Below are 48,601 nucleotides of genomic sequence, written 5' to 3'. Positions count from 1 at the left end.
GGGCCCGAGCGCGGCCCGAGCGCGGCCCGAGCGCGGCCCGAGCGCGGCCCGAGCGCGGCCCGAGCGCCCGGCACCGACCGCCGTCCGGAACCGGCTCGCGCGCGGCCTCGCGACGGCGCACACTGCGGGCATGCCGTCGCAGCACCAGTGGGTCGCGTTCCTCGTCGCGTCCCTGCTCTTCATCCAGGTCCCCGGCCCCAGCCTGCTCTTCACGATCGGGCGCGCCCTGACCGTGGGCCGCCGCGACGCCCTGCTCTCCGCGCTCGGCAACGGCGTGGGCGTGCTCGCGCAGGTGCTGCTCGTCGCCGTCGGTCTCGGGGCGGTCGTGGCCGCGAGCGCCACCGCCTACACGGTGGTCAAGGTGGCCGGGGCGGGGTACGTCGTGTGGCTGGGCGTGCAGGCCGTGCGGCACCGCGCGGACGCACGCCGGGCCCTCGAGCCGGGCGCCGGCGGTGGGGCGACCGCGGTGCCGGCCCGGACCCCGGCGCTCCGGTCGCTGCGCATCGGGGTCGTCGTCGGCGCGACCAACCCCAAGACCCTCGTCTTCTTCGTCGCGTTCCTGCCGCAGTTCACCGGCACGGGGCCGGCCGGACCGCAGGTGGCGCTGCTCGGGCTCGTCTTCTGCGTGCTCGCCGCGGCGTCGGACTCCCTGTGGGTGCTCGTCGCCTCGCAGGCGCGGGCGTGGTTCGCCCGCCGGCCCGAGCGGCTCGACGGGCTGGGCGCCGCCGGCGGAGCGCTGATGGTGGGGCTGGGCACGTCGATGCTCGTCGCCGAGCGCTGAGCCCGGGCCGCGCGCCCGCGCGCCCGCTCGCTCGCCGGGTCACCGGCCCGCCGGGTCACCAGCTCTCCGGCACCCGCCCCGCCTCGATCTCGCGCAGCAGCCGCGCGGCGCGCAGGGCCGCGTCGGCCGCCACGTCGAGCGCGTCGGGGTCCTCCCCGGCCGGCGCGTCGCCGCCGGGCCCGTCGCCCGCGCCACCCGTGCGCGCGTGCAGCCGGGCCAGCAGGGTCTCGCGGTCGAGACCGCGCAGGGCCAGCAGCACGAGGGGGTCGTCGGCCACGAGCCACCCGACCTGGACGAGCACGGCGAGGGCGTGGGCGCAGGGGTCGAGGGCGTGCGGGCACGTGCAGGTCGCGGCGAGCTCCCCGCCGTACGGGAGCAGCTCGACGCCCAGCTCCTCCGCGTCCTCCACGAGCCGGTGCGGCAGGTCCCCGGCGAGCAGCGCCGCGACGCGGCCCGACTCGGCGGCGACGACGTCGACCAGCGCGTCGCGGTCCGCGTCGGCGAGCACGGGCACCTCGACGGTGACCGTCCAGGCGTCGTCGTCCTCCCGGACGGCGGCGAGCACCGAGCCGGCGCCGACGGTGATGCCCCCGACCTGCCCGGCGCGCGCGAGGCGCTGCCCGGCCCGCAGGTCGCGCTCGGCGAACGCCGCCTCCTCCACCGCCCGCGTCCACGCCTTCGCCCACCACGGCTGGCGACCGCCGGCGCGGCGCGGCGCCAGCCGGGGGTGGGTCGTGCGGGTGGTGGTCACCCCGGGTCCCCCGCCGCGCCCGTGGAGGGGGTACGCCGCAGCGTGACGAGGTCGCGCAGGTCGGCGTCGTCGAGCTCGGTGAACGCGGCCTCGCCGCGGGCGAGCACGGCGTCGGCGAGCGCGCGCTTGCGGGTGAGCAGCTCGGCGACCCGCTCCTCGACCGTGCCGCGGGTGACGAGGCGGTGCACCTGCACCGGCCGGGTCTGCCCGATGCGGTAGGCCCGGTCGGTCGCCTGGTCCTCCACCGCCGGGTTCCACCACCGGTCGAGGTGCACGACGTGGTCGGCGCGGGTGAGGTTCAGCCCCGTGCCGCCGGCCTTCAGCGAGAGCAGGAACACCGGCGGGCCGCCCGCCTCCGGACCGGCCTGGAAGTCGGCGACCATCCGCTCGCGCTCCTTCACCGGGGTGCCGCCGTGGAGCAGCTGGTGGGGCACGCCGGTCGCGGCGAGGTGCTGCTCGACGAGGCGGGCCATCGCGACGTACTGCGTGAAGACCAGCACGGAGGAGCCCTCGGCCACGATCGTGGCGACGAGCTCGTCGAGCAGCTCGAGCTTCTCCGAGCGGCCCGCGATGCGGCCGTTCGACTGCTTGAGGAAGTGCGCCGGGTGGTTGCAGATCTGCTTGAGCCCGGTGAGCATCGCGAGCACGAGGCCGCGGCGGGCCTCGACGTCGGAGCGCTCGATGCGCTCCATGCAGTCGCGCACGTAGGCCTCGTAGAGCACGACCTGCTCCCGGGTGAGGTCGAGCAGGTGGTCGGTCTCGGTCTTGGGCGGCAGCTCGGGCGCGATGCCCGGGTCGGACTTGCGCCGGCGCAGGAGGAACGGGCCGATGAGGTCGGCGAACTGGCGGGCCTTGCTCGGCTCGGCGCCGGACTCGATGGGCGCCGCCCACACCTTGCGGAAGGCGTTGCGGCTGCCGAGCAGGCCGGGCGTCGCCCAGTCGAGGATCGCCCACAGCTCGGTGAGGTGGTTCTCGACCGGGGTGCCGGTGAGGGCGACCCGGGCGTCGCTGGTGAGCTGGCGCAGCGCGCGGGCCGTGCCCGACGCGGGGTTCTTCACGTGCTGCGCCTCGTCGGCGACGACGAGCCCCCAGCGCTGTGCCGCCAGCGCCCGCGTCGGGCCGGTGACGTCGCTGCGCAGCGTGCCGTACGTCGTGAGCACGAACCCCGGGTCGTCGCCGAGCCCGGCCTCGAGCGAGCGCGCGGAGCCGTGGAAGCGGCGGACCGGCACGTCGGGGGCGAAGCGGCGGATCTCCGCCTCCCAGTTGCCGAGCAGGGAGGTGGGGCAGACGACGAGCGTGGGACCGGTGGCCAGGCCCTCCTCGACGCGGTGCAGGTGCAGCGCGATGAGGGTGAGGGTCTTGCCCAGCCCCATGTCGTCGGCGAGGCAGGCGCCCAGGCCGAGACCCGTCAGCTCGGCCAGCCAGGTGAGGCCGTGACGCTGGTAGTCGCGCAGCGTGGCCCGCAGCCCGGCGGGCGGGTCGACGGGCTCGCGGGTCGCGGCCTCGAGCAGCCGCTCCCGCACCTTCAGCAGGGTGGCGCCGACGACCACCTCGGCGGGCGCGTCGTCGACCTCGACCACACCGGTGAGCGCCGCCGCGAGCGCCTGGGCGGGCTTGACGGTGCGCACCAGGCGCTTGCGCGCGCGGCGCGCCACCGTCGGGTCGACCACCGTCCACGCCCCCCGCAGCCGGATGATCGGCGACGCGGCGCGCGCCAGCTCGTCCATCTCCTCGTGGGTCAGCGCCTCGCCGTGGAGCGCGACCTGCCAGGAGAAGGCGAAGAGCGCGTCGGGCCCGAAGAGGCCGTCGTGGAGCAGGTCCTCCCGCGGGCCGGTCGAGCGGGGGCGGTGGTCGAGCACCGCCCGCGTCGTCAGGTCGGTGCCGAGGCTGCGGGGCCACAGCACGTCGACGCCGCGCTCCCGCAGCGCGCCCACGCCGTCCTCCAGGAGGCCGGCGATCTCGTCGGCGTCGAGGGTGATCTCGTCGGGGACCGCCAGCTGCGCGAACCGCTCCAGCACCGGCCAGGCGGTCGCCGCGTCGCGCAGCGCGATCGTCGCGTGGGTGCGGGCCCGGGAGCCGAACCCGTGCTCGCCGCCCTCCCCCGCCCAGAGCAGCGCGGCGTCGCAGAACCGCAGGGGGTCGCGCTCGTCGTGCACCTGCAGCACGAGGCGGACCGCCCCGGCGACCAGCTCCTCCTCGTCGGCCTCGACGCGCAGCGACAGGGTGACGAGCTGGGCGAGCGACGTGTCCTCCGCCCGCGCCGAGCGGGCCTCCGCGATGCGGGCCCGCAGGCGCTCGGAGAACTCGCTGCGTCGCGGCGGCGGGCCGGGTGTCGTCGTCGGCGTGCCCACTCCCGGGGAGCGTGGGCCCGGCGAGCGCAGGCCCGGCGAGCGCAGGCCCGGGGACCCCGGGCCGCCCACCCGGCCCGACGCGCCGCTCGGCGGGGTGCGCGGCAGCGTGTCGGTGACGGCGTCGAGCACGGAGCGCGCCAGCGCGAGCGCGTCCTCGGGCGCCAGGTCGTCGTGGGCCCGGGAGCGGGCGAGCATGACGAGCCGGTCGTGGTCGTCGGCGTCGGGGTCCGCGCGCCACGCGTCGGTGCGCTCGTCGGGGGTGAACCGGCCGGCCGCGACCATCCGCACCGCCAGCAGCGCCGCCCCCGCCAGCAGGCCCACGCTCGGGTGGGCCGCGGGGGCGGACTGCCCGCGCGTCAGCACCGGCAGCGCGGCGCGCAGCGGCAGCTCCACCTCGCGCCCGCGCCCGGTGAACACCACCGCGCTCGCGCGCGGGGGCTCGGCGGCGCGGAACGTCGCCGGGCCGGACAGGGGGACGAAGCTCAACGCAGGACCTCGGACGATCGCGGGTGCAGGGCCCGTCGAACCTAGCGGGGGCCGCCGACAGGCGCGGCGTACGCTGCGCGGCATGAGCCTCCTCGACACCCCGATCGCCCGCCTGGACGGCACCCCCGCGACCCTCGGCGAGCTCACCGGCGGTCGCCCCGCCCTGCTCGTCAACGTGGCCAGCAAGTGCGGCCTCACGCCGCAGTACTCGGCGCTCGAGCAGCTCGCGGAGACGTACGCCGACCGCCTCGCCGTCGTGGGCCTGCCCTGCAACCAGTTCGGCGGGCAGGAGCCGGGCACGAACGAGGAGATCGCCGAGTTCTGCTCCGCGACCTACGGCGTCTCGTTCCCCCTCACGGAGAAGGTCGAGGTCAACGGCGCGGGCCGCCACGCCGTGTACGACGCGCTGGTGGGCACGCCGTACGCCGACGCCGGCGGGTTCAAGGAGAGCCCCGAGCCGGGCGACGTGCAGTGGAACTTCGAGAAGTTCCTCGTCGACGCGGACGGCTCCGTCGTCGCCCGGTTCGCGCCGACCACGACCCCCGACGACCCGGCGGTGCTGGCTGCCGTCGACGGTCTCGTCGGCTGACGCAGGCGGGGCGTGAGCGACCTCACGCCCCGCCCGGGAACTGCTGGACGAAAGTCGGGTGCCGGACGTCGGCGGGCGTCCCTACATTGCCACCCATGACCTGTCTCGACCCCGCCACCGGGGAGCTGCGCCCCGACGGCGCGTCCGACGACAAGCTCGACCGGGGCGTGCTCGTCGTGGCCGGCGTCGTGGTGCTCGGCGCCATCATGTCCATCCTCGACATCACCGTCGTCTCGGTGGCGCTCGACACCTTCCAGTCGGAGTTCGACGCCACGTCCGCGCAGGTGGCGTGGACGATGACGGGCTACACGCTCGCCCTCGCCAGCGTCATCCCGCTCACCGGTTGGGCGGCGGACCGCTTCGGCACGAAGCGGCTCTACCTGCTCGCCGTGGTGCTCTTCACGCTCGGCTCCGTGCTGTGCGCGATGGCGACGTCCTTGGAGATGCTCGTCGCCTTCCGCGTCCTGCAGGGCCTGGGCGGCGGCATGCTCATGCCGCTCGGCATGACGATCCTGACGCGGGCGGCCGGTCCCGAGCGGGTGGGGCGCGTCATGGCCGTGCTGGGCATCCCCATGCTGCTCGGCCCGATCTTCGGGCCCATCCTCGGCGGCTGGCTCATCGAGATCGCGTCGTGGCACTGGATCTTCCTCATCAACCTGCCCATCGGCATCGCCGCGCTGGTGTACGCGGCCAGGGTGCTGCCGGCCGACGACGTCGAGCCGTCGGAGACCTTCGACCTCGTCGGGATGCTGCTGCTCTCCCCGGGCCTGGCCGCGTTCCTCTACGGCATCAGCTCGATCCCCGAGACCGGCACGGTCGCGGACGCCCAGGTGCTCGCGCCCGCCATCATCGGCCTGCTGCTCATCGTGGCGTTCGTGCCGTGGGCGCTGCGCCCCGCCAACGCCCACCCGCTGGTCGACCTGCGGCTGTTCGGCAACCGCGACCTCACCGTGGCGGTGCTGTCGCTGACGCTGTTCGGCGTCGCCTTCTTCGGCGCCAGCCTGCTGTTCCCGCTCTACTTCATCCAGGTGCGCGACGAGTCCACGCTCAGCGCGGGGGTGCTCCTGGCTCCGCAGGGCATCGGCGCCATGGTGACGATGCCGCTGGCCGGCGTGCTGGTCGACAAGATCGGTCCGGGCCGCATCGTGCTCGTCGGCCTCACGGTCATCACGGGCGCCTTCGCGCTGCTGACGCAGATCGACCACGAGACGTCGTACCTGTACGTGCTCGGCGCGCTCTTCGTGATGGGCCTCGGCATGGGCGGCACGATGATGCCGCTGATGACCGCCGCGCTGCGCACCCTCAGCGACCACACCGTCGCGCGGGGCTCGACGCTGCTCAACATCGTGCAGCAGGTCGGCGCCTCCATCGGCACTGCCGTCTTCTCGGTGCTGCTGACGAACGGGCTGCGGGACATGCCGTCGGTCCGCCTCGGCACGGCCCTGTCCGAGGCCGGCGTCGACCCGTCCGACCCGGGCCAGGCCGCGGCGGTCGCCGAGGTCGCCGGTCGCCTGGGCGTCGACCCCAGCACGCTGGGCGACGTCCTCCCGGACATGGCGGCCGTCTTCGCGGACACGTTCGTGGTGGCCGCGGTGCTGGTCGGGGTCTGCCTCGTGCCGGCGTTCTTCCTGCCGCGCAAGCCGTCGGAGCGCAAGGTCGACCCGGCCGCGATGGTCGGTCACTGACCCGCTCGCGCTCCCGCAGCCGCCTCGAGGGCCGCACCGACCGGTGGTGCGGCCCTCGTCGCGTGCGGGGACCCCGCACCGGTCCGGAGGCCCGCGACCCGGGCGGAGCACGTGTCCCTCGTCACCATCGGACCGCAGGGCTCGGCCCGGCCCGGGGCCGGCCGTTACCGTCGTCCTCAAGAATTGGTCTAGACGAGACGAAGAAATTCCTCTGCGGACCCGACCTCCGCGCAACTGCTCCGTTGAACCCCCTGGTGGCCGTGTGCCGCGCCCGCGACGCTGCGGGTCCCTAGGGAGCAGGGCCGGGATGGACCGCGCGTGATCCGCCGGTGCGCCCGGGTGGTCCGCAGATCGCCACGACTGGGAGGTCACGACGATGTCGAACGACGTCGACACCTCGGCCATCGCCGAGGACCGGCTGCGCCAGCACCTGCAGGTGCTGAGCGGCAGGCTGGTCCCGGTCGACGCCGACACCGTCCACGGCGAGCAGCCGGAGCCGCGGCCCGCCGCCGCGCCGCGCTGGCTCGACCGCGTGCCGGGCATCCCCTGGCGCCGCGCCGGCGAGTCCCTGGTGGCCGTCATCGACCCCGTGTGGGTCGCCCCCGGCACCACGTCCGCGTCGCTCCACGCCACCCAGGACGTGATGGAGGACGTGGCCGCGCAGCTGGTGGTGCACCTCCTCGACGGCGAGCGCGTCGAGGCGACCCCCGACGGCCTGCTCGTGCTGCGCCTGCACCACACGGGGCACGGCGCCCGCCCGGTGCGACTGCAGGAGATGGCCTACCACACCCTCGAGGCGCTGAACCGGCTCGGCCACAGCACGCGGCGCATCGAGCTCGGCGTCGGCTGGGCCCCCATCACGGCCCGCTCCCCCGAGGACCGGGCGGTGCGGATGGCCACCGAGGGCGCCCGCCACTCGGTGCGCCAGCGCGACTTCCAGCCGGTGCGCCGGCACGCCGACGAGCGCGAGCCCGTCATCTCGCGGCGCACGTTCGCGACCCAGATCCTCATCGCGACCGTCGGCGCCTTCCTGCTGCCGCTCGCGCTGCTCTTCCTCACCTACGGCCTCGGCCTCGACATCTCCGGTGCCGTCTACTGGGTCGTCGTCGGCGCGCTGACCATCACCGCGACGGCCATCTGGGCGGAGTGCTTCACCGCCCTCGACCCACCGATGCTCCCCGAGCTGCCCGAGGAGCTGCGCGACCTGACGCCCCCGCCCGCGACGGCGATCATCGCGGCGTACCTGCCGAACGAGGCCGACACGATCCTCGACACCCTCGACACGTTCCTCGACCAGTCCTACGCCGGCGGCCTGCAGGTGATCCTGGCCTACAACACCCCCGAGGACCTGGCGGTCGAGGACGTGCTGGCCACGCTCGACGATCAGCACCCGGACCTGACGGTGCTGCGGGTGCACGACAGCACCTCGAAGGCGCAGAACGTCAACGCCGCGCTGCGCTTCGCGACCGGCGAGTTCGTCGGGATCTTCGACGCCGACCACCACCCGATGCCCGGCGCGTTCGCCCGCGCGTGGCACTGGATCGCGAACGGCGCCGACGTCGTGCAGGGCCACTGCGTCATCCGCGAGGCCGACACGCTGCTCGCGCAGACCGTGGCGGTCGAGTTCGAGCAGCTGTACGCCGTCGCCCACCCGGGCCGCACGATCCTGCACGGGTTCGGCATCTTCGGCGGGTCGAACGGCTACTGGCGCCGCGACACCCTCGAGCAGGTCCGGCTCCGCGGGTCCTACCTCACCGAGGACATCGAGTCGTCGATGCGGCTGCTGCTGGCCGGCGGCAAGATCGTCAACGACCCGGGCCTCGTGAGCCGCGAGCTCGCCCCGGCGACCGTCACCGGCTGGTGGCGCCAGCGGCTGCGCTGGGCGCAGGGCTGGTTCCAGGTGTCGCTGCGCCACCTGTGGCCGCTGCTGACGAGCCGCGAGCTCGGGGTGCGTCGCCGCCTCGGCGTGCTGTTCCTGCTGGCGTGGCGCGAGGCGTACCCGTGGCTCGTGCAGCTGGTGTGGCCGCTGATGGTGTTCCTCGCCTGGCGCGACCAGGGCATCGACCTCACCTCGCCCATCTTCTTCTTCCTCTCGCTCTACATCGTCAGCTCCGGCGCGGTGCAGACGATGGTGGCGTGGCGCGTCTCCGTGCCCGAGGTACGCCGGCACGGCTGGTGGTTCGTGCGGGCCGCGCTGCTCAACGTCGTGATCTACACGGGCGCGAAGAACCTGGTGAACCGCGTCGCCCACCTCAAGCAGATCCGCGGCGAGCGCGTCTGGGTCGTCACGGCCCGCAGCGCCGCGACCGACGCGACCCGCACGCTCACCCACGACCGGAGCGCCGCATGAGCACGCAGACCCCGGCCGGGCCGGGCACCTCGTCCCTGCCGGGCACCCAGGGGCTGGCCAGCCCGACGCAGACCGGCTTCGAGAAGGCCGACGCCTCCGCCGGCATCGGCAGGACCCGCGGCACGAGCGGCGGTGGGCGCGCCATGTACCCCCTCGGCTGGCTGCGCGGCGTCGCCGCCCTCGCCGTGGTGCTGGTGCACGCCTACATGTGGAACCGGACCGGACCCACGCAGGCGTGGCCGCTCGACGGGCTCGGGCACCAGCTGATGTACGGCGTCGACATGTTCGTCGACATGTTCTTCGTGCTGTCGGGCTTCGTCATGTGGCTGCCGCTGGCGGCGGCGGCACTGTCGGGGCGCCCCGGCCGCTCCGGGGCCCTGACGCTGGCGAAGCGCCTGGCCCGCGTCGTGCCGCTCTACTGGGTGCTGACGATCATCGTGTGGTCGTGGAGCAACCCGAACCTGCCGGGCCACTGGAAGGACCTCGTCCTCCACCTGACCTTCACCCACGTCTACAGCGACGAGTACATCTTCTGGACCAACGGCCCGGCCTGGACGCTGGCGGTGGAGTTCCACTTCTACGTGCTGGTCGCGCTGCTGACGCCGCTGATCCACCGCGCGGTGACGCGGACGCGGACGAAGGACGACCGGCTGGCGCTCGCGCTCGGCGTACCGCTGCTGATGATCGTGGTCGGTCTGCTCTACATCGCGTGGCTGACCCAGGTCCGCCGGCCCGAGGTCACCGACTGGTCGCTCGTGTTCTCCCCCGTCGGCAAGGCCACCGACTTCGGCATCGGCATGCTGCTCGCGGTGTTCACGGTGGCCGGCATCCGCCTGAGCCGCCCGGTGCGCGCCGCCTGCGCCATCCTCGGCTCCGCGTTCGTGCTGGCGCTCGTCGTCGCCCGCCCGATCGACACGCTCCAGCAGGAGTGGTGGCACCCGGCGTACGCGCTCGGCGTGGCCGTCTTCATGGCGTCGATCGTGCTCCACGAGGGGCCGTGGCCGCGGGTGCTGTCGTGGGGTCCGCTGGCGTGGGTCGGCGGCCTGGGCTACGCGATCTACCTGACCCACGAGCCCGTCATGCGGTGGGTGGGGAGCATGGGCCTGCTGCCGGACCGGGCCCCGGGCTACACGTTCCTGCTGACCGCGGTGGTCGTCGCGATCCCGACGATCCTCGTGTCGTGGCTGAGCGCCCACACCGTCGAGCTCATCGGCGTGCAGCTGCTGGCGACCGTCGACAAGAACGGCCGGCCGCGCAACTACTACCCGCACCTCCCGGCCGAGCCGCCCGCGCCGCGACGCGCCAAGGTGCCCGCCGTGGTGAAGCCGCGGCCGCGCACCTCCCCGGCCGCCGCGCTCGCGCGGCAGTCGCTGGCGCACCAGCGCTGAGCCGGGCCCGTCGAGGCCCGCGGGCTCAGGACCGGGTCGCTCACGACTGGGTCGCTCAGGACTGGGTCGCCAGCACGAGCGGTACGACAGCGCTCGCGCCCGCCTCGAGCAGCGCGGCGGCGGCGAGCGTGAGGGTCCAGCCGGTGACGACGCGGTCGTCGACGAGCAGCACCCGGCCGAGGCGCCCGTCGTCGGCGAGGTCGAGGTCGAGCCGGGAGCGGCGGCGCACGGCGGCGACCCGCTGCGCGGAGTTCGCGGCGCCCGCCCCGGTCGGGATCGACGGGTCGGCGATGGACCAGCTGCCGACGACCGGCACGCCGAGGTAGCGCGACAGCCCGGACGCGAGGTCACGCACCAGCGCGCCGTGGGTCATCGAGTCGACGACGACGATCTGGTCGACCTGGGGGCGCCACTCGCCGAGCACCTCGACGACCGCCTGCACGAGCGGCACGGGGACGGGCCCGTCGTACGCCCCCTCGGGGCCCTCGCGGAACAGGTCCCGCAGCGCCTGGCCGTGGCCGAGGTCGGTGAGGCGGGCGACGGCGCGCCCCTCCTCGGCGGGGTTCTTGATGCGGCCCTTGAGCTCGACCCCGAGCCGGTCGAGACCGCTCGGCCACATCTTGCGGGGCTCGATGACGACGCCGGGGCGGTCGAGGCGGGCGCGGGCCTGCTCGACGGCCGCCTCGTCCAGGCCGGCGTCGAGGGTGAGGCCGCCGCAGTTGTCGCAGCGGCCGCAGTCGCCCTCGGGGCCGTCGGGCACCGGGTCGTCGAGCTGGGAGCGCAGGAACCGCATGCGGCACACGTCGGTCTCGAGGTAGGCGAGCATCGCCGACTGCTCCCGCTCGCGGCTCTCGGCGACCCGGGCGTACCGCTCCGCGTCGTACGTCCACGGCTGACCGGTGGACTCCCACCCGCCCTTCGTGCGGCGTACCGCCCCGTCGACGTCGAGCACCTTGAGCATCGTCTCCAGCCGGTTGCGGCCCAGCTCGACCTCGGTTTCGAGCACGGCGGTCGACAGGGGCCGGCCGGCGGCGTCGAGGGCGTCGATGGTCTGGCGCACGAGCCGCTCGGGCGGGAACGCCAGGGAGCCGAAGTAGGCCCAGATGTCGCGGTCCTCGCGGCCGGGCAGCAGCACGACCTCGGCCTGCTCGGTGCCGCGGCCGGCGCGGCCGACCTGCTGGTAGTAGCTGACCGGGGAGCTCGGCGCCCCCAGGTTGACGACGAACCCGAGGGTGGCGTCGAAGCCCATGCCGAGCGCGCTGGTGGCGACGAGCGCCTTCACCTCGCCCGCGGCGAGGGCGGCCTCCAGCGAGGCGCGCTCGGTGGGGTCGGTCTGCCCGGAGTACGCCGCCACGTGGTGCCCCTGCTCCCGCAGGTGCTGCGCGACCTCCTGGGTGGCGGCGACGGTGAGGCAGTAGATGATCCCCGAGCCCGGCAGGGTGCGGAGGTGGTCGGTGAGCCAGGCGAGCCGCTGCTCGCTCGTGGGGAACCGCACGACGCCGAGGTGGAGCGACTCGCGGTCGAGCGAGCCGCGGAGCACGAGGACGGGCGCGCCGCCGGCCTCGAGCTGCTCGGCGACGTCGCGCGTCACGCGGGCGTTCGCGGTGGCCGTCGTCGCCAGCACCGGCACGCCGTCGGGCAGCTCGGCGAGCAGCGTGCGGATGCGGCGGTAGTCGGGCCGGAAGTCGTGGCCCCAGTCGGAGATGCAGTGGGCCTCGTCGACCACCAGGAGCCCGGCGCTGGCCGAGAGACGCGGCAGCACCTCGTCGCGGAACGTCGGGTTGTTGAGCCGCTCGGGCGACACGAGGAGCACGTCGACCTCGCCTGCGGCGACGCCGGTGTGGATCTGCTCCCAGTCCTCCGGGTTGGTCGAGTTGATCGTCACCGCCCGTACGCCGGCCCGCTGCGCCGCCGCGATCTGGTTGCGCATCAGCGCGAGCAGCGGGGAGACGATCACCGTCGGCCCCGCGCCCTGGGCCCGCAGCAGCAGCGTGGCGACGAAGTAGACCGCCGACTTGCCCCAGCCCGTGCGCTGCACGACGAGCGCGCGGCGCCGGTCGACGGCGAGTGCCTCGATGGCGGTCCACTGGTCGTCGCGCAGCCGCGCGTCGTCGCGGCCGACGAGCGCCTGCAGGTGGCGCTCCGCCTCCTCGCGGGCGGCGGCGCGGTCGACGGTCGGTGCACCGGAGGGGGACGTCATGGGTTCTTCCTAGCAGGGGGCGCCGACGGTCGCGGGGTCGCCGGGGGCCGGGTGTGGATGCCGGGTCGCGGCCGCCCGGATGTCACCACTCCTCCCGGCCGGGGCCCGTCGCAGCGGGGTGTCGCCCGGGGGAGTGGTGACATCCGGTACGACCACCCGTGCCGCCGTCCCGGTCGTGGATCACCCGTGCGTCAGCACCACCGCGCCGGGCACGTCGAGGTCGAGCCGGTGGCCCCGGGCTGCCAGGAGGTCGAACAGCCAGTTCTCGCCGCCGTCGTCGCGCCGTACCCCGGCCTCCTCGGGCAGGGCCCCGCCCTGGTCCTCGACCACCTCGCCCTCCTGCAGCACGACTAGGCGGGAGACGTCGGGGCCGTCGACCTGGTAGGCGTGCACCTCCGCCGTGCTGCCGAAGGTCGCGGAGACCACCGTGGTGCCGAGCGACGTCGCGAGGTCGCCGGTCCGCCCGGCCAGCCGCAGGGTGGGGTCGAGGAGCACGACGTGGCCGGCGGACTCGTAGGCGGCGATCCCGTCGTACCAGGAGTGCGACGCCTCCTCCGCGCTGACGGTCGCGCCGGTGGGCAACCAGCCCGCGACCGCGAGCCGGTCGACGGAGGAGTGCTCGAGCACGACGAGGTGCAGGTTGAATCCCATGGCGGCCGTCCTGCCCCGACCGGTCGGCGCCAAACAGCGATGCGGGGTCGACGCCCCCGACCGCCTAGAATCAGCGCGTCATGCCCGTGACCGCCACGCCCCTCCGCACCCCCCGCGCGCTGAGCGCGGGCGTGCTGTGCGGCGCCGGTGCGGTCACCGCGCACGTGCTTGCCGGCGGCGCGGCTCCCCCGGTCTGGCTGGCCGCCCTCGCCGTGCTCGTCGGCGTCGCGACGGCGCTCCCGCTGACGCGCCGGCGCCTCGACGTCGCCGGTCTCGCCGGTACGGCGCTGCTCACCCAGGCGGGCCTCCACCTCGCCCTGGGTCTCACCGGCCCGGCGCCCGCCCACGACCCGCTCACCATGGCGCTCGCCCACGGCGCGGCCGGCGCGCTCACCGTCGCCGCCGCGCTCGGCGCCGAGCGCGCCTGGTGGCGCCTCGTCCGCGCGGCCCTGCTGCGCCTGCTCCCCCCGCTCCCGCAGCGGTACGGCGTGCCCGCGCACCCCGCGCCCCTCCCCGTCGCCGTGGGCACGACCCCGGCGACCGCTCCCCGCCGCGACCCGCACCTCACGCGCGGGCCGCCGCGGGCCGCCGTACCCGTTCCCACGGCCTGAGCCCCTGCAGGGGCGGCAGGCCGCCCCTCCGCGCGTCCTCGACGCGCCCCCTCACCAGGAGCAACGCACGTGAAGCGATCCACCACCACCCGCACCCACCTGACCCGCGCCGGCGTGGCCGCCGCCGCGGTCCTGCTGCTCGCCGGCTGCGGCAACGACGGCAGCTCGGCCTCCGCCGCCGAGGACACCTCGGCCGACGCCGCGAGCAGCAGCTCCGCGGCCGGCGACGACGGCTCGGCGACCGGCCTGACCATCACCGACCCCTGGGTCAAGGCCACCGACGAGGGCATGACCGCCGCCTTCGGCACGTTCGTCAACGACACCGGCGCCGACATCACCGTCGTGGGCGCCTCGTCCGACGTGGCGGGCCTCGTCGAGCTGCACGAGGTCGTCGCCGGCGACGGCGGCGCCATGGTCATGCAGCCCAAGGAGGGCGGCTTCACGGTCCCCGCCGGCGGCACGCACGAGCTCACCGCGGGCGGCGACCACATCATGCTGATGGAGCTGACCGGCCCCCTCGAGGCCGGTCAGGACGTGACCATCGACCTCGAGCTGGCCGACGGCGCGACGGAGACCATCACCGCGGTCGTGAAGCCCTACACGGGCGCCGACGAGGAGTACGCCGGCGGCGACCACGCCGAGCACGGCGACGACGCCGGCCACGACGACCACTCCGACCACGACCACGGCGACGCGGGAGACCAGTGACCCGCTTCGACCGACGCCGCCTGCTGGCGACCGGTGCCGCCGCTCTCGGCGGCACCGCGGTCGGCTGGGGCTCGCGCGGTGTCCGTGAGGACACCGGCGGGCCCCGGTCGGGCACGTCCGCCGACGTCATGGAGGCGTCGGGGCCGACCGGGCGCCCGAGCGGCGGGGAGACCGTCGACTTCCACGGCGTGCACCAGGCGGGCATCACCACGCCCGCCCAGGCCCACCTGAGCCTCGTCGGCCTCGACCTGCTCGAGGGGCTCGGCACCGCGCACCTGGGGCGCATGATGCGCCTGCTCAGCGACGACGCCGCCCGGCTGTCGTCGGGCTCGGGCGCGCTGGCCGACACCGAGCCCGAGCTGGCGACCGAGCCGTCCCGGCTCACCGTCACGTTCGGGTTCGGGCCCCGCGTGCTGCGGATGCTGCAGCCGGCGTACGACCCCGGCCTGGTCGACCTGCCCGCCTTCTCCCGCGACGAGCTCGACCCGGCGTGGGGCCAGACCGACGTCGTGGTGCAGGTCTGCTCCGACGACCCGGTGACGCTCGTGCACGCCCGCCGCATGCTGCTCAAGGACGCGGCGCCGTTCGCGACCACGCGCTGGGTGCAGGAGGGCTTCCGTCGCGCCCGCGGCACCGAGGCCGAGGGCACGACGATGCGCAACCTCATGGGCCAGGTCGACGGCACGGTGAACCTGCCGGCCGGCGACCACGGTCGCCTGCTGTGGAGCACGGGCGCCGCGTCGGGGTTCGACGGCGGCACGTTCCTCGTGGTGCGCCGCATCGCGATGGACATGACCGGCTGGGACCGCACCGACCGCGTCGCCCGCGAGTTCACCGTCGGCCGCCGGCTCTCCGACGGGGCCCCGCTCACGGGCGCGGCGGAGCACGACGAGCCCGACTTCGCGGCCACCGACGCGACCGGGTTCCCGGTCATCGACCCGGCCAGCCACGTCGCCCGCATGCGCAGCGCCGACACCGACCAGCGGTTCCTGCGCCGGGCCTACAACTACACGACGCCCGACGGCGGGGCCGGCCTCGTCTTCCTCGCCTTCGCGGCCGACGTGGAGAAGCAGTTCGTGCCCGTGCAGCAGCGGATGGACGAGCTCGACCTGCTCAACGAGTGGGTGACCACGATCGGCTCCGCCGTGTACGCCGTGCCCCCCGCCTGCGCGGAGGGCGACTTCGTCGGCCGGGAGATGCTCGGACTGGCGTCCCCCACCGCCACCACCGCCGCCCGGCCCCCCGCGGGCACCTCCTCGGGGAGCGGGGCGGACACTGGACAGGGAGAGGAAGGTGACGCATGACCGGCTCCCGCACCGTCGTCCTGCGACTGCTCGCCGCCGCGCTGGCCATCGCGCTGCTGCTGCTCGCGCCGCTGGGGCTCGCCGCCCCGGCGCAGGCCCACGCCTCGCTCGTGGCGTCGACGCCCGAGGACGGCGCGACGCTCGAGGGCGCGCCCACCGAGGTGGCGCTGCAGTTCAGCGGCGAGGTCCGCGCCCCGGCGTACGTCGTGGTGACCGGTCCCGCCGGTGACGTCGTCGACGGCGACCCCGTCATCGACGGCGACACCGTCACCCAGCCGCTCGGCGACGGGATCGAGGGCGGCTACACGATCGCCTACCGCGTCGTCTCCGAGGACGGCCACCCCATCTCGGGGCAGCTGACCTACCAGGTCGGCACGGGTGGCCCGGCCGCCCAGGACCCGGCGGGCGCCGGCGACGCCGCGGAGCCGGGGGCCGACGCCACCCAGACGGTCACCGCCGACCTGTCCGCCGGCGACGACGAGGGCTGGTGGCAGCGCCACGGCGAGCACGTGTGGGTCTTCGGCGGCCTGCTCGTGGTCGCCGCCGCCCTGCTGGCGGTGGCCCTGCGGAGGGAGCAGACGTGAGCACCGACCAGGCCGGGCCCCGCACCGAGCGCCCCACGGGCGCCGGGGCTTCCGGCACCCCCGGCCCCGGCACCCCTGGTACGCCGCCGCGCGAGCGCCGCGGACTGCTCCCGGCCGCGCTCGGCGCGCTCGTCGTGGGCGCCGCGGCGATGTGGCTGCTGCTCGAGCTGGCCGGTGGCGCCCCGCAGGCGCCGCCCGCGGGCATCCCCGACCCCGGCGCCCTCACGGGCTGGGCCATCCCGGCGCTCGAGCTGGTCGGTCACGTGGCCGCGGTCGCGGTCGTCTCCTGCTTCCTGGTGCCGCTGCTGGTGGCGAAGCGGCTGGGCGACGAGCTCGGCCGCGTCGGCCACCGCGCCACGCGGGCGGCCACGTGGGCCGGCCTGGTCTGGCTCGTCGCGGGTCTCGTGCAGGGCGTCTTCACCGTCTCCGACCTCTTCGCCGATCCCGTCGGTGACCTGTCGTTCGACGCGGTCCGCAGCTGGTACACCCAGGTCAGCCAGGGCCAGGCCGCCGCCACGCAGGCGGTCATGCTGCTGGTGCTCGTCGTGCTGTCCCGCTGGGTCGCGACGGCGCGGGAGGTGGGCGGCCTCCTGGGGCTGTCCCTGCTCGCGCTCGTGCCGCCCGTGCTCACCGGGCACTCGGCGTCGTCGGGCTCTCACGACCTCGCCATCGTCTCGATGGTCGCGCACGTGCTGGCGGCCGTGGTCTGGGTGGGCGGCGTGGTGGCCCTGTGGTGGCACCTCGCCGACGCCCCCAAGGTGCGCGGCCGCGCGGCGCGACGCTTCTCCGCGATCGCGGCTTGGTGCTTCGGCGCCACCGCGGCCTCCGGCGTCGTCAACGCCTGGGTGCGCGTCGACGGGGCGTTCCTCGACAGCGGCTACGGCCGTGGCGCCCTGGCCAAGATCGCCGTCCTCGTCGTGCTCGGTGTCGTGGCGTGGGTCGCCCGGCGCCGCGTGGTGGCGGGCATCGACGACGACGCCGCGGGCCGCCGTACCTTCTCCCTGCTCACCGGCGTCGAGCTGCTCTGGATGAGTGTCGCGTTCGGCCTCGGCGTCGCGCTCTCGCGCACGCCGCCGCCCGTGGGCGAGCCCTACGCCTCCGGCGCCGAGGCGCTCCTCGGCGGACCGCTGCCGCCCGCTCCCGACGCTGCGAACCTGCTGTGGGGGTTCAACGCCTCCGGCGTGGGGCTGCTCGTGGTCGTCGGCGGTCTCGTGGCGTACGGCGTGGGGCTGCGCACCCTGCACCGGCGCGGCGACGCCTGGCCGGTGCTGCGCACCGTCGCGTTCGTGGCCGGCATGCTCGTCGTCGCCTACGCGACCCTCGGCGGGCTCGGCACCTACAGCCACGTGCTCTTCAGCGCGCACATGGTCAGCCACATGCTGCTGTCGATGGTGGCGCCGATCCTGCTCGTCGCCGGCGCGCCGGTGAACCTCGCCCTGCAGGCGCTGCCCGGCAGCGACGTGCGCGGCGGGCAGGGCCCGCGGCAGATCCTCGCGGCCGTCCTGCAGAGCCGGCCCGCGCGCGTGCTCTCGCACCCCGTCGTGACGGCGCTGCTGTTCGTCGGCAGCCTGTACGGCGTCTACTTCACCGGCCTGTTCGGCTGGATGATGGACAACCACCTCGGGCACGCGTGGATGGAGCTGCACTTCCTCATCACGGGCTACCTCTTCTACGAGTCGCTCGTCGGGATCGCGCCCGTCCCGCACCGCCTGCCCTACCTCGGGCGGCTCGGGATGCTGCTGCTGGTCGCCCCGTTCCACGCCTTCTTCTCGATCGCGCTCATGTCGAGCAGCACCCCCGTCGGCGGCGACTTCTACGCCCGGCTCGAACGGCCCTACGCGACCGACCTCGTCGCCGACCAGGAGCTGGGCGGCTCGCTCTCGTGGGCCATCGGGGAGATCCCCATCCTCATGGTGGTGCTGATCGTGCTGGGCCAGTGGTTCCGCCACGACCGGGTCGAGTCGAAGCGGCACGACCGCCGCGAGGCGAGCAGCGACGACGCCGAGCTGAAGGCCTACAACGAGCGCCTCGCGCAGATCCGGGAGCACGACGGGTCGCGCTGAGGCTCGGTGCCGCGCGCCTCGTCGTACGGGATGGTCAGGATCGCGCTCTGCTCGCCGTCCGTGTACTCGTCGGCTGATCGGACCACCAGGACGCCCTCGTACGCCGGGAGCGCCTTCTCGGCTGCCGCGACGTCGCCCCTGACCCACACGATGGCGCCGGACGGGGTCGCGGTGACCCACCCGACGGAGAAGCCGCGCTGGCCGAGGTCACCTGCTGCTGCCTCGAGCTCCCTGGCGAGGCGGGACATGTCCTGCTCCGACTGGCGGGCGACGTGCAGCACCAGGTCGACGGAGTAGCGCTCGGCGATCTCGCGCGCCCGTCGGTCGATGTCCTCGTCCACCCCCGAGCGCCAGATCACGACACGCTCGTCCGGGTCGGTCGTGAGGCGGTACGTCGCGGCCAGCGCGAATCCCGTCGACGACGCGCCACGGTAGAGGGCCTCGAGCTCGGCGCGGGCGCCCTCCATCTCGACGGTCAGCGTCTCGCCGATGTCGTCACCGCCGGCCCAGCTCAGGTCGCGGAACCGCGCGGTGTAGCCGACCGACGCCGCGGCGTCCTCGGCGATGGTGATGGCCTCGCCCTCCTCGGACCAGTTCCGGGTGACGGAGAAGATGAGCTCGTCGGTCTCCGCGTCGGCCTCGACCACGACCCATAGCCACGCGGGGTCGCGGAGCCCGGCGTCGAGGGCGGCGTACGCCGTCTGCACCGCCTCCGCGGGGGCCACCTGCCCGCTCGTCGCGCTGCCGGCGATCCGGTCTCCCTGGAGCTGCGAGACGACGGTCAGCGGCACGGCGAGTGCCAGACCCGTCGCAGCAGCGACCGCGGCGCTCAGCAGGGCGGGACGGCGACGGCCGCGCCGACCGTCGCCGCGTGGGCGGGCCACCGCGGTGGTGGCGGTCCGGTCGTCGAGCTGGTCGTGGTTCGGGTGCACGGGGGTCCCTTCGTCGGCCACGTACTGCAAGACGCGCTAGCCCCCCTCGACGGTTGCCGGCCAGCACGAGGTACGTCGTCGACAGGTGCGACCGACGCGGTGGGAGTGGACGGCATCTTCCGCGGGTTCGGCGGCTCGTGAGTCAGCTCCCGTCGTACGGGGAGAGGGGCGACGTGACCTGACGCGCCCGCTCAGGGCGTCGGCGGCGGCAGCATCCGCTGGCCGGACAGGTCCAGCAGCAGCTCGAGGGTGGGAGCCGAGGGCACCCAGTGCTCCACGTCGTCCACCGAGAACTCGCGGCAGTCGCTCCCGACCGTGACGGGGTCGCCCCAGGCGTTGCGGCCGGTGATCCTGACCTGGGACCACGACGGGCACGTGTAGTCGCGGGTGCGCAGCGGGAGGTCCCGCAGGTTGGCCGTGAGGTCGGCGAGCACGCCCTCCGTCTGCTCGGGCGTGAGCGGGACCGAGGCGAACGGCGCCCCTGGCGTGGTGCTCCAGCACAGGGCCACGGCGGCCAGGTGCGACCGGTCCGTCCACGGCATGACGGCGGCGCCCGCGTCGATCGCGTCGCACGCGACGGGGTCCGCCGGTACGTCGGCCGGCGGCGTCTCACCCTGGCGCTGGGCTGTCAGGCGATCGACGAACAGCTCGACGACGGTCCTGCCCACGCCCTGCACCTGGGCGTCACCGAGGGTCACGTCCTGGCATCCGTACGCCTCCCCGGCGAGGGACCGGACGCTCCCGTCGGGGTACTGCAGCGCCATCGTCCACCGCGGCCCCGCGTCGGCGTTGCACGAGCGTTCGCCGTTCCCCACCCGGCGTGCTCCGTTGACCAGCTCGACCAGGTCGGCGGCGCGTGAGGTCAGCGCGTCGAGGGGAACGACATCGGCGGTGACCGTCTCCGTGCCGTGGGCGCACAGCCGCGCCGCGATCGCCCCCTCCGGCAGGAGCCCGTCCGGGAAGTCGGCGGGCGCGCTGCTCGCCTCGGCACAGGTGAAGTCACCGGCGACGGCGTCACCACTGGCAATGACCTGGGGGTCGGGTCCGTCCAGCAGCTGCCACACGCCGTACCCGGCGGCGCCCACGGCCAGCACACCCGCAGCCGCCACCGCGTTGCTGCGGAACGCCCGCCGCGTCGACCCTCGCATCGCTCCCCCTCGTCGCCCCCGGACCCTGCGGAGCCGGCCCCTCGAGCGGTACGACGACCCTGCTGCCGGTCCGGTTCCCTCGGTCGTCGCCTGCGTCCCCTCAGCTGCAGCGATGCTGCCCGTGAGGGATCCGAGGCCTCTGCCGCGCACCACGCCTAGTCCGCCACGGACGGCTCGAGCAGGGCCGCGATGAGCCCGATGATCCGGGCGAGCAGCGGGTCGGCGCTCGGCGTCCACAGACCGGGCTTCTTCCGGGGCTCGACCTCGACGGCGTCACCGTCGCGGGTGACGCGCCCCGTCGTCAGGTGCACGCGGGACCGGCCGTCGACCACCAGGTGCCGTGAGGCCGTCTGGACCCGGGCGGCCTGCTCCGGGGCCAGCTCGGCGAGGACGTGGCCGAGCAGCGTGCGTCGTAGGGCGAGCACTCCCGCCGGCGCTCCGGCCGACCGACCGCCCGACCCGCCGGGCCCCGCGTCGGACGGGGCCAGCGCGACCGCCGACGTGCTGACCACGAGGTCGACGGAGCGCAGGAGCTCCGAGACGGGTACGACGGGCAGCGGCGTCGACTCGTTCGACGCCCTCGCCGGGACCAGCCGGACCGGGCCCGTCTCGGACGTCCCAGAGGCCCCGGGGTAGAAGCCGCCGACGGCCACCTCGGCGCGCACTCCGGCGAGCTCCCTCTCCATGCCGTCGTCGGCGTCTCGCCACCCCTCGGCCCGGGCCACGCCGCCGAGCTGGCGCAGGTCCACCACGTGCCCCGAGAAGCCCTCGGCGTCCTCCTGCGCGTAGTGCTCGCGGAACGCCTGGGCGAAGGGCTGGTCGAGCCGGTGGCGCACGACGTGCCGGCGCCACGCCTCGCGCTCGTCCCGTCCCGCGGCCGCGGGGTGCCAGAGCCGGACCTCGGCATCGTCGGGCACCTCGACAGCGCGGTCGTCGGCATCGACGTACGCCCCGGGAGTGCCCCGGAAGGAACCGACACCCGGCGCCGTCCACACGAGAGCGGCCGCGACCCGTGACACGGGCTCCCAGCGGTGGGCCAGCGCGCGCCAGGCCGCGCCCGTCCAGCGCGGCTCGAGCGCCCACCCGTCCTGCAGGGTGCGCGTCCAGGCGGTGACGTCGCGCCGCGACGGCTCCTGCACCAGCCGCAGCGCCACGGCGGATCGTGCGGCGAGGTCGCGACGGGCGTCGCGCACGTACCGGGCGAACTTCTTGCGGATGCCGGCGTGCCGGGTCTCCCGCGTCGCCGCGTCGAGGGCGGCGACCCCCTCGGGGGTCGGCGCGTCCCGCAGCGCGCGAGCCACTGCGAAGCACATCGCCTGCGAGGGCACCGAGCGGGCTGCGGGGTCCGGAGCCACGACGACGTCGGCGAGCAGGTCGAACCCGGCGTCGACCCACGCCTCGTCCCGCCACAGGCCGGCGGCCAGCGCGCGCTCGACGACGAGGGCCTCGGCCGCCGTGAACGCCTTCTCCGCGACGTACGGCACCTCGCCCGTGTGCACCGCCCGGGCCCGGGCGGCCGCGGCTCGCACCACCCGAGGCGCGTACGCCGCGAACGCGGGGTCGTCCCCCAGCGCCCGGTGGTGGGCCGCGAGGTCAGTGCCCAGCCCCACCGTGTCGTCGACGATCTCCGCGAGGGCCACACCAGCCACGGGGCCGAGATCAGGGATCACGGCGCGTTCGAGCGCCACGAGGTCGGCATGCATGGATCCGTCCCTACCCAGGACGCGTCTTTCGCACGCCCAGGCACCGCCCTGGCGGAACGAGAACACCGGTCGAGCGATCACCGCGTAGCTCAGCCGCACACGGCGATGAGGTCGCAGCCCTCGTCGCCGGCGAGCACGTAGCGCGTGGCCTCCTTCGACACGCCGACGAAGTCGCCGACGCCGATCGGCGTGGTCTCGTCGTCGACCACGACCCAGCCCGACCCGCGCACGACCGCGTACACGTCCTCGACCCCGTCCTCGAGGTGGTCGTGCGGCTCCGTCCGCTCGCCGGGAGGCACCTCGACCTGGTAGACCGCGAACCCGGTGACGCCGAGGTGGTCGGTGATGCGCTTGTCGTACGCGCTCGCCGCGGGGTGGGGGCCGCGACCCGGGGCGAGCGACGACGCGTTGACGACGGAGAAGGCCATGTCCGTGAACCTAGCCGCGCCACCGCCTAGAGGTGCCGCAGCTCCACGCCGGCGCCCTCGAGCGATCGGCGGACGTGGTCCTCGAACGGCTCGACGTAGACCACCAGCTCCAGCAGCGGGAACCGCTCGGGCGTGACGTCGGCCCACGTCGTGGGGTCGAACAGGTCGTCCTCACCGTCCCAGCTGGGCGCCATCAGCCCGAAGATCGCGTTGCTGCCGTCGAAGACCAACCGCCGCACCGAGGCGACGTCGGCCTCGTCGAGCACCAGGTCGCGCGCCCACTGCTCGATCTCCGGGATCCTCTGGTAGGCGTACTCGCCGTAGATCAGCCCCTCCGCCGCGTCCCACTCGATGCCGCGGGAGGCCTGCAGCCAGGCGTGGGCGCTCGGGTGGGGCGCGACGACGCGGCCGTCGTGCAAGAGCTGGTCGACGACGAGGAGCTTGACGTCGGGGTCGCGGAACTCGGCACGGTGGATCCGTGTGCCCGGCCCGTGGGCGCCTCCAAACCTCGCCCCGCGCCGTCACTCGATCCGGCGAGGCCCCGCATGAGGGTGTCGCGCCGCGCACGACGACGCCGGCCGCAGCGTGTGCGGCCGGCGTCGTGGATCGAGCGTGCGGGGTACGGCGGGCCTCAGGCCCGCTTCTCGACCTCGCGGGTGATGTTCGCGACGACGTCCTTGGCCAGCCGGGTGAAGCCCAGCTTGGCGATGGGGTCCGCGAGCTTGCGGAACCCCTTGAACGACAGGGTCGCGTGGTAGGTGATGCGGGTGCGGCCCGGGCCGGTCTCGACGAAGGTGATGTGGTCCTCCGCGACGACCGACCCGTTCTCGCCCCGGAAGACGAGACCGGTGTCGGTCAGCTCGGTCAGCTCGTAGACCAGCTCGGTCGTGCTCCGGCCCATCTTGGTGGTGTTGTCCCACGTGGACCCGACCCGCGGCTCGCCGGCGTCGCGCCGTACGCACTTCACCGTCGGCGGGTCCCACTCGACCGTGTTGGAGAAGTCGGCGAGATAGGTCCGCACCACCTCGCGGGGTGCGGACACGTCGAACGTCCGGCTGACCTCCACCGGGGCGTCAGCCGTCCGTGCGCGCGGCGTCGGTGGCGTCGTGCTCCGACGTGGCGCCCGCGGTGGAGAGGCGGCCGCCGATGTCCTCCAGGTGCGCCCGCACGAACCACTGGAACTTCTCGAGCTCGGCCGTCTGGCCGATGAGGAGGTCCTCGGTGATGGGGTCGAGGTCGCCCGCGAGCGCGATGGCCTTGCGGTTGTCCTCCACGACGCCGTTGTAGACGAGGTCGAGGGCACCGAGGTGCGCGAGCGCGGTGTCGCGGCCGACGGAGTAGTCGTCCCACGTGCGGTCCGCGATGACCGAGCCCGGCGTGCCCTTCGGCGAGCCACCGAGGGTCGCGATGCGCTCGGCGACCTCGTCGGCGTACCCGCGGACGAGCTCGACCTGCGGGTCGATCATCTCGTGCACGGCGATGAAGTGCGGGCCCACGACGTTCCAGTGGACGTGCTTCAGCGTCAGGTGCAGGTCGTTGTAGGCCGACAGGCGGGCCTGGAGCGAGGCGACGAGGTCGTTGACCTGGTCGGTGGACAGGCCGGGGACGGTGTACTTCACGTTCATGCGCGTTCCTCTCGCTGAGGCCGCGCCGTCGTCCGACGGCGCGGGGGGTTCCGTTGCTCTCCTCCACCGTGCCACGAGGGCCCAAGATCTCCACAGGAATCTCAACAAGCTGGGGAGGAGGGGTTCGCGGCCCGGTACCCGCGACGCGGCGGACCACCCCCGACCCATCCGGCGCCGGGCCCGTGCCGAACGACCACCCGTGCGCCCCTCCGACTGGCTCCACGTGCGTCTCGGTCGCGCGCTGGCCCCGCTGACCGTCCGGTACGGCGAGCCGCTGCGGTTCGCAGGAACCGACCTGCCCCGGCCGCGACGGCTGCGGGTGCCGACGCGGCACGGTGCCGTGCCGGTGCTCGTCCACCGTCCCCCCGCGGCGCCGGCGACGGGCGCCGGGGCCTACGTCCACCTCCACGGCGGGGCGTTCCTCATGAGGCACGTGCGGATGGACGACTGGTGGTGCCGCTACGTCGCCGCGACGGCCGAGGTCGTGACCGTGGCGGTCGACTTCGCGGTGGCGCCGCGGGCGACGTACCCCGTCGCGCAGGAGCAGTGCCACGACGTCGCGGCCTGGGTCGCCGGTGAGGGCGCTGCCGTGCTCGGCACCGACCCCACGCGGGTCGCGGTCGGCGGGTTCAGCTCGGGCGGCGGGCTGGCCGCGTCGGTGTGCCTGCAGGCGCGCGACCTCGGATCGTTCGCGCCAGCGCTGCAGGTGCTCGGCGTGCCCGCGCTCGACATCGCGGCCGAGCCGGCCCACCGCCCCGGCATGATCAGCCCGGAGCTGCGGGCCCTCGTGCGGCGGGTCTACTTCCCCGACGCCGCCCGACGGGTGGAGCCCTACGCCTCACCGCTGCGCGCGACCACGCTGGCGGGCCTGCCGCCCGCCGTCGTGCTGACGGCCGAGCGCGACACGCTGCGCGAGGAGGGCGACCGGTACGCCGCTCGCCTGGCCGCCGAGGGTCTGCTCGCCTGGCACGACACGACGCCCGGCGTCGACCACTACTTCCTCACCGAGGACCCGGCGCGCGCCCGGGTCACGATGGCGCGCACCGCGGCCGAGATCGCCCGGCACTGCGCGGCCTGAGGCAGCGACGGGGTACGGAGCGGCTCGGCGCCCGCCGTACGTCGGGTGCGGCTGACGTCTATCGCGGTGCTGGTGTCAGGTGCGGTGCTGGAGCGTCTGCGCACGCCGTCCACCACGTGTGCAGTCGCCCGGACACCGCGTTACACGCCGCGGCGCGACCGCCCTCGCCGCCGTACCCCGCTCACCAGATCCGCACGCGCTCCGACGGCTCGAGCCACAGACCGTCGCCCGGCTGCGTGCCGAACGAGGCGTGGAACTCGTCGAGGTTCCGCACGATGTTGGCCCGGAACTCCGGCGGGCTGTGCGGGTCGATCGTGAGGAACTGCCGCTCCTGGGCCTCGCGGCGCTTGGTGCGCCACACGTGGGCCCAGCTGAGGAACAGGCGCTGGGAGCCGGTGAGCCCGTCCTCGTCGCGCTCGGTCGCCGGGCCGCCCTCCGGGTCGAGGCCCAGCGAGATCAGGTACGCCTTGTGCGCGATCGTCAGACCGCCGAGGTCGCCGATGTTCTCGCCGACGGTCAGCGAGCCGTTGACGTGCTCCTCGGGCAGGTTGCGGGGGCTGAACCCGTCGTACTGCGCGATCAGCGCCCGGCTCTTCACCTCGAACGCCGCGCGGTCGTCCGCGGTCCACCAGTCCTCGAGGTTGCCGTCGCCGTCGTACTGCGAGCCCTGGTCGTCGAAGCCGTGGCCGATCTCGTGGCCGATGACCGCGCCGATCCCGCCGTAGTTCTCCGCCGGGTGCGCGTCGGGCGAGAAGAACGGCGGCTGCAGGATCGCGGCCGGGAAGCAGATCTCGTTGGTGCCGGGGTTGTAGTAGGCGTTCACGGTCTGCGGGAGCATGAACCACTCGTCGCGGTCGACGGGGGCGCCGATCTTCGCCAGCTCCCGGTCGGTCTCGAACGCGGCGGCGGCGGCGACGTTGTCGACGAGGTCGTCCGCCACCACGACCAGGTTGGCGTAGTCGCGCCAGCGCACCGGGTAGCCGATCTTCGGGACGAACTTGTCCAGCTTCTCCAGCGCCCGCTGCTTCGTGCCGTCCGTCATCCAGTCGAGGGTGCGGATCGAGCGGCGGTAGGCCTCGACGAGGTTCGCGACCAGCTCGTCCATCGCCTCCTTCGCCACCGGCGGGAAGTGGCGCGCGACGTACTCACGGCCGACGGCCTCGCCCAGCGCGCTCTCGGTGAAGGAGACGCCGCGCTTCCAGCGGGCCCGCAGCTCCGGCGTACCGGACAGGGTGCGGCCGTAGAAGTCGAAGTTGGTGCGCACCATCTCGTCGTGCAGGTAGGCGCCGAACGCCCGCAGCACCCGCGTCGTCAGCCAGGTGCGCCAGCTCTCGATCGGCACGGCCTCGAGCACCTCGGACAGGTGCGCGAGGTACGACGGCTGCTTGACGACCGTCTCGGCGAGCAGCTCGTCGGCGCCGCTCGCCGCGCCGGAGAGGTTGCGCGCGTAGACCTCCCAGTCGAAGGCCGGGCACAGCTCGGTCAGCTCGGCGAACGTCAGCCGGTTGTAGGTCTTCTGGATGTCGCGGGTCTCGGCGCGCTCCCAGTGGCCCTGCGCCAGGCGCCGGTCGAGCGCCAGGACGGTCTCGGCCGCCTCCTCGGGGGCCTCGTGGCCGACGAGGGTGAGCACGCGGGTGAGGTAGGCGAGGTAGGCCTCGACCTGCGGCGCGAACTTCTCGTCGCGGTAGTAGGACTCGTCCGGCAGCCCCAGCCCGCCCTGGTAGACGTGGAAGAGGTAGCGGTCCGAGTCCTTCGCGTCGGTGCTGACGTAGGCGCCGAAGAAGCCCGTGCCGCCCACCCGCTCCAACTCGCCGACGAGCGCCGCCAGCTCGCGCAGGTCGCGCAGCCCGGCGACGGCGTGCAGGTAGGGCTGGACCGGGTCGAAGCCCTTCGCCTCGACGGTGTCCGTGTCCATGAACGAGCGGTACGCCGCGCCGATCTTGGCCGCGTCCGGGTCGAGCGTCGCGGGGTCGGCGTCGGCGTACTCCTCCACGATCGCCCACACCTGCTCTTCCGCCGTGTCGGCGAGCGCGACGAACGGCCCCCAGCTCGAGCGGTCCTCCGGGATCTCGCTCTCCGCGAGCCACCGGCCGTTGACGTGACCGAAGAGGTCGTCGGTCGGTCGGACGGCGGGGTCCATGCCTGCACGGGCGGCGTCGAGCATCGTCACGGGGGCCACCCTAGCCACGCGGGCTCAGCGCACGGGGTCAGCGCACGCGGACCACGACCTTGCCGGTGGCGCGCCGCTCGTCGAGGTCGCGCAGGGCCTGCGCCGCCTCGTCGAGCGGGTACGACGCGCCCACCGGCGGCTTCAGCGCGCCGCTGCGCAGGTGCGGCAGGAGGTCGGCCCACTGCTCGGCGACGTACGCCGGGTGGAACATCACGAACGCGCCCCAGCCCACGCCGCGCACGTCGGTGTTGCCCAGCAGCAGCCGGTTGACCTTGATCTCGGGGATGCCCTGGCCGGCCGCGAACCCGATGACGAGCAGGCGGCCCTCGGGCGCCAGCGAGCGGACGGAGTCGAGGAAGGCGTCGCCGCCGACGACGTCGACGACGAGGTCGACCCCGCGACCGCCGGTCAGCTCCTTCACCGCGTCCTTGAAGCCGTCGAGCAGCACGACGTCCTCCGCGCCCGCGGCGCGGGCCACCTCGCCCTTCGCCTCCGTCGAGACGACGGCGATCGGCCGGGCCCCGAAGGCGCGCGCGACCTGGATGCTCGCCGTACCGACCCCGCCGGCGGCGCCGTGCACCAGCACCGTGTCGCCCGCCTGCAGACCGCCGCGGCGCAGCAGCGCGAAGTGGGCCGTCAGGTAGTTCATCGGCAGCGCCGCGCCCTCCTCGAACGACAGCTCGTCGGGCAGCGCCATCACGAACGGGGCCGGGGCGACGAAGAGCTCCGCGGCCGCACCGTGCCCGGCGACGGCGACGACCCGCTGGCCCTCGGCGAGACCGGAGCCCTCGGGGGCGCTGACGACCGTGCCGGCCACGTCCGTGCCCAGCGCGAACGGCGGCTCGGGGCGCACCTGGTACTCCCCCCGGCTCATCAGCAGGTCGGGGAACGCGATGCCGGCGGCGTGCACGGCGATCAGCACGTCGTCGGGGCCGGGGGTCGGGTCGGGCAGCTCGCCCGTGGTGACGTCGTCGGGTCCGGTGGGCGAGGTCACGATGGCAGCGCGCATGTGTCGGAGGTTACCCACGGGTCAGGGTGGGCAGGGAGGGGTCCATGTCGACGGACCTCCACCTCCCGGTCGCGGACACCAGCACCGGGACCACCGCCGCGCAGGTGCTCGCCGGGCTCGCGGGTGCCGCCGCCCTCCCCCTCGTCGTGCTCGTCGGCGCGCCGGGCGGCTGGAGCGGCGTCGTCCTGACCGGCGTCACCGTCGCCCTGGTCACGCTGGCGGCGGGCTTCCTGCTCGGCCGCCTCGAGGTGCCGGGCGGGGCGACGTCGGCCGGGTTCGCCCTCGCCGTCGCCGTGCCGCTCCTGGCGCTCGCCGTCGGCCTCACGGTCGCCCTCACCTCCGTCGGCCCCGGTACGGCGGCCCTCGCCGCCGCCGGGCCGGTCGCCGTGCTGGCCGCGCTCGTCGCGGCGCTCGGCGTGCGCACCCTCGTGGTGGTGCCCGACGGATCGGGCTTCGTCGGCTGCGTCGCGTGGGTGGGCGTCGCCGCGGTCCTCGTCGCGGCCTGGAGCCCCCTGCTGCTCGGCCAGCAGCGCGCGGCCGACCACCGCGGGGTGCTCGCCGGGCAGGTGGAGGCGGCGGGGATCACGCCGTACCTGCCGGAGATCGAGGGGTACGACGTCGTCGACCTCGACGTCCGCACGCCGACGGCCGGAGGGGACGGGACGACGCAGGTCGCGTTGACCTACCGCAGTGAGGAGGAGGGCAGCGGGCCCTTGCCGTCGCCGACCTACGTCTCGATCGACCTGCGGCCCTCGGAGCAAGATGCCTGCTCCGCGTTGACCTCGCTCCCGGAGGACTGCACCGACGGTCCCGACGACAGCGTCGTGGTCGACGAGCGTGGGACGGTCGACGTGGCCCTGTCACGCGACGGCGCCCTGCTCGTCGCGAGCAGCGAGGACGTCGAGCGCGACACGCTGATCGCCGCGCTGGTCGACGCGCCCGTCCTCACGCCCGCGCGGTTCGTCCGCGCCGCCTGCCCCGGCGTCGACGGCGAGCCGGGCGCCACGATCTGCGTGGAGTGACCTGGCGCCAGCGGGGCTCAGCGGCTGATCAGCGCGCCTCGACGAGCTGCGCGAGCTCGAAGTGCATGGGGTCGGTGTAGCCCCAGTCGCCGCCCCAGGCGAAGCCCCACTTCTTGAAGATCTGCACGACGGAGCGGTCGATGTCGCCGACGGTGCCGCGCTGGTTGCCCGACACGTTGAGGTCGACGGCGATGCCGAAGGAGTGCAACGACGGCTGGGTGGAACCCGCGATGAAGCGCGGGTAGTAGCAGCCGGCGTACTCGCCCGGGTCGATCTCGTCGGCGAGTCCCCGCTCGACGACCTCGCGGAGCGCGGCCTCGAGCTGCGGCAGCATGACGCGGTGGCAGGTGACGCTGCCGAGGATCGGCACCTGGGCGGTGCGGATGTTCTCCGCCACCCACGCCGGGTCCGGGGCGAGGCGGCCACCGTCGAGCACGCGGTAGTTGAACGTTCCGACGGCCGCCGCGACCGAGCCGCCGGTCAGCACCGCGGTCTGCTGCACCGACACGTCGAGGTCGGGGCCGAGCACCTGCACCGACGCGCCGTCGCCGGCCGCCTCCTGCAGCGCGGGGCGCACCTCCTGCGGCGACGTCAGGCCCGTCGCGACGAGCACGGCGTTGTCGTCGGGGATGCCCAGCGTCTCGCCCCACCGCTTGTTGACCACGGCTTGCACGCGGGTGACCTGCGGCGCCAGCGCGCCGACGTGCAGGTCGGGCGCGTCGTCCTCGTTGCCCAGGCGGACGAAGCCCTCCTCGTCGCTCAGCTGCTCGCCGACGTCGGCCTGCAGCGCGACCTCGCCCGCCGCCACGCGCGTCCAGATGGTCTCGAGCTGGGCGCTCTCGGCGGGGGTGAACCGTCGGTACGACGCGGGGTCGACCGCCGCGACGGTCAGCACCTGGTCCTCGACCGGCACCTGGGCCAGGCCGATGGGCTCGGCGGCCTCGACCCCGGGCAGGGCACGGATCTCCTCGAGCGTCTCCTCGTCGATCGCGCCCTGCGTCGAGACGAGCACGTCGGCACCGAGCAGGCTGTCGGCGAGCGGGCCCGGCGGGTCGACGGCGTGCTCGGCCATCGTCGCGAGCCGCGGATCCGGACCGGCGCCGCCGGCCGACGGGGCCGCGGAACCGGTCGCGTCGCCGGTCGGGGTGCCGGCGACCGCCTCGGTGTCGGGGTCGGCCTCGGAGCCCTCCGAGCCCCCAGAGCCGCCCGCACAGCCCGCGAGCACGAGGCTCAGCGCCAGCACCGCCGCACCCGCGGCGACCCGGCGCGACCGCTCGTGGCGTGACGTCGTCATCGGCTTCCCTCCCGACCCTCGAGAGTACCGTCCGGTAACGCGCGTCACACCCGGTTCACCGAGGCCCGGAACGGTCAGGGCAGGGGCGGCGCGGCGTCCGCGCCCGGGGCGGGCAGGTGCCGGGCGGACGGCTGCGGGTCGGGCGTCCCTGGGGCCGCGGCCGCCGGGCCGCCCCGCTCCTCGGTGTCGAGCGCCGCGTCGAGCACGACCCGGACGGCGCGGGCGAGCTCGGGGCGGGACACCACGTCGTACGATGGCACGTGGACGAACCCGGTGCGTGCGGCGGACGGGTCGTCGAGGCGACCGTGCGCGTGCTGCAGCAGGAAGAAGACGTGGTTGCAGACGAAGCGGCCCGCGTCGTGGGAGGGCGCCTCGGGCACGCCGGCCGCCCGCAGCGCCGCGTGCACGGCGGCGAGCGGCAGCGACGAGGGCTCGGTCGCGGCGGCGCCGGGCACGACCGGCTCGCCTTGGGGCTGGTCGCCCGCGTTGTCGGGGATGCGGGCGCTCTGCTCGTTGACCGCCGTGGTCTCGGGCGTCACGGCGTCGCGGCCCAGCGCGAGACCGAGGGCGACGACGACGTCGGGCCGGTGCTCGGCGAGCAGCGCCTCGAGGGCGGTGCGCGACCCGGCGTACTCCACCGGCAGCACGGCGGTGACGAGCCGCTCGGGGCGGTCCCAGTCCTGCGCGACCAACGGCAGCACGTCGCCCGACGGGTTGACGGGCTCGTCGGCGAACGGCTCGAAGCCCGTGAGGAGCACGGTCGCCACGGGCGGGGTCGCCGGGTGGGTCACGGGGCGGCGGGGGCCGGGTCGATCGCGAGCACCCGCGAGGCCACCCACACGACGTCGGCGGCGGTCTCGGCCGGGGTGCCGCTGGGCTGCATGACGTGGCTCAGCATCGAGCGCACGACGACGTCGACGACCACCTCGCGCTGGCGCGGCGTCAGGTCGAGGTCGTACGGCGCGATCCGGTCGCCCAGCATCGTCTTGGCCGTCGTGAGCAGCGACTCCGCGTGCGTGGTGAGCAGCGGCAGCAGCTCGGTCTCCGCGCCGTGGGTGGCCGAGACGACGGCGTGCAGCAGCTCGTTGTCCTGCGCCAGCTCGAGGATCCCTCGGCAGGCCTCGCCGACCGCCGCGAGCAGGTCGTCGGGGTGCTCCTCGAACGCCCGGTCGACCTCGGCGAGGAAGCGGGCCAGCTCGTTGAGCACCATCGCCTCGGCGAGGTCGGGCTTGCCGCCCACCTCGTTGTAGACGGTCTGGCGGCTGACGCCGACGGCGGCCGCGAGCCGCGCCATCGTCACCTTCGCCCACCCGTCGGTGCTCGTCAGGTGGGCGGCGGCCGCGAGGATCCGGTCGCGCAGCGACGGCCCGCCCGCACCGGTGCCCGGGGACTCCCAGCTGGGTGCGACGGCCATGGGTCGATCCTAGGCGCCGGGGGCCGGGCGGCCACGTCCGGCGGGGGTCGCCCGGGCCAGCCACCACCCCGCGACCAGCAGCACGAGCGCGCCCGCCGCAGCCGCGCCGCCACCCTTCACCGCCGCGGTCAGCAGCGCCTCGGGGCCACCGGTCCCGCCGTCGACCCCGCCGTCGAGCGCACGGACGGCGAGCGCTGCGCCAACGAGCGCGGCGGTGACGAGGAGGCCGAGCGCGGTCAGCACCCGTCGGCGGTACGGCGGAGCGAGGGCCGCGCGCGGGCGTCGCAGCACGACGTACCCGAGGACGGCGAGCAGGCCGACGACCGTGCTGACGTGCTGGAGCCAGCGGGCGAGGTCGGTCAGCGCGTCCCACGCCAGGTGGGTGGCGACGCCGAGCGCGGCGGAGACGACGACCCAACCGGCGGTCGTCACGCGGGACCGGCGCCGCGGGCCCCCGGAGCCGGTCCCGGCCCCGGTCGCCCACGCGAGGGCCGGGCGGGCGACGAGCCAGCCCACCCAGAGCAGGAGCGCCACGGGCAGCGCGACCACCACGGCGCCCCGCACGTCGTGCGTCGTGGTGGCGTTGGTCAGCGGCTCGTACCAGGACTGGGCCGAGACCCCGACGCCGCTCGCGCGGACGAAGTAGGGCACGTCGGGGGCGATCGTCCCGGCGACCAGCGCGGCGGCGACGAACGGGGGCCGCAGCAGCGGCAGCACGGCCGCCGGGTGGGCGAGGGTGAACGGCACGTCAGGAGCGGGCGGCCGCAGCCGTGGTGACCGCGAACTCGACCGCCTCGTCCCACGGGCCCCGGGCGGCGATGCGCTTGCGCAGCTTCATCACCTGGCGCGGGAGGTCGATGACGAAGGCGCCCGCGACGACGTCGCCGCGCCGGTAGAGCGCGACGAGCCCGCCGCCGTGCGCCAGGTCGTCGACGACGACCCGCACCTCGTCGGCGCGGGGGGTGCCGACGAACTGGAGGCGGTGGTCGTACCAGTCCGACCAGAAGTAAGGGACGGTCACGACCTCCTGCGCCGACGCGGGGTCGAGCGCGTGGCGCGCGGCGGCCGCGCCGTGGTCGGCCGCGTTGGTCCAGTGCTCGAGGCGGTGGTGCTCCCCGTCGTACAGCGGGTTGGCCACGTGCGCCACGTCGCCGGCCGCCCAGACGCCGGGCACGTTCGTCGCCATCGTCGCGTCGACCACGACGCCGCCGTCGGCCTCGTGCAGCGCGACGCCGCTGCCCTCGAGCCACTCGGTCGCCGGCCGCACGCCGATGCCGAGCACCACGAGGTCGGCGGGCAGCACCTCGCCGTCGTCGAGCCGTACGCCGGTCACCCGCCGCCGCCCGTCGTGCTCCTCGGTCGCGAGCCCGGCGACGCCGGTGCCGAGGCGCAGGTCGGTGCCGGCCGCGCGGTGGATCTCGGCGCACGCGGCGCCGACGTCGGGGCCGATGGAGCGGGTGAGCGGGAGGTCGAGCGCTTCGACGACCGTCACGGGCAGGTCGCGCTTGCGGGCGGCCGAGGCGACCTCGGAACCGATGAACCCGGCGCCCACGACGACCACCCGGGCGCCCGCCTCGAGGGCGTCGCGCACCGTGCGGGCATCGTCGAGGGTGCGCAGCTGGGTGACGCCCTCGACGGGGCCGTCGACGGCCGGGTCGGTGCCGGGCAGCCAGCGCGGGCGCGAGCCCGTGGCGATGACGAGCGCGTCGTACGCCACCCGCTCGCCGCCGTCGAGCAGCACCTCGCGGGTCGCCGTGTCGAGGCCGGTCGCGCGCACGCCCAGGCGCAGGTCGACGCCCAGCTCGTCGCGCAGCACCTCCTCGGTGCGGAAGTGCGCCGCCTCGCCGGCGCCGCGCTCGCCCTCGACGCCCAGGAACGCCTTCGAGAGCGGCGGGCGGTCGTACGGCGGGTGCACCTCGTCACCGACGAGCACGACCTCACCGTCGAAGCCGGTACGGCGGGCTGCCTCCACCGCGCGGAGACCGGCCAGCGAGGCGCCGACGACGACGAGACGGCGTACCGGGGTGGGGGTGCTCACCGGGTCAGTCTGGCAGCCGGGCCGGCTCGCTCAGCCCTGGAGGCTCAGCGCCAGGACGGGGCAGGCGTCGACGGCGGCCGTCAGGTCGCCCCGGTGCTCCTCGCCGGGCGCGTCGTCGAGCACCTCGACGACGCCCTCCTCGTCGACCTCGAAGAAGTCCGGGGCCATGGCCTCGCACATGCCCAGGCCTTCGCACTTCGCCAGGTCCGCGACGATCTTCATGCTCTTCTCCTCCATCGGGGGATCCGTGGTGGCAGCGCCAGGCATCCCACGGCGCTGCCACCCACGAACGGGGGTGGGACGGGGCTCGCTCAGACCGCCTCGGCGCCGAGTGGCACGAAGTCGACCTTGTCGCGCACGCCGCAGTCGGGGCAGGTCCAGTCGTCGGGGATGTCGTTCCAGGCCGTGCCGGCCGCGAAGCCCTCGCGCTCCTCGCCGGCCGCGACCTCGTAGGTGTAGCCGCAGCCGGGGCAGCGGGCGGCCAGCACCTCGTCGACGCCCGCGAGGTCGACCCGCGAGGTGTCCTCGAGGATCCGCTCGGCCTCGGCGACCGCGTCGGCCTCGGCCTGACGGATCGCGGCGGCGCGGGCGCCGTACCGACGCTCGATCGCGGCCCGCCTGCCGGGCTGGATGTTGATCTTGTCGAGGTCGCCGCCGACGTGGACCAGCACCCGCTCGTCCATCACGCGGCGCCACAGCGGGGGCACGGCGGCGAGCACGATCATCCCGGCGTACCCCGTCGGGAGCACCGGGGACTCCTCGAAGTCGCGCAGCGTCTGGTAGCGCCGCGTCGGGTTCGCGTGGTGGTCGCTGTGGCGCTGCAGGTGGTAGAGCAGCACGTTGGTCGCGATGTTGTTGGAGTTCCACGAGTGCTGGGGCAGCACGCGCTCGTAGCGCTGCTTGCCGGCCTTGCCGACCTTCGCCCGCAGCATCCCGTAGTGCTCGAGGTAGTTGACGACCTCCAGCAGCGAGAAGCCGATCACGGCCTGCAGCACGAGGTAGGGCAGGATCTCGACACCCAGCCAGGCCACCAGGGCGCCCCAGAGCGCGAGCGACATGAGCCACGCGTTGAGCACGTCGTTGCCGAGGTGGAACGGGTGCGTGCCCTTGCGGCGGTAGCGCTTCGCCTCGACCTCCCAGGCGCTGCGGAGCGACCCGATCACGGTGCGCGGCCAGAACCGGTAGAAGCTCTCGCCCATCCGCGAGCTCGCCGGGTCCTCCGGCGTCGCGACGCGCACGTGGTGGCCGCGGTTGTGCTCGATGTAGAAGTGGCCGTAGAAGCTCTGCGCCAGCGCGATCTTGCTGAGCCAGCGCTCGTTGGCCTCCTTCTTGTGGCCGAGCTCGTGGGCGGTGTTGATGCCGATCCCGCCGATGCAGCCGATCGAGACGGCGATGCCCACCTTGTCCCAGGTGCTCAGCGTCTCCCCGAGCAGCTCCCCGCCGGCGACCAGCCACATCGCCGCCACGAACCCGGCGTACTGGATCGGGAGGAAGAGGTAGGTGATCCAGCGGTAGTAGCGGTCCTGCTCCAGCTGCTCGATCACGTCGTCGGGCGGGTTCGAGCGGTCGAGGCCGGTCATCAGGTCGATCGCCGGGACGATCACGAGGATGACGACGGGCCCGAGCCACAGCCACACGCCCCAGCCCGTCAGCAACCACGCCGCGATGGCGACGAACGCCAGCGACGGCACCACGAGGCCGATCAGCCACAGGTACCGCTTCCGGTCCCTCCACTGCTCCGTCGAGCCCTCCGGGACGGTCCCGCTCACCCTGCCGACGTCGGTCATCTGGCCGCTCCTCACGCTGGTTCGTGGCGTCGGTGTGGCCGCGCTCACATCCGACGGTTGACAAACCTAGGACAGATGTAAAGCAATTGACAAGAGGCGGCCGGATGTAAAGCCGGCCGGGGACGCGCCACGGCCCCGTGCTCGCGGTTCAGACCGAGGCGAGGTGGCGCAGCTCCGCCTGGTACGCGGCGTACGTCGATCGCAGCGCCGCGCCCGGCCAGTCGGCCGGCAGCAGGGCAGCCGGGAGCAGGGGGTCGGCGGCGAGGTGGCGGACCAGGTGCGCGGCCGCCGCGAGGCGCAGCGCGGGTTCGTGCGTGCGCTGCAGCTGGTCCACCAGGCGGCGTCCCTCGGCCGCCCAGCCGGTCAGGTCCCACAGGCGCGCCGCCACCGAGGCCCGCCCGTCGTCGGGCCGGCCGGTGAACGTGACGAGCACGGGGTCATCGGCGTAGCGCCGTGGGCGGCGGAGGTTGGCCGGGCGCACCCACAGCCCCTCGCGGAGCTCGGCCAGCCGGTGGGCCGTGAGGGTCTCGCGCAGCGCGGCGCGCTCGGGGGCGCTGCGCCCGGCGACCACGACCGCGGCCATCTCCCAGGTGCCGTCCCACGGCGTCTCGGCGTCCAGGACCGCCTCGTCCTGGCGACGTTGCCGCCGCACCAGGCGGTCGCCGAGCACGTAGTCGCCGTCCTCTCGACGTACGTCGCCGGCCGCGACCGCCCGGGTGAGGGCGACCCGCAGGGTCGGCGCCGGGATGCCGAAGTGCTCGCCGGCGCGCACCAGGACGGCCGGGGTCCAGCGCAGGGGCTGCGAGCCGAGCATGAGGGAGAGCACGACCGACCTGGCGGGGAGCGGCTTGAGGTCGAGGTCCACGACCGAGATCCTCCCAGTCTTACGCTCGTAGACACACTCGACGTTCGATCTGTAATGTCGTCGGTGGTCCGCAGGCGCGGTGCCGCGGCGCACGACCCCCGACCTTCGACGGACAAGGGACGACCACGATGACCACGACCCACGAGGTGTTCAACCAGGCCCCGCCACTGGTGGGCCACAACACCGCCGCGGACCCGGCGCTCCGCGAGGGCGTCGAGCGCGAGGGCGCCGCCTGGGCGCTCCCCGAGATCGACGAGCTCGGTCGGCTCGCCGGCACCGCGGAGGCGCAGGACTGGGGGCGCCTCGCCGAGCGGGTGCCGCCGCGCCTGCACACGCACGACCGCTACGGGAACCGTGTCGACGAGGTGGAGTACGTCCCGGCGTACCACCAGCTGATGCGCACGGCCGTCACGCACGGGCTGCACGGCGCGCCGTGGGCCGACGACCGGCCCGGCGCCCACGTCGCGCGCGCCGCGAAGTTCTACGCGTGGCAGGTCGACGCGGGCCACGGTTGCCCGATCTCGATGACGTACGCCGTCGTGCCCGCCCTCCGCGCGAACCCCGAGCTCGCCGCTCGCTTCGAGCCCCTCCTCACCAACCGCGAGTACGACCCCGGGCTGCGCGACCCGGAGTCGAAGCGTGGCCTGATCGCGGGGATGTCGATGACGGAGAAGCAGGGCGGCTCCGACGTGCGCGCCAACACCACGACCGCGGTGCCGCAGGCCGACGGCACCTGGGAGCTGCGCGGCCACAAGTGGTTCACGAGCGCGCCGATGAGCGACCTCTTCCTCACTCTCGCGCAGACGCCGGCGGGCGTCTCCTGCTTCCTGGTCCCGCGGGTGCTGCCCGGCGGCGAGCGCAACGCGATGCGCTTCATGCGCCTGAAGGAGAAGCTCGGCAACCGGTCGAACGCCTCGTCCGAGATCGAGTACGACGCGGCGACCGGCTGGCTCGTCGGCGAGGAGGGCCGGGGCGTGCGCACCATCGTCGAGATGGTCAACATGACCCGGCTCGACTGCGTGATCGGGTCCTCGGCCGGCATGCGCACCGCCGTCACCGCGGCGGCCCACCACGCCCGGCACCGCTCGGCGTTCGGCGAGCTCCTCGTCGACCAGCCGGCGATGGCCAACGTCCTGGCGGACCTGCACGTCGAGTCCGAGGCGGCCACGAGCGCCATGACGCGCCTCGCGGGCGCCAACGACCGCGCGATCCGCGGGGACGAGGGTGAGCAGTCCCTGCGCCGGATCGCGCTGGCCGTCACCAAGTACTACGTCTGCAAGCGTGCGCCGATGGCGGTCGGCGAGGCGCTCGAGTGTCTCGGCGGCAACGGTTACATCGAGGACTTCGACCTGGCCAGGACCTACCGCGAGATGCCGCTCCTCTCGATCTGGGAGGGGTCGGGCAACGTCGCTGCGCTCGACGCGCTGCGGGCCCTGGCGAAGGAGCCGCACACGCTCGACGCCTTCCTCGGCGAGGCCGACCTGGCGCTCGGGGCCGACCGCCGCTACGACGCGGCCGTCGACCGGCTGCGGAAGGAGCTCACCTCCTTCGACGACGTCCAGCTCCGCGCGCGGCGCATCGTGGAGCAGATGGCCCTGGTGTTCCAGGGGTCTCAGCTGGTCCGCCACGCGCCGGCGGCCGTGGCCGACGCGTTCTGCGCCTCGCGGCTCGACCGCGACTGGGGCGGCGCCCTCGGCACGCTGCCGCCCGGGCTCGACCTCGGCCCGGTCCTGGCGCGCACGACGACGGACTTCCCGGGATGACCGTCCACGTCGAGAGCCGCGGGCCCGTCACGGTCGTGACCATCGACCGTCCCGAGGTGCGCAACGCCGTCGACACCCCCACGGCACGGGCGCTGCACGCGGCGTTCGTCGCCTTCGACGCCGATCCCGCGCAGTCGGTGGCGGTCCTCACCGGCGCCGGCGGGACCTTCTGTGCGGGCGCCGACCTGAAGGCGGTCAGCGCCTCCCGCATGAAGATCGCGCCGCCGACCGGTGCTGCCGACGACATCGGGCCGATGGGCCCGTCGCGACTGCAGCTCTCCAAGCCGGTGATCGCCGCGGTCGAGGGGTACGCCGTCGCCGGCGGCCTGGAGCTCGCGCTGTGGTGCGACCTCCGCGTCGCGGACCCCGCGGCGACCTTCGGCGTCTTCTGCCGGCGGTGGGGCGTGCCGCTCATCGACGGAGGCACGATCCGGCTACCGGCACTCATCGGGCGCTCGCGTGCCCTCGACCTGATCCTGACCGGACGTCCGGTCGGTGCCGACGAAGCGCTGCAGATGGGCCTGGCCAACCGCGTCTCGGCCCCGGGCGAGGCGCTGGCCGAGGCCGTCGAGCTGGCCGAGCAGATCGCCGGGTTCCCGCAGGTGTGCCTGCAGCAGGACCGGCTGTCGGTGTACGACCAGCACGGCCTGCCCCTCGACCGCGCCCTCCGGTCGGAGTGGGACCACGGGACCGAGGCGCTCCTCGAGGCCCTCGAGGGTGCCACGCGCTTCCGGGACGGCGCCGGGCGCCACGGCGCCTTCTAGACGAGGCGGCTCCCCGCCGTCGGCCGTGGTGGGATGACGGGCAGGTACGACGGAGGGAGCAGGCCGTGGGCACGGTCGCGGTGGTCACGACGGGCGGCACGATCGCGAGCGTGCGGGACGCCGACGGCACGAGCGCGCCGGCGCTCGCCGCCGCCGAGCTGCTGGCCGGGGTCGCGGTGCCCGCCGGCACCGAGGTGCGCGTCGTCGACCTGCTGGCGGCGGACTCCTCCGTGCTGACGCTCGCCGACATGCAGGCCGTCAGCGACGCGGTGGGCGCCGAGCTGGCGCGCCCCGACACGGTCGGCGTGGTGGTCGTGCACGGCACCGACGCGATGGAGGAGACCGCGCTGCTGCTGGACCTGCAGCACCGCGACCCGCGCCCCGTCGTCGTCACCGGGGCCCAGCGCACCGCCGACGACCCCGACGCCGACGGGCCCGCCAACCTCCGCACCGCCCTCGCGCTCGCGGCGGGGACCCATGGCCGCCCCGACGCCCCCGGCGTGCTCGTCACCATGGGCGGGCGCGTGCTCCCGGCCGCCGGCACGACGAAGCGCAGCACCGTCGCCGTCGACGGCTTCGCCCACGAGCCCGGCGGCGCGCCGCTGCCCCACCTGACCGCGCCCGTCTCCGGCGTGCGCGTCGACCTCGTCGCGGTGCACCCCGGCGGCGACGCCACCCACCTCGACGCGAGCCTCGCGGCCGGCGCGCACGGCGTCGTGCTCGCCGGGCTCGGGTCGGGCAACGCGACACCGGCGATCGTGGCGGGCGTCGCGCGCTGCACCGCCCGCGGCGTACCCGTCGCGGTCTCCACCCGCGTGCCCACGGGCCCCCTGTCCCCGGGGTACGGCGGCGGGGGCGGCGGGCACGACCTCGTCGCGGCCGGCGCCGTGCACGCGCACGTGCTGCGGCCCGGCCAGGCCCGCGTGCTGCTGGCGGCGCTGATCGCCGCGGGCGCCCCGGACGCGCAGGTGCGGGCGGCGTTCGGCCCGCCCGGCTCCTAGGATCGGCGCATGGACCTCCCCCTGGGCATCGACTTCGGCGGCAGCGGCATCAAGGCGGCCCCGGTCGACCTCGACTCCGGCGAGTTCGCCGCCGAGCGCGTGCGCATCCCCACCCCGGAGGCGTCGACCCCCGCGAACGTCACCGCGGTGCTGGAGCAGCTCGCCGAGTCCTTCCCCGCGAGCGACGCGCCCGTCGGAGTGACGGTGCCGGGCATCGTGCGGCACGGCGTCATCGGCTCGGCGGCCAACATCGACCAGAGCTGGATCGGCACCGACGCCGCAGCGGTCTTCGGGGACGCGCTGGGCCGTCCCGTCCACGTGCTCAACGACGCGGACGCGGCGGGCCTCGCCGAGGTCCGGTACGGCGCGGCAAAGGGCCACGACGGCGTCGTGCTCGTGACGACGCTCGGCACCGGGATCGGCGCCGCGATCGTGCACGACGGCGTGCTGGTGCCCAACGCCGAGCTGGGCCACCTGTGGATCGACCTCGGCGAGGGCTCCGACCCGCGCGCCGTGCACGCCGAGTCGTGGACCGCCAACAGCGCCCGCGAGCGCGAGGACCTGTCGTGGGAGGAGTGGGCCGGGCGGCTCACCGTCTTCTACCGCACCCTCGAGCGGCTCTTCTCCCCCGACCTGTTCGTGGTCGGCGGCGGCGTCAGCAAGAAGGCCGACAAGTTCCTGTCGCACGTCGACGTCGACACCCCGCTCGTGCCGGCGACGCTGCGCAACTCCGCCGGCATCGTCGGCGCCGCCCTGGCGGCCAGCCGGGCCTGAGCGCCCGCGCGCTCCCCGGCCTCGCTCCTGGCCCTGCTCAGTGCGGCGCCGGGCCCGCGACGGCCTCGAACGCCTCGACCGCGCCCCGCAGGTAGCGCGCGACGACGGCCCGCTCGGCGTCGTCGAACTCGCCGTCCACCCGGGCGAGGGTGAGGAACATCGGCAGCAGGTGGGCCCGCACCTCGGCGCGCCCGGAGTCGGTCACGTGCACCTCGGTACGCCGGCGGTCGGCCGCGTGCGGGCGCCGCTCGGCGTGGCCGCGGGCGACGAGCCGGTCGACGATGCCGGTCGCGGCCGGCGCCGTGACGTCGAGGCGCCGGGCCAGCTCGGCCGGACCCATCGGCGTGCGGGAGATGGCCTCCAGCGCCGACATCTCGTGGTCCCCCAGGCCCGCGTTCCGCGAGACCAGGCGGTGCACCGCCGCCCCCCGGTCGAGGAGGCGACGCAGGAGCAGGAGCGTCTCGGTCTCCGCCCACCCCTGCCGCAGCTCCGGCCCGGACTCGCTCATTTTGTTTCACCTGCTTAATGGTTAAGGTGACGAACGTTCGTCCCCCGATCTTGGCACAGGAGTGTTCCTTGTCCACCACCCTCGAGCGCCTCCGGACCCTCATCGTCGGCCGCCGCACGGCGTGGGTCGTCGCCCTCCTGCCGCTGCTCCTCGCCGGGACCGTGATCGGTCTCGTCGGCGAGGGCGAGCGCGAGCGGACGCCGCTCGACGCCGTACCAGCCGGGGCGGACAGCACCGCCGCGCTCGAGCTCGCCGAGGAGCTCCCGGAGCAGGACGGGTCGACCGCCATCGTCGTGTTCACGGCAGGCGAGGCGGGCTCCGACGCCGACCTCGCGCCGTACCTGCCCGACCTCGAGGCCGCGGTGGGTGAGCTGGTCGCGACGTACGGCGGGAGCGGCGGCCAGGAGCAGGGCGGCCAGGAGCAGGGCGGGGGCGGTGGTCCCGGTGTCGTGCCCGCCGAGGACGGCACGGCGGCGATCGGCATCGTGCCGCTCGACGCGTCGACCTCGACCGAGGTGGCCGACGCGGTGGAGGACCTGCGCGCCGACCTCGACGAGCTCGTGCCCGACGGCGTGGAGGCCCAGGTGACCGGGCCGGCGGGCATCCAGGCCGACCTGGCCGCGGTCTTCGCCGGGGCCGACACGCGCCTGCTGCTCGTCACGGCCCTGGTGGTCGCGGTGCTGCTCGTCGCGACCTACCGCAGCCCCGTGCTGTGGATCGTGCCGCTGGTCGTCGTCGGCGCGGCCGACCGGCTCGCCGCGATCCTCGCCACCCAGGTCATGGCGGTCCTCGACGTCGCGTGGGACGAGTCGACGGTCGGCATCCTGTCGGTGCTCGTGTTCGGGGCCGGCACCAACTACGCGCTGCTGCTCATCTCCCGCTACCGCGACGAGCTGCGCACCCACGAGGACCGCCGCGAGGCCATGGCGCTCGCGCTGCGCCGTACTGCCGAGGCCGTGCTGACCAGCGCGTTCACCGTCGTCGCGGGCGTCCTGACCCTGCTGCTGTCGCTCACCCCGACCACCCGCGGCCTCGGGCTCGCGTGCGCGGTCGGCATCGCGGTGGCGGCCGGGTTCGTGCTGCTCGTGCTGCCCGCGGCCCTCGTCTGCTTCGGCCGCTGGGTGTTCTGGCCGCAGGTGCCGCGCCACGGCGACCGCGTGCTCGCCGAGACCCGCTCGACCTGGCGGCGCGTCGGGGACGCGGTGGCCCGCCGCCCGCTGGTGTACGTCGCCGGCGCCACCGCCGTGCTCGCCCTCATGGCCGTCGGCACGTTCCGCATCTCGACCGGCCTCGACACGGCCGAGCAGTTCCTCGACCAGCCCGAGGCGATCACGGCGAGCGAGCGCCTGGCCGAGTCGTTCCCCGCCGGCGCCGCCGAGCCCACCCAGGTCGTCACGCGGGCCGACGCCGCCGAGGTGCTCGCCGCGGTCGAGGGGGTCGACGGCGTGGTGCAGGTCGTGCCGTCGGCGCAGGGCGACGGCATCACCCAGCTCGACGTCACGCTCGCCGCCACCCCCGGCGGCGACGAGGCGGAGCAGACCGTGCGCGACCTGCGATCGGCGCTCGCGTCGTACGACGACACCCACGTCGGCGGCGCGTCCGCCGACTCCCTCGACGAGGCCGAGGGCAACGCCCGCGACCGGCTCGTCATCCTGCCGCTCATCCTGCTGCTGGTGCTCGGCGTGCTGGTGGTGCTGCTGCGCTCGCTCGTCGCGCCGGTGGTGCTCGTCGCCACGGTCCTGGCGACGTGCGTCGCGGCGCTCGGCGCGTCGTGGTGGGTGTTCACCGGGCTGCTGGGCTTCGACAACCTGGCGGGCAACGTGCCGCTCTTCGCGTTCCTGTTCCTCGTGGCGCTGGGCGTGGACTACAACATCTTCCTCGTCACCCGCGCCCGCGAGGAGGCGGCGGAGCACGGCACCCGCGAGGGCGTGCTGCGTGCGCTCGGGGCGACCGGTGGGGTCATCACGAGCGCCGGCATCCTGCTCGCGGCCGTCTTCGCGGTGCTCGGCGTGCTCCCGCTCGTGGTGCTGGCGCAGCTCGGCGTCGTCATCTGCCTCGGTGTGCTGCTCGACACGCTGCTCGTGCGCACCGTCGTCGTGCCCGCCATCGCGCTCGTGCTCGGCGAGCGGTTCTGGTGGCCGCGGAAGGTCCACGCCTGAGACGGGCCGCCTCGCGATCGGGAGCCCCGCAGGCACGCGCCGGTCAGTCCGCGAGCACCTCCCGCAGCGCGGCGTACGCCGGCGTCGGCCTCCCGTCGGAGAACAGGAAGTCGTGGCCCTGCTGCAGGCCGCCGTCGTCGTCGACGAACCAGTCATACCGGTCGTCCACCCCCCACGTCGTCCAGGAGACGCACGCCTGCGAGCGGAGGCAGGTCGCGAGGACGGTGGCGTACTGCTCCGCCTGTGCGTCCCGGCCCTCGGCGTCCGTGACGTCGTTCTCGGAGATCCGGGCGACCAGCCCGACGTCCTCGACGGCGTCGAGCGTCGTCGCGAGGTCGTCGGCCGAGATGGCGTCGGTGTCGAGGTCGTAGACGTGCGACTGCAGGCCCACGCCGTCGATGTGGCCACCCTGCTCGTTCGTGTCGAGAGCGAGCCGGAGCAGGGCGTCCTGACGGGGCCCCGGAACGTCGGCGCCGTTCTCGTTGATGAACTGCCGGACGGCCGGGTCGGCGTCGTGGACCGCCTGCGAGACCACGACCGGGTACGTCGGCCCGAAGACACGGTGCCAGACGTTCTCCTGCAGGGTGGTGCCCTGGTCGACGTCGAACGGTTCGTTGACGACGTCGAGCGAGTCGAGACGGCCCCGGAAGTGGGTGACGACGGTGGTCACGTAGTCGAGCAGGACCGCGGCGCTGGCCCGGCGCTCCTCCGCGGAGTCGGCGGGGAGCTCCCGCATCCAGCGGGGCATGGCCTCGGAGAACGCGATGGTGTGGCCGTGCACGGCGATCCCCCCGCTCTCCGCGAGGTCCAGGAGGGCGTCGGCCTCCTCGAAGGTGTACTCGCCCGGCCGCGGGGAGAGGGCCTGCGGCTTCATCGCGTTCTCCGGGGTGAGGGCGCCGAACTCGCCCACGAAGCTGTCCGCGTAGTCCGCGTCCGAGACGAGCGGGCCGAGGGCCACCGCCGCCCCCACCAGGAAGTCCGGGCGCGAGCGGGCGGCGAGAGCCTGCAGACCGCGCGGCGACGACCCGGCGTCCGTCGCGGCGGGACCGGCGGTCGCCAGATGCGCACCACCCGGCGCAGCGGCGGTGAACGACCTGACCGAGAAGGACCCTTCCTCGCTCGACAACCCCAGCCAGAGCTCGCCCGAGCCGAACACGTCGCCGAGGGGCACCGACGACAGCGTCTCGCTGCCGCTCGCGACGGCGAGGTCGTCGCCGGAACGGTGCACGGAGAGCTCCGCCTCGGGGTCGGGGACCGTCACGTGCTCGTCGTACGCCGGCTGCGGGTCGGTCACGTCCTGCTGGGGGGAGCCGTCGAAGACGGCGATCCGGAGGTCCTCCCCGTCGAGCGTGAGCTGCAGACCTGCCGGCTCGATGCGGAACTCGTCGGCGATCACCGGCGGGCTGTCGTGGACAGCCAGGGTGGCGTCGGCGGTCACGTCCGTGAACGACGCGCTGAGGGAGAAGTCGTCCGCGGCCACCAGGTGCGTTCCCGCGAGGTTGACCGGCGGGTCCGGCTGGCCTCCCCCGCCGTCCTGCTCGACGATGCTCCTCCCCGTGGCGGACACCCGCAGTGCGCCACCGTCCGCACCACCCTCCGGCACGACCCCGGGCACGTGCCCCCAGTCCTGCTGCAGCAGGTCGACGACGGTGCCCCGCTCGGTCGGCGCGTCGGTCGATGTGCAGCCCGCGAGGGCGAGGAGGAGTCCGACGGTCACGCCCACCAGCCAGGGCTCCACGGGATGGGTTCTCGGTGCTGCCACGGCTCGCATCCTCCCGTGTGGTGGGGCCTTCGTCCGACCTGGCGCCGCGAATCGTGCTGTCGCGTCCTCGGGTGCGGCCAGGTTCGGCGGGTGGGCGACGAGGAACCTGGGAGATGGCGCGGGTGGACGCACGAGGTGGGCGAGCCGCCGCGCGAGCGACGGGGACCGGGAACCGATCGGAGCACCACCGCGTCCGACCACCTGTCGGCTCGCGTTCCGAGGGAGGTGCCCGCCATGGCCGGGTGGAGGTCGGTGACCGTCGTCGTCGCGGCTGTCGGGCTGGTGCTCGGCGGCTGCACCGCGGACGAGGAGCCCGCGCGGTCCGCGGACCCCTGCCCCCCGGTGAGCGCTCCGGTCCCGAGCCGACCGCCCGAGGTGGACGCGTCCGTCGTCCGCGGCCTCGCGGGCTACGACTACGAACCCTTCCCCACCCTGACCGCCGCGGTCGAGGAGCACGACGTCGCCGTCAGCGGCCGCGTGCGGGGCTGGTCGGACGGCGGGTCGGTCCGCCACGGCCGCTACCGCCGCTACTTCGCCGTCCTGACCGTCGACGTCGAGCACGCGACCAAGACGCTCGACCCCACGCAGCGCGAGGTCGCCCACGTGGTGGTCGAGCGGGGCATGGAGCCGGTGGACGCAGACGGGGCGCCCGTCCAGCACACCGGCCGTTCCACGCCGACGCCCGTGCCCACGGTCGAGGAGTACGAGCGCGCCACCCCCGCCGGTGCCCGCGTGCTGGTCATCGGCAGTCCCCCCGACGACGCAGTGCCCGAGCCCACCCCACCGGCCGACGCAGGTCCGTGCCCCGGTTCCGGTCCGCCCGCCGGAGCGCCCCTGGTCAGGCCCGCCCTCCAGGGCTTCCTCGTCGAGACGACGAGCGGCGGGTTCGACTCGATGGTGGTCGAGGTCGCGGACCTCGAGCACTGGGCCCGGCACGCCGCCGAGCTCGCCGGGAGCGACGCGACCACCCCCGGGACCCCCGGGAGCTACCAGGTGCTGGTGGAGGAGCTGAGGGCCGCCACGCGCTGACCAGGCCCGCTCGAGCCGGGATCCTCAGTCGGTGGCGAGGAGGCTCGGCGGGAGGTCGATGTCCGACACGAGCTCGACGAGGAGCTCACGGACGCGGCCGTCGATGTCGGCGATGATCCGTCGTACCTCGGTCTCGTCCTGCCCCTTGGGGTCGTCGAGGGGCCAGTCGCGGTAGCGGGCGCCGGGGACGTAGGGGCAGTTCTCGCCGCAGCCCTGCGTGATGGCCAGGTCGCTCCCGGCGATCATCTCGGTGGTCAGCAGCTTCGGGGACTCCCGTGACGTGTCCAGTCCGAGGGACTCCAGCACGCGGGCGACCTCGGGGTGGACGTGCTCACCGGGCTCGGTGCCGGCGGAGATCGCGACCACGCGGCCCCCGGCGTAGTGCTCCGTCAGCAGGCGGGAGGCGACCGAACGGCCGCCGTTGGCGCGGCAGGCGAACACCACGGTGGGCACGGTCGAGTCGGACGTCGATGCGGTCATGCGGAGGGGCTCCTAGATGTGGGGTCGAGGTGAGGGGGACGCTGCCGGCCCGGCGCAGGGCGGCCGGGATGGCTGCTCGCGGTCTCAGCTGTTGGTGAGCTCGTCGACGAGGGCGCGGGCTCGGGTGTCGATCTCGTCGCGGATCGCTCGGACCTCGGCGGGGCTCTTGTGGTCGGGGTCCTCGAGCGCCCAGTCGAGGTAGGTCTTGCCGGGGTAGATCGGGCACGCGTCGCCGCATCCCATGGTGATGACGACGTCAGCCGCCCGCACCACGTCGTCGGTCAGCGGCTTGGGGAACTGCGCGGAGAGGTCGAGGCCGATCTCGGTCATCACCTCGAGCACGGCGGGCTCGATCTCCTCTGCCGGCCGGGAGCCGGCGGAGCGGACGTGGATCCGACCCTGGGCATGGTGCTCGATCAGTGCCGCCGCCATCTGGGAGCGGCCGGCGTTCTGCACGCACACCAGCAGGACCTCGGGTACGTCGTGGGCGATGGCGCCGCGCGACTGCGCCAGCGCGGTGAGGCGGTCGTGGGCGAAGGTCTCGGCCAGGGTGGGGAGGTACGCGGTGACCTTCGCGGTCCGTTTGAGCGCGGTGTAGGACTCGAACAGGTAGCGCTCGATGGTCTCCTCGGTGAAGTGCCCCGAGAACTGTGACGCGAGCCGATGCGCAGCGGCGTGGAGCAGGTCGTGGGGGTCGCTGATGCCCGGCATCAGGGGGGCGCGCTCAGCAGTAGGAGAGGACGGGGGCTGGGTCACGGGGTTCTCCTCGGTGCTCGGGTCAGGCAGCGGACGGCTGGATGGTCGTCTTGTCGTTGCGGTCACGCAGCCACAGGGCGACGTACACGAGGGCGACGAGGACGGGCACCTCGATGAGGGGACCGACGACGCCGGCCAGGGCCTGGCCCGAGGTGACGCCGAAGGTGCCGATCGCGACCGCGATGGCCAGCTCGAAGTTGTTGCCGGCCGCGGTGAACGCCAGCGTCGAGGTCTTGGCGTAGCCCAGCCGCAGGCGGACACCGACGACCCACGAGACGCCGAACATGACGAGGAAGTAGGCCAGCAGCGGCAGCGCGATCCGGGCCACGTCCCAGGGCTGGGAGGTGATGGCGTCACCCTGGAGGGCGAACAGCACGACGATGGTGAACAGCAGCCCGTAGAGGGCGACGGGGCCGATCCTCGGCAGGAAGGTGCCCTCGTACCAGTCGCGACCCCTGGTCCTCTCGCCGACGAGGCGCGTGAGGAACCCGGCGACCAGCGGGACACCGAGGAAGATCAGCACGCTGAGGGCGATGGCGCCGACGGAGAACTCGGCCGACGTCGTCTCCAGGCCCAGCCACCCGGGCAGG

At 74.7% G+C, this 48,601-nt stretch carries 43 protein-coding genes and 1 pseudogene; 18 read left to right on the top strand and 26 right to left on the bottom strand.

Going from position 1 to position 48,601, the window contains the following annotated elements; genetic code table 11:
* Positions 1-130: 130 nt before the first annotated feature.
* On the top strand, positions 131-781 hold the full coding sequence (locus KK617_RS11065) for a LysE family translocator (RefSeq protein ID WP_277500060.1): 651 nt from the start codon (positions 131-133) through the stop codon (positions 779-781).
* 55 nt (positions 782-836) lie between these two features.
* On the opposite strand, the gene KK617_RS11060 is transcribed toward KK617_RS11065, so the two are convergent.
* Together KK617_RS11060 and KK617_RS11055 are read right to left on the bottom strand one after the other, a co-directional pair.
* Complete coding sequence (locus tag KK617_RS11060) at positions 837-1,532, bottom strand: SWIM zinc finger family protein (protein WP_277500059.1); 696 nt, start codon at positions 1,530-1,532, stop codon at positions 837-839.
* Entirely contained in the window at positions 1,529-4,369 is a 2,841-nt protein-coding gene (locus KK617_RS11055; RefSeq protein ID WP_277500058.1) for a DEAD/DEAH box helicase, read from the bottom strand. The genes KK617_RS11060 and KK617_RS11055 overlap by 4 nt, the downstream gene beginning before the upstream one ends.
* Before the next feature lie 82 nt (positions 4,370-4,451).
* Here KK617_RS11055 and KK617_RS11050 point away from each other — a divergent pair, with 82 nt between their 5' ends.
* The 4 genes from KK617_RS11050 (at position 4,452) to KK617_RS11035 (ending at position 10,381) form a co-directional block, all read left to right on the top strand.
* Positions 4,452-4,958, top strand: coding sequence for a glutathione peroxidase (locus tag KK617_RS11050; RefSeq protein WP_277500057.1), 507 nt, complete (start codon positions 4,452-4,454; stop codon positions 4,956-4,958).
* Positions 4,959-5,053: 95 nt separating this feature from the next.
* On the top strand, positions 5,054-6,643 hold the full coding sequence (locus KK617_RS11045) for a DHA2 family efflux MFS transporter permease subunit (RefSeq protein WP_277500056.1): 1,590 nt from the start codon (positions 5,054-5,056) through the stop codon (positions 6,641-6,643).
* Positions 6,644-7,019: 376 nt separating this feature from the next.
* The gene (locus KK617_RS11040) at positions 7,020-8,993 is read left to right on the top strand and encodes a glycosyltransferase family 2 protein (RefSeq protein ID WP_277500055.1); all 1,974 of its coding nucleotides are present in this window, start codon (positions 7,020-7,022) and stop codon (positions 8,991-8,993) included.
* Positions 8,990-10,381, top strand: a complete 1,392-nt coding sequence (locus KK617_RS11035) for an acyltransferase (protein WP_277500054.1) — start codon at positions 8,990-8,992, stop codon at positions 10,379-10,381. Before KK617_RS11040 ends, KK617_RS11035 begins: the two co-directional genes overlap by 4 nt.
* A 55-nt stretch (positions 10,382-10,436) precedes the next feature.
* On the opposite strand, the gene KK617_RS11030 is transcribed toward KK617_RS11035, so the two are convergent.
* Together KK617_RS11030 and KK617_RS11025 are read right to left on the bottom strand one after the other, a co-directional pair.
* Positions 10,437-12,581, bottom strand: coding sequence for a RecQ family ATP-dependent DNA helicase (locus KK617_RS11030; RefSeq protein ID WP_277500053.1), 2,145 nt, complete (start codon positions 12,579-12,581; stop codon positions 10,437-10,439).
* A 180-nt stretch (positions 12,582-12,761) separates the two neighbouring features.
* A complete protein-coding gene (locus KK617_RS11025) occupies positions 12,762-13,232 on the bottom strand; it encodes a hypothetical protein (RefSeq protein ID WP_277500052.1) in 471 nt (156 codons plus the stop codon).
* Between the two features lie 80 nt (positions 13,233-13,312).
* Here KK617_RS11025 and KK617_RS11020 point away from each other — a divergent pair, with 80 nt between their 5' ends.
* The 5 genes from KK617_RS11020 (at position 13,313) to KK617_RS11000 (ending at position 18,502) form a co-directional block, all read left to right on the top strand.
* The gene (locus tag KK617_RS11020; RefSeq protein WP_277500051.1) at positions 13,313-13,843 is read left to right on the top strand and encodes a hypothetical protein; all 531 of its coding nucleotides are present in this window, start codon (positions 13,313-13,315) and stop codon (positions 13,841-13,843) included.
* Between the two features lie 69 nt (positions 13,844-13,912).
* The gene (locus KK617_RS11015) at positions 13,913-14,551 is read left to right on the top strand and encodes a copper chaperone PCu(A)C (RefSeq protein ID WP_277500050.1); all 639 of its coding nucleotides are present in this window, start codon (positions 13,913-13,915) and stop codon (positions 14,549-14,551) included.
* Positions 14,548-15,855 (top strand): Dyp-type peroxidase, encoded by a 1,308-nt coding sequence (locus KK617_RS11010; RefSeq protein WP_277500049.1) that lies wholly within the window; start codon positions 14,548-14,550, stop codon positions 15,853-15,855. The genes KK617_RS11015 and KK617_RS11010 overlap by 4 nt, the downstream gene beginning before the upstream one ends.
* Positions 15,852-16,439, top strand: a complete 588-nt coding sequence (locus tag KK617_RS11005; RefSeq protein WP_277500048.1) for a copper resistance CopC family protein — start codon at positions 15,852-15,854, stop codon at positions 16,437-16,439. The genes KK617_RS11010 and KK617_RS11005 overlap by 4 nt, the downstream gene beginning before the upstream one ends.
* On the top strand, positions 16,436-18,502 hold the full coding sequence (locus KK617_RS11000; RefSeq protein ID WP_277500047.1) for a bifunctional copper resistance protein CopD/cytochrome c oxidase assembly protein: 2,067 nt from the start codon (positions 16,436-16,438) through the stop codon (positions 18,500-18,502). Before KK617_RS11005 ends, KK617_RS11000 begins: the two co-directional genes overlap by 4 nt.
* On the opposite strand, the gene KK617_RS10995 is transcribed toward KK617_RS11000, so the two are convergent.
* From KK617_RS10995 to KK617_RS10965, 7 genes are all read right to left on the bottom strand, one after another.
* On the bottom strand, positions 18,454-19,434 hold the full coding sequence (locus KK617_RS10995) for a hypothetical protein (protein WP_277500046.1): 981 nt from the start codon (positions 19,432-19,434) through the stop codon (positions 18,454-18,456). The genes KK617_RS11000 and KK617_RS10995 overlap by 49 nt on opposite strands.
* A 191-nt stretch (positions 19,435-19,625) precedes the next feature.
* On the bottom strand, positions 19,626-20,582 hold the full coding sequence (locus tag KK617_RS10990; RefSeq protein ID WP_277500045.1) for a hypothetical protein: 957 nt from the start codon (positions 20,580-20,582) through the stop codon (positions 19,626-19,628).
* Between the two features lie 155 nt (positions 20,583-20,737).
* Positions 20,738-22,285 carry a DUF4132 domain-containing protein gene (locus KK617_RS10985; RefSeq protein ID WP_277500044.1) on the bottom strand — a complete coding sequence of 516 codons (1,548 nt, stop codon included), beginning with the start codon at positions 22,283-22,285 and terminating at the stop codon, positions 20,738-20,740.
* A gap of 89 nt (positions 22,286-22,374) precedes the next feature.
* Positions 22,375-22,713, bottom strand: coding sequence for a cupin domain-containing protein (locus KK617_RS10980; protein WP_277500043.1), 339 nt, complete (start codon positions 22,711-22,713; stop codon positions 22,375-22,377).
* 26 nt (positions 22,714-22,739) lie between these two features.
* Complete coding sequence (locus tag KK617_RS10975; protein WP_277500042.1) at positions 22,740-23,132, bottom strand: hypothetical protein; 393 nt, start codon at positions 23,130-23,132, stop codon at positions 22,740-22,742.
* Between the two features lie 212 nt (positions 23,133-23,344).
* Positions 23,345-23,779 (bottom strand): SRPBCC family protein, encoded by a 435-nt coding sequence (locus KK617_RS10970; RefSeq protein ID WP_277500041.1) that lies wholly within the window; start codon positions 23,777-23,779, stop codon positions 23,345-23,347.
* A 7-nt stretch (positions 23,780-23,786) separates the two neighbouring features.
* Entirely contained in the window at positions 23,787-24,338 is a 552-nt protein-coding gene (locus tag KK617_RS10965; protein ID WP_277500040.1) for a DNA starvation/stationary phase protection protein, read from the bottom strand.
* A 199-nt stretch (positions 24,339-24,537) separates the two neighbouring features.
* Here KK617_RS10965 and KK617_RS10960 point away from each other — a divergent pair, with 199 nt between their 5' ends.
* A complete protein-coding gene (locus KK617_RS10960; RefSeq protein ID WP_277500039.1) occupies positions 24,538-25,416 on the top strand; it encodes an alpha/beta hydrolase in 879 nt (292 codons plus the stop codon).
* Positions 25,417-25,597: 181 nt separating this feature from the next.
* Here the strand turns inward: KK617_RS10960 and KK617_RS10955 are convergent, their stop codons facing one another.
* Both KK617_RS10955 and KK617_RS10950 read right to left on the bottom strand, forming a co-directional pair.
* Positions 25,598-27,580, bottom strand: coding sequence for a M13-type metalloendopeptidase (locus KK617_RS10955; RefSeq protein ID WP_277500061.1), 1,983 nt, complete (start codon positions 27,578-27,580; stop codon positions 25,598-25,600).
* Positions 27,581-27,623: 43 nt separating this feature from the next.
* Positions 27,624-28,595, bottom strand: a complete 972-nt coding sequence (locus KK617_RS10950) for an NADPH:quinone oxidoreductase family protein (protein ID WP_277500038.1) — start codon at positions 28,593-28,595, stop codon at positions 27,624-27,626.
* Between the two features lie 44 nt (positions 28,596-28,639).
* Between KK617_RS10950 and KK617_RS10945 the strand changes: the two genes are divergently transcribed.
* Complete coding sequence (locus tag KK617_RS10945; protein WP_277500037.1) at positions 28,640-29,617, top strand: hypothetical protein; 978 nt, start codon at positions 28,640-28,642, stop codon at positions 29,615-29,617.
* 28 nt (positions 29,618-29,645) lie between these two features.
* Here the strand turns inward: KK617_RS10945 and KK617_RS10940 are convergent, their stop codons facing one another.
* The 8 genes from KK617_RS10940 to KK617_RS10905 form a co-directional block, all read right to left on the bottom strand.
* Positions 29,646-30,911, bottom strand: a complete 1,266-nt coding sequence (locus KK617_RS10940) for a M15 family metallopeptidase (protein WP_277500036.1) — start codon at positions 30,909-30,911, stop codon at positions 29,646-29,648.
* Between the two features lie 74 nt (positions 30,912-30,985).
* Entirely contained in the window at positions 30,986-31,678 is a 693-nt protein-coding gene (locus KK617_RS10935) for a pyroglutamyl-peptidase I (RefSeq protein ID WP_277500035.1), read from the bottom strand.
* Positions 31,679-31,698: 20 nt separating this feature from the next.
* Positions 31,699-32,325: a TetR/AcrR family transcriptional regulator gene (locus KK617_RS10930; RefSeq protein ID WP_277500034.1), complete on the bottom strand. Its 627-nt coding sequence runs from the start codon at positions 32,323-32,325 to the stop codon at positions 31,699-31,701.
* A gap of 9 nt (positions 32,326-32,334) precedes the next feature.
* Positions 32,335-33,072, bottom strand: a complete 738-nt coding sequence (locus tag KK617_RS10925; protein ID WP_277500033.1) for a DUF4184 family protein — start codon at positions 33,070-33,072, stop codon at positions 32,335-32,337.
* A gap of 1 nt (position 33,073) precedes the next feature.
* A complete protein-coding gene (locus tag KK617_RS10920; RefSeq protein ID WP_277500032.1) occupies positions 33,074-34,363 on the bottom strand; it encodes an FAD-dependent oxidoreductase in 1,290 nt (429 codons plus the stop codon).
* Positions 34,364-34,393: 30 nt separating this feature from the next.
* On the bottom strand, positions 34,394-34,600 hold the full coding sequence (locus KK617_RS10915; protein WP_277500031.1) for a ferredoxin: 207 nt from the start codon (positions 34,598-34,600) through the stop codon (positions 34,394-34,396).
* A gap of 74 nt (positions 34,601-34,674) precedes the next feature.
* A complete protein-coding gene (locus KK617_RS10910; protein WP_277500030.1) occupies positions 34,675-36,150 on the bottom strand; it encodes a fatty acid desaturase in 1,476 nt (491 codons plus the stop codon).
* A 148-nt stretch (positions 36,151-36,298) separates the two neighbouring features.
* The gene (locus KK617_RS10905; protein WP_277500029.1) at positions 36,299-37,015 is read right to left on the bottom strand and encodes a PaaX family transcriptional regulator C-terminal domain-containing protein; all 717 of its coding nucleotides are present in this window, start codon (positions 37,013-37,015) and stop codon (positions 36,299-36,301) included.
* 128 nt (positions 37,016-37,143) lie between these two features.
* Between KK617_RS10905 and KK617_RS10900 the strand changes: the two genes are divergently transcribed.
* The 4 genes from KK617_RS10900 (at position 37,144) to ppgK (ending at position 41,317) form a co-directional block, all read left to right on the top strand.
* Positions 37,144-38,778 carry an acyl-CoA dehydrogenase family protein gene (locus KK617_RS10900; RefSeq protein WP_277500028.1) on the top strand — a complete coding sequence of 545 codons (1,635 nt, stop codon included), beginning with the start codon at positions 37,144-37,146 and terminating at the stop codon, positions 38,776-38,778.
* Entirely contained in the window at positions 38,775-39,542 is a 768-nt protein-coding gene (locus KK617_RS10895; protein ID WP_277500027.1) for a crotonase/enoyl-CoA hydratase family protein, read from the top strand. Before KK617_RS10900 ends, KK617_RS10895 begins: the two co-directional genes overlap by 4 nt.
* Positions 39,543-39,607: 65 nt before the next feature.
* Positions 39,608-40,543 (top strand): asparaginase domain-containing protein, encoded by a 936-nt coding sequence (locus KK617_RS10890; protein ID WP_277500026.1) that lies wholly within the window; start codon positions 39,608-39,610, stop codon positions 40,541-40,543.
* Between the two features lie 9 nt (positions 40,544-40,552).
* Positions 40,553-41,317: a polyphosphate--glucose phosphotransferase gene (gene ppgK / locus KK617_RS10885; RefSeq protein WP_277500025.1), complete on the top strand. Its 765-nt coding sequence runs from the start codon at positions 40,553-40,555 to the stop codon at positions 41,315-41,317.
* Between the two features lie 37 nt (positions 41,318-41,354).
* On the opposite strand, the gene KK617_RS10880 is transcribed toward ppgK, so the two are convergent.
* Positions 41,355-41,825, bottom strand: coding sequence for a MarR family transcriptional regulator (locus KK617_RS10880; protein ID WP_277500024.1), 471 nt, complete (start codon positions 41,823-41,825; stop codon positions 41,355-41,357).
* 68 nt (positions 41,826-41,893) lie between these two features.
* Between KK617_RS10880 and KK617_RS10875 the strand changes: the two genes are divergently transcribed.
* Positions 41,894-43,984, top strand: coding sequence for an MMPL family transporter (locus KK617_RS10875; protein ID WP_277500023.1), 2,091 nt, complete (start codon positions 41,894-41,896; stop codon positions 43,982-43,984).
* 43 nt (positions 43,985-44,027) lie between these two features.
* Here the strand turns inward: KK617_RS10875 and KK617_RS10870 are convergent, their stop codons facing one another.
* Positions 44,028-45,746: an endo-1,4-beta-xylanase gene (locus KK617_RS10870; RefSeq protein WP_277500022.1), complete on the bottom strand. Its 1,719-nt coding sequence runs from the start codon at positions 45,744-45,746 to the stop codon at positions 44,028-44,030.
* 234 nt (positions 45,747-45,980) lie between these two features.
* Here KK617_RS10870 and KK617_RS10865 point away from each other — a divergent pair, with 234 nt between their 5' ends.
* Positions 45,981-46,775 carry a hypothetical protein gene (locus KK617_RS10865; RefSeq protein WP_277500021.1) on the top strand — a complete coding sequence of 265 codons (795 nt, stop codon included), beginning with the start codon at positions 45,981-45,983 and terminating at the stop codon, positions 46,773-46,775.
* Positions 46,776-46,799: 24 nt separating this feature from the next.
* Here the strand turns inward: KK617_RS10865 and KK617_RS10860 are convergent, their stop codons facing one another.
* From KK617_RS10860 to KK617_RS10850, 3 genes and pseudogenes are all read right to left on the bottom strand, one after another.
* A complete protein-coding gene (locus tag KK617_RS10860; RefSeq protein ID WP_277500020.1) occupies positions 46,800-47,255 on the bottom strand; it encodes a heat-shock protein HtpX in 456 nt (151 codons plus the stop codon).
* A gap of 84 nt (positions 47,256-47,339) precedes the next feature.
* Positions 47,340-48,011 carry an arsenate reductase ArsC gene (locus KK617_RS10855; RefSeq protein ID WP_277500019.1) on the bottom strand — a complete coding sequence of 224 codons (672 nt, stop codon included), beginning with the start codon at positions 48,009-48,011 and terminating at the stop codon, positions 47,340-47,342.
* A 22-nt stretch (positions 48,012-48,033) separates the two neighbouring features.
* Positions 48,034-48,601: pseudogene (locus KK617_RS10850) on the bottom strand (arsenical-resistance protein); the annotation flags it as partial.

The organism is Nocardioides sp. ChNu-99, from assembly GCF_029493445.1.
Classification (GTDB): Bacteria; Actinomycetota; Actinomycetes; order Propionibacteriales; family Nocardioidaceae; genus Nocardioides.
The sequence above is the reverse complement of the archived record's forward strand: the minus strand, read 5'-3'. Positions and strand labels throughout refer to the sequence as shown.

What these genes read in the sequence shown, in the direction of transcription:
- KK617_RS11065 (WP_277500060.1), top strand. Translation starts at nt 131, where the DNA reads ATGCCGTCGCAGCACCAGTGGGTCGCGTTCCTCGTCGCGTCCCTGCTC.
- KK617_RS11050 (WP_277500057.1), top strand. Translation starts at nt 4,452, where the DNA reads ATGAGCCTCCTCGACACCCCGATCGCCCGCCTGGACGGCACCCCCGCG.
- KK617_RS11045 (WP_277500056.1), top strand. Translation starts at nt 5,054, where the DNA reads ATGACCTGTCTCGACCCCGCCACCGGGGAGCTGCGCCCCGACGGCGCG.
- KK617_RS11040 (WP_277500055.1), top strand. Translation starts at nt 7,020, where the DNA reads ATGTCGAACGACGTCGACACCTCGGCCATCGCCGAGGACCGGCTGCGC.
- KK617_RS11035 (WP_277500054.1), top strand. Translation starts at nt 8,990, where the DNA reads ATGAGCACGCAGACCCCGGCCGGGCCGGGCACCTCGTCCCTGCCGGGC.
- KK617_RS11030 (WP_277500053.1), bottom strand. Translation starts at nt 12,581, where the DNA reads ATGACGTCCCCCTCCGGTGCACCGACCGTCGACCGCGCCGCCGCCCGC.
- KK617_RS11025 (WP_277500052.1), bottom strand. Translation starts at nt 13,232, where the DNA reads ATGGGATTCAACCTGCACCTCGTCGTGCTCGAGCACTCCTCCGTCGAC.
- KK617_RS11020 (WP_277500051.1), top strand. Translation starts at nt 13,313, where the DNA reads ATGCCCGTGACCGCCACGCCCCTCCGCACCCCCCGCGCGCTGAGCGCG.
- KK617_RS11005 (WP_277500048.1), top strand. Translation starts at nt 15,852, where the DNA reads ATGACCGGCTCCCGCACCGTCGTCCTGCGACTGCTCGCCGCCGCGCTG.
- KK617_RS10990 (WP_277500045.1), bottom strand. Translation starts at nt 20,582, where the DNA reads ATGCGAGGGTCGACGCGGCGGGCGTTCCGCAGCAACGCGGTGGCGGCT.
- KK617_RS10985 (WP_277500044.1), bottom strand. Translation starts at nt 22,285, where the DNA reads ATGCATGCCGACCTCGTGGCGCTCGAACGCGCCGTGATCCCTGATCTC.
- KK617_RS10980 (WP_277500043.1), bottom strand. Translation starts at nt 22,713, where the DNA reads ATGGCCTTCTCCGTCGTCAACGCGTCGTCGCTCGCCCCGGGTCGCGGC.
- KK617_RS10965 (WP_277500040.1), bottom strand. Translation starts at nt 24,338, where the DNA reads ATGAACGTGAAGTACACCGTCCCCGGCCTGTCCACCGACCAGGTCAAC.
- KK617_RS10955 (WP_277500061.1), bottom strand. Translation starts at nt 27,580, where the DNA reads ATGCTCGACGCCGCCCGTGCAGGCATGGACCCCGCCGTCCGACCGACC.
- KK617_RS10950 (WP_277500038.1), bottom strand. Translation starts at nt 28,595, where the DNA reads ATGCGCGCTGCCATCGTGACCTCGCCCACCGGACCCGACGACGTCACC.
- KK617_RS10945 (WP_277500037.1), top strand. Translation starts at nt 28,640, where the DNA reads ATGTCGACGGACCTCCACCTCCCGGTCGCGGACACCAGCACCGGGACC.
- KK617_RS10940 (WP_277500036.1), bottom strand. Translation starts at nt 30,911, where the DNA reads ATGACGACGTCACGCCACGAGCGGTCGCGCCGGGTCGCCGCGGGTGCG.
- KK617_RS10930 (WP_277500034.1), bottom strand. Translation starts at nt 32,325, where the DNA reads ATGGCCGTCGCACCCAGCTGGGAGTCCCCGGGCACCGGTGCGGGCGGG.
- KK617_RS10915 (WP_277500031.1), bottom strand. Translation starts at nt 34,600, where the DNA reads ATGGAGGAGAAGAGCATGAAGATCGTCGCGGACCTGGCGAAGTGCGAA.
- KK617_RS10910 (WP_277500030.1), bottom strand. Translation starts at nt 36,150, where the DNA reads ATGACCGACGTCGGCAGGGTGAGCGGGACCGTCCCGGAGGGCTCGACG.
- KK617_RS10900 (WP_277500028.1), top strand. Translation starts at nt 37,144, where the DNA reads ATGACCACGACCCACGAGGTGTTCAACCAGGCCCCGCCACTGGTGGGC.
- KK617_RS10895 (WP_277500027.1), top strand. Translation starts at nt 38,775, where the DNA reads ATGACCGTCCACGTCGAGAGCCGCGGGCCCGTCACGGTCGTGACCATC.
- ppgK (WP_277500025.1), top strand. Translation starts at nt 40,553, where the DNA reads ATGGACCTCCCCCTGGGCATCGACTTCGGCGGCAGCGGCATCAAGGCG.
- KK617_RS10880 (WP_277500024.1), bottom strand. Translation starts at nt 41,825, where the DNA reads ATGAGCGAGTCCGGGCCGGAGCTGCGGCAGGGGTGGGCGGAGACCGAG.
- KK617_RS10865 (WP_277500021.1), top strand. Translation starts at nt 45,981, where the DNA reads ATGGCCGGGTGGAGGTCGGTGACCGTCGTCGTCGCGGCTGTCGGGCTG.
- KK617_RS10860 (WP_277500020.1), bottom strand. Translation starts at nt 47,255, where the DNA reads ATGACCGCATCGACGTCCGACTCGACCGTGCCCACCGTGGTGTTCGCC.